Source organism: Rhabdobacter roseus (genome assembly GCF_014202275.1).
GTDB lineage: Bacteria > Bacteroidota > Bacteroidia > Cytophagales > Spirosomataceae > Rhabdobacter > Rhabdobacter roseus.
Genome location: NZ_JACHGF010000002.1, coordinates 861,375 through 919,045 on the forward strand (window position 1 = coordinate 861,375; position 57,671 = coordinate 919,045).

A 57,671-nucleotide genomic window follows, 5' to 3' on the forward strand; every position below is an offset into this window, starting at 1 on the left:
TCAGGGTGTCGTTCTCGCCCAATTCAAACTTAATTTGGCGCACCGCCTCGATGAAGGGCAGCGATTCGATGTCGCCCACGCAGCCGCCGATCTCCGTAATGACGATGTCGTATTCCCCGGTTTCGCCCAGGAGCAACATGCGTTTCTTGATTTCGTCGGTGATGTGCGGGATGACTTGTACCGTTTTTCCCAAAAAATCCCCCCGGCGTTCGCGCATGATCACGTCGTAGTAGATACGGCCGGTGGTGACGTTGTTGGCCTGAGAGGTGCGCACGTTCAGGAAACGTTCGTAGTGACCCAGATCCAGATCCGTTTCCGCGCCATCATCCGTTACGTAGCATTCGCCGTGCTCGTAGGGATTCAGCGTACCCGGATCGACGTTGATGTACGGGTCGAATTTCTGGATCGTGACCGAAAGGCCTCTGGATTGGAGTAATTTGGCTAATGAGGAGGCAATAATCCCCTTGCCTAGTGATGAAGTGACGCCGCCCGTAACGAAAATGTACTTAGCGGTCTTTTGCCCTGTAGAAGCCATAAGACGTTGCTATTTTACTATGATTACGGGATACAAAAGTACAGCAAATCCAGGAGAGTTTACGGGTTTGGGTACTAAAAGTTTTTCGCCCTGTCAAATGTAAGGTACCTAAGGCTACCGTAGCCAGCCGGTTAGCCCTCCAGATCAGGTAGCAGCCAGCCCAAAGTACCTCTTACCGGCCTCAGGGCGCTTTTTTTAAGAAGAATTTTTCCCTTCGGGTACCTGGACTCACCAGGCCGAAGGCTCAAAAAATAAAGTACCTCCTACGACAGGCGATCCTTAAAACTTTCGTAGCCGTAGCTGCGTACCAGCCGGAAGGTACCGTCGGCCTGGGCTATGCCAATGGAAGGCAGGTTCACGCCGTTGAAGGTAGTGGTTTTCACCATAGTGTAGTGAATCATGTCTTCAAACACGAGGCGGTCGCCCACTTGCAGCGGTGCGTCGAAGGAGTAGTCGCCCATGAAGTCACCGGCCAGGCAGGTCATGCCGCCCAGGCGGTAGGTGGGCTTACCCGCCAGGGGTTCGTGGTACGCACCCTGAATATAAGGTTTGTAGGGCATTTCGAGGGTGTCGGGCATGTGGGCCGCAAAAGACGTATCCAGGATCGCCACCTGGATACCCTGGCTATCAAGCACGTCCAGGACGGTACTTACGAGCACACCCGTGCGCCAGGCAATGGCCGAGCCCGGCTCCAGGATCACGTCCAGCTGGTACTTTTCGCGGATGGCCCGTACGAGCTCCACCAGCAGGCCGGTATCGTAGCCTTCGCGGGTCATGAGGTGGCCGCCGCCCATGTTGAGCCACTTGGCCTGGTGTAGCAAATCCCCAAACCGGGCCTCCAGCGCCTCCAGGGTACGTTGCAGCGTGTGCGAGTCGTTTTCGCAAAGCGTATGAAAGTGAATCCCTTCCAGGCCTGCGGGTAGTTGGTCGGGCAACTGGTTGCGCGTCACGCCCAGGCGCGAGCCGGGTACGCAGGGGTTGTACATGTCGGTGGCAACTTCGGAGTACTGCGGATTGACCCGAATCCCGCACGATACGCGCCGCTCGGGGTGCTTGGCATTGAAGTCGGCCACGCGGGCTTGGAAGCGTTCCCACTGGCTCAGGGAGTTAAAGGTCACGTGGCTGCTGCGCTCAAGTACCTCGTCGAACTCGCGGTCCAGGTAAGCCGGAATGTAGGTATGCGCGCGGTAGCCCAGAAAATCATTGACCAGCTTGATTTCATTCAGCGAGCTGGCCGTAGCGCCCTTCAGATACTCCTTCACGATCGGGAAAGCACTGTACATGGAAAACCCTTTCAGCGCCAGAATGATCTGACAGCCAGCGTCCTGTTGTACCTGATCAATCAGGCGGAGGTTGTTCCGAAGTAGTTGTTCGTCCAGCACAAAGCAGGGAGAAGGTACCTGGGCGTAATCAAGGGCCATTTTTTTCTACTCGTTGGTTAATGAAGAATGCGTTGGGATGTCTTACTTTGTCGGAAATTTAACGCAATACTAAACAAAGAAATTCATACGATGCCGTTTCTGGTACTTGATATAGAAATGACCGGCCCCGAGCCTGGCTGGAACGAAATCATCCAGATCGGTGCCGAACTCTTTAACGATCAGTGGGTTTCGCTGGGTACGTACTTACAGAATGTCTACCCCGAAAACGAAGAAGCCTTCTCGGTCAAATCCGAAGAAGTACACGGCCTTTCGCTGGCTGACCTCGAAGACGCCCCGATGATCTACGAAGTCATTCCGGAGTTTGAGAAGTGGATACGGAGTAAAGGCGGATCAAGTACCCGCCTGTCGGACGTGATCATCTGCGGGCAGAGCGTCATCTACGACATTAACTTCCTGCGGTTTGCGTACCGCCACGAAAAAATGAAGTGGCCTTTCTCCAACAAAATGCTTGATCTACATACGGTTTCCTACCTCTTTTTTAAAATACTGGAGAAGAACGGCCGCTCCGTGCCGCGTTCGCTGAGCCTGGGGGCGGTATCGGGTTTCTTTGGCTTTGAGCGGGAGGACGAAACCCATAACGCGCTGGAAGACGCGCAACTGACGGCCCGCTGTTTTAAGGAGTTTTTTAAACTGATCGACTACGTCAAAGTACCATGATAGAATACAATCCGAAGGAGTGGTTTCGGTTCATTTTCTTTTTTCACAAAGCGGATACCGTCCGGAAGCTCGGGCCGCTCCTGCTCACGATCGCCGCCTACTCCACCATTCTGGCTTTCCTGATCATTGACGTCTGGAAGATTGGCCAGGACACCGACCTGAAAAACGTGTCCCTGATGCACTCGCTCCTGGGTTTTGTGATCTCGATGCTGCTGGTGTTTCGTACCAATACCGCCTACGACCGCTGGTGGGAAGGCCGCAAGCAATGGGGTAGTTTGGTCAACTGCAGCCGTAACCTGGCGCTTAAAATCAACGGGCTGCTGGGACCGGAGCAAATCGAAGCACGGGCCTTCTTTCGGATTATGATTCCCAACTTTGCCTTTGCGCTCAAAAACCACCTCCGGGGTACTTTCAGCCCCCAGGAATTTCAGAACGCCCCGGCCTTTGGGCTGGAAGACGTGGTGGTGCAGGAGCACGTACCTAACCAGGTGGCGTCAACCCTGTTTGCCAGGGCGATCGAGCTACAGAAGCAAGGGGTACTTTTGCCCGAGCACATGCTGCTCATCAACTACGAACTGGCGGCTTTTACCAACATCAGCGGGGCCTGCGAGCGCATCAAGAATACGCCCATTCCTTTTTCGTACAGCTCCTTTTTGAAAAAATTCGTATTTCTCTACTGCATCACGCTGCCCATTGGGTACGTGTTCAGCCTACACTACCTGGTAATTCCCTTCGTGGTATTTGTGTTCTACATTTTGGCTAGTTTGGAAGTAATTGCCGAGGAAATCGAAGATCCGTTCGGGACCGATGCCAACGACCTGCCTACCGATAAAATCTGCGGCGGCATCCGTACTACCGTCCATGATTTGCTAAAGTAGGTACCTGCCAAGGTACCTCACCTACTTCCCGAAGTGTTCGCGAAGTACCTGCTCGGCCGGTTTGTGCTGGGGCGAGTACGGATCGCGGGCCTTTTGACCGCGGGCGAGCTCAGGAAACCATTTCCATACAAATCCCCCGGCCATCCAATCTTGCCGCCATACTTCGTCAAAAAATACCCGGTAAGCCTGCGCCTGTAAGTCTTCGTTTGCTGGCTGGGAGCGGTCCGTTTCCCAGGGTCGGCGTGCGGCGTAGTCGGTACTGAGGTACCCAAACTCCGTAAACAATATGGGCTTTTGCTGGTGTGCGGCGTAGGCCTCCAACGCCCTAAGGGGCTTTTGCCAGCCTTTTTTCAAAGCCTGCCCTGAGGGCGATCGTTGCTCCGATAGCGGAAAGTAGGCGTCCACGCCAATGAAGTCCAGCTCGTGCCAGAAAGGTACCTCCTGGTAGGCGTCCCAGTTTTCGGCGTAGGTGAGCTTTCCGTGGTAGATGGCTCTGATCTCCGGAATGATGCGCTGCCAAAAGGCCGGCCGCCGGGCCACAAAGCGTTGCATCTCGGTGGCGATGCAGTAGATTTCCACCTCGGTGGAGTCGGCCACGCGGGCAAAGTCCAGCAGGTACTCGGCGTACTCTTTTTCAAATATAACCCAGTCGGCTTCCGTAGTGAGCTCAAAGTGACCGGTAAAAGTACCCCGCCCGATCCAGATATGCGGCTTCAACATCACCTTCAGGCCGTGGGCGTGCGCCATTCGTATGCTCTCAGCGGCCCCTTGAGGCGTTTCGCCCCACCACTTCCATTCCTTATTTTTTCCGTAGTGAAAATGAGGCTTACCGGGCTCAATGAATCCGTACGGCATGATGGACACCCACTCAGCCTTTACGTTCTTGACGGGAAGGTAGGTACTATCGGCCAGCGGTTCGCGCGGAGCTACCAGCGAAACTCCTTTTATTTTTTCTCCCTTGAACTGAAACCGGTTGGCCTTGGAAGTGGTGGTACAGCCAGAGAAAAGCCCCCAGATAGTCAATTGACATAGTATAAAATAACTATACGCTATTTTTTTTATCATGAGGTCAAATTTATTTTTTTGGGCTAAGTAGATTCATTTTTAAAGCATGGCGTTCATAAAAAGTTACTTTTTGTCAGATTTTAGGTAAAAAAATCAACAAATCAGTCAAATATTCTGCATTTATGACATTTTATCCCCACAAACAGAACATATCGTCTCTTTTAAGGAAAAATACGGATTTGGAACAGTTGTTTTATATTTACAGTTAATAGAGCATGGGCTTTATTACAGTCTATTAATTACTACAATAATTCTATAAATATCATGAAACGCTCAACATATCTCATAGCTATTGCAGCCTTATTTCTTTTTGTAACTGCTAATGCGAACGCTCAGACTTCCGTAAAGGTAGATCCCGGCGTATCAGTAAATAACTATAAGCACCCAAACAAAGCGAAAAAAGCCAAGCAAATGGAGGGTGAAACGTATAGTATCGAAGTTTCCAACATAGGTACCGTAGAAAAAGTAACGGCCGCCCGGGAAAGAAGCCGCGTAAAACACGCACCGAAGTACGCAAGCCGTCCTTCTACGCTGGTAGTACCTAGCGCTGGAGTTGAGAAAGGCGTTCAAACGAACCCGCTCAGTTCACCTCGTCATTACAAGACGCCTACCCGTACGGGAAGCGTTTCTGGTAACGACAGCCAGGTAGCCCAAAGCCGGGTGGTAAAGGATACAACGACCACTACGGTTCAGGAAGCTACCATTGACTAAAGATAGTAAGTAGCTAGTAATAAGAAAGTCCGGCGGGGAAATTTCCCCGCCGGACTTTCTTATTTAATCGTAGGCCAGAAATTGCCGCAGGTAGTTACGGCTGGTCAGAATGGCACTTTTTACGTCGTTGACGTCACCCTCGTAGGCTTTGTCTTCCACCTCAATCACCACCGGCCCGCGGTAGCGCACGTCGGTCAGGGCGGCGAAGAAAGCCCGCCAGTTGACGTCGCCCAGTCCGGGTAGTTTGGGCGAGTGGTACTCCAATGGATTGGCCATGATCCCGACGCGGTCAAGCTTGTCGCGGTAGAGCTTCGCGTCTTTCAAATGAATGTGGTGCAGGCGGTTTCGGTACTGATAAATGGGCTTCACCTCGTCCATCATTTGCCAGATCAGGTGCGAGGGGTCGTAGTTAAGCCCAAAGAGTGGGCTAGGGATGATCTCAAACATACGGTCCCATACGGCGGGACTGATGGCCAGGTTTTTGCCACCGGGCCATTCGTCGTCGGTAAAAAACATGGGGCAGTTTTCGATCCCGATCTTCACGTGGTGCTCCTCGGCTACTTTGACGATACCGGGCCACACGTCGGCAAAAACCTTCAGATTGTCGGCTATGCTGCGGGAAGGATCCCGGCCCACGAAGGTATTGACTACAGGTACCCTCAGCCGGGCCGCGCCCCGGATCACCTCCTTGATGTGCTCCACATAAAACGCCGCTTTGGTAGCGTCCGGGTCCAGCGGGTTGGGGTAGTAGCCCAGAGCCGAAATGAATATCCGGGCTTCGCGCAGGGTATGCTTTAGGTCAGCTACGCGCTTGTCGGTAAGCCCGGAGACGTCGAGGTGGGTCACGCCCGCGTAGCGCCGGTTGTCGGCGTTGTCGCTGGGCCAGCACATCACCTCCACGCAGTCGAAACCGTGGTTGGACGCAAAACTGATGACGTGTTCAAAGCTAAAATCGGCCAGGATGGCGCTTACAAATCCTAGTTTAAGCATGGGTAAAGCGTTTAGTATACAATGACAGGAATTCGAAGGTACCTTCGGGAGAAGAAGTACCTTCCAAATTGATCAGGCGTAAAGCAAAGGTACCTCATTGCTCGTAAAATAGCATAGCACGGGCCGGGTACTGATCAAAATCAGGTACCTGGTCCGAGGTACTTTGGGTATCTTTCCTGGGCTTTGTACCGGCACATCGGCAGTGGGCCTACCAGGAAGTACCGACCGTAGCTTATTCTTAACGATCCGCCCCCAAAGCGGACTTGTAGCCTAGCGGCGCGACTTCGGCAGCGGAGTTGCGCCGCTTTTTGGCAAAAATTCATCCGTCTTTTCGGCGGTACCATCCCCGCCCAGAACCGTTTGTAAACTCCCGAATGGAAAATCCCCGTCGGTTCGCTAATATTGACCTGTAGTCCACGGCAAGTGAATTTCCCCAGTCACCGCAACGGCCCTTAAAAAGGTACCTGGCTGGGAGAATGAAGTGAATAACCCCGCCAACCGACTACCTCAACCAACCCTAACCGACGTATAGGACCTATGGCCGAATCTGAAAAAAGCATTGGGGGTAAGATCTGGGGCTTTTTTGTGAAGGAAGCCTCCGAGCAGCCGGTGGCTACTCCCCCGCCCTCGCCGGTAGCTGCGCCCGCGCCTGCTACCGTGCGCGACACCGCCGGTACCCGCGACATCGACCGCAAGTTTGTGGATCACTTTGTGGAGCTCCTGGCGAAAGCCAACCTCCCCGGCCCGGACTACTTTGAGTTCAAGCAGGCGCTCCAAAGCATGCAAGGGCTGGGGCTGAGCGAGGAAAAGCAGTTCCAGGCCGCCTGGGCGAGCTTCAAGGCGATGGGTGGGCTGACGGACCTGGCGGTACTTACCACCACCGCCGGCCAGTACCTGACCGTGCTGGACAAAGACCGCGCCGCCTTCCTGAAAGACGTGGAACGGGCCCTGGCTGAGCGGGTGGGTAGTTTGAACGACGAGCTCAAAAAATTGCAGCAGGATAACAAAGCCTTTGCCGAGCAGATCACCGCTTTGCAGGCCAAAATCAACGCCAATAACGAGCGGATCGGGCAGATTTCCGGTGAGGTGGAAGCCCAGAGCGCCCGGATTCACGAAAACCGCGACGGTTACGAGCTGGCGCATCAAAGCTTCGTGCAGCAGATCCATTCGGACAACGATAAAATCAAAAAGTACCTAAACTAAACGTACCTACCCAACCATGGCAACACAGGACTTCTCCCAACTAGGCGGCTCCCAGGACGACGGCAAGAGTTCTTATTGGACCAAACCCGAAGGCATTACTTCGTTGCTTTTTATAGGTGCCCTGGGCGCAGTGGGCCTCTACTACTGGAACGTCATCGCGCTTTTTCTCATTGAGGTAACCAAAAATACCCTGTACCTGGGCGGGCTGCTCGCGGTGCTGGCGGTGGTGATCTTTTTGCTGACCAGCCGCGACGTACGTACTGCTGCGTTCTTTTTATTCAAAACGCTGATGCGCAAAATCACGGGCATCATCATCAAGCTGGATCCCATCGCCATCATGAAGATCTACATCAGTGATCTGAAAGAGAAGCGCGAGAAAATGCAGGGACAGATCAACCAACTGGCCGGGCAGCTCGTGAAGCTCAACAAGAAGATCACCGAAAACAACGAGATGATCAAGCAGAAGTTTGCCGAAGCCAACAAGGCCAGCCAGCTCGCTGACCGCCCCGGTATGCGCGAAACGGCCTCGTTGGCAACCATCGAAGGCGCGGGCCTGCAGGAAATGAACGAAAAGCTGCTGCCCCTGCAGCGTAACATCCGCACGGTACTTGAATTCATGGAAAAGGTGAACAAAAGCGCCGACTACATCATCAAGGAGACCGAGATCAAGGTGAAGCTCAAGGAGGCGGAGTACCAGATCGTGAAGGAGAGCTCAAACGCCCTGCGCACGGCCATCAGTATCTTTAAGGGCAATCCCGACAAGAAGTTTTACTTCGACGAGTCGATGGAGTACATCCAGGACGACATGAGCCGGAAACTGGGCGAAATGAAACGCGCCATGGACCTTTCCATGGACTTCATCAACGCCGTAGACGTACAGAACGGCATTCTGTCGGACAAAGGCCAGGCCCTGCTCGAAGCTTACAACAAGGGCGAGTTCAAGCTCATCCAGCTCGATGCCCCCGCGGCCCAGCCTGCTGCCCGCCCCCTCAATCCGCCCAAGGATTCGAGCTACCGCGGACTGCTGGAATAAGTACCCTAGGGCCACACCCTTGTCCTGAAATGTTTGAACGTAGTTAACCTGTAAACTAAAGTACCCATGAAACGATTAACCGTAGCCGGACGGCTGCTCATTACGGTCCTGATCCTCGGCGCCTTATTTGCGGGCTATAAGTACCTGGGCGGCGAACAAGCCCTCGAAAAAATAGCCACCACCGCCCAAAATAGCTCTACTACCGCCGAAACCTCCGTGGCGGAAAGATCGGAAGCGGACGGATCGGAAAGTACCTCCGCGCCGGACAACCAGGCTACCGATACCCGGAGTGGTAGCTTCAACTATACGGCCCCCGCACCCGTCAACGGTACCCTCAAGGGCGTGGTGGAGCTGGGAGCCAGCGGCTTCAACTCCTTCATTGTGCGCATCGACAACCAGAAACGCTGGAAGCTCGAGAAGGCGGAGTTTGGGAACAGCCTGGTATTGGAAAACATGGCTACTGACGACGACGTACGCATGGGCCTGAAAAGGTACATCGGTAGTATGCTCGACTTCGGCGTAAGTGGCAAAGAGATCCACTTTGTGGTAAGCTCCGGAGCCGCCAAAGCCGACGTAACCCAGAAGATCAGCCGGGCGCTCAAGTCGCTGGGCTACGTGGTGAACCAGGTAACGCCCGAGCAGGAAGGGCAGCTGGGCCTGCGCTCGGTACTTCCCGAAGAGTACACCAGCCGCGCTTTTGTGACCGACATCGGCTCCGGCAATACGAAAATTTCCTGGCTGGACGGTAGTAAGATTAAGTCCGTAGAAACCTACGGTGCCAAGTACTTCCAGGCCGGACCGGACGACAAAACGGTTTATAACGAAGTAGCCGCCAAGGCCAAACAGATTCCGGCTTCACAACGCAAAACGTGTTTCATCATCGGCGGGGTACCTTTCGAGATGGCGAAAGAAGTGCGTCAGGGTAAGGAGCGCTACACCGTGCTGAAAGCCCCCGACGCCTACCAGCTCGAAAACGCCAAGTCCAAAGCCGGCGTGAACATCTACAAGGCCATCGCCGAGGCCACCGGCTGCGAGCAGTTTGTCTTCGACTGGGACGCCAACTTTACCATCGGCTTCCTGCTGAGTCTGTAAACAAGGTACTTGAAAGTACCTACCCAAGCGGGATTGGCGCGCAAGTACCCGCGTCAATCCCGTTTTTTGCTAAATTGGCCCTTTATAAAAACAATTCTGTCCATGACGCTCCGCGAGCTTTTCCAATACACCTCTACTTCGCCCTGGCCCATCCTGCTGTTATTTATATTGTTTCCGTTGCTGGCTTGGGCCCTCGGCGAAGCAGCCCACGGCAGCCGCGAGGTTGTCAAGTGGGGGTACGTATACGCCGTGCTGGTGTACGCCGTTTGCATTCCGGGGATCTTCGCCGTCACGCTCAACCTGTACCTGTTCCTCTTCGAGCGGCAAAGCGTGTGGGAGGCCAACCTGCTTTTGCAGCTCGTGCCGGTGGTTTCGATGGTACTTACGCTCCTGCTCATCAAGCGCAAAATTCCCTTTCGGCTGATTCCGGGCTTTGGCAAGTTGTCGGGCTTCCTGACGCTCATCGCGGCGCTCATGGGCGTGATGTGGTTTGTCGATAAAGTCCATTTTTATGCCTTTACCTACGTGCCGTTTGTGTACCTGCTGGTCGGGTTTGTGGGGGCGCTGCTGCTGATTCGTTTTGCCTGGAGCCGGTTGTTTTAACTCCTGATCGTTCGCGTTCGTCCCCGATAGTTCGCGTTTGCAACGCGAACTCCCCGAAAAGCGCGTTTCCAACGCGCCAAAAAGTACTTTACAAACTCCTAAGTACCTAACCCTCCCCGCATGAAACTACCCATTCCTATCCAAACCCTCCCTCTTTTCCCCCGGCTGGATCAAAAATTGATTGAGCTCCTCCGCTCCCTCTCGGCCTCGGATTGGGAAAAACCAACCGTGGCTTCCCGCTGGACCGTCAAGGACATAGCCGCTCACTTGCTCGACGGCAACCTGCGTGCGTTGTCGATGCTGCGGGACAACTACTACGGCCAAGCTCCCGACCCCATTCACTCGTACCAGGACCTGGTCAGCTACCTCAACCGCCTCAACGCCGAGTGGGTACTTGCTCTGAAGCGCCTTAGTCCGCCCGTCCTCACCGAGCTCCTGGAAAGTACCGGCAAACCTTACTACGACTACCTCAAAACCCTGAATCCATTCGACCCGGCGACTTTCTCGGTAGCCTGGGCGGGCGAGCAGGAATCCGAAAATTGGTTTCACCTGGCGCGTGAATACACCGAAAAGTGGCATCATCAGCAGCAAATCCGGCTGGCCGTGGGGCAGGAAGGGGTACTTTACGCCCGTGAGTACTACTTCCCTTACCTGGACACCTCGATGCGGGCCTTACCGCACCATTACCGCGAGGTACCCGGTCAGGAAGGTGCGTTGATTCACTTCCACGTGCAAGGCCAAGGCGGCGGCGATTGGTTTTTGTATCATGATGGTCAACGATGGACCCTGGTACTTGAAAGTACCCTTCCACCCGCGTGTCGGGTGAGTATCGAAGGTACCGTGGCCTGGCGGATTTTCACCAAAGGGATCAGACGAGCCGACGCCGAAAAATACGTAACCCTAACGGGCAACCAGGCGCTGGGCCAGCCTATTTTTGACATGCTGGCCGTCATGGCCTGAAATGGGTTGGTTGGCTGGTTCGCGTTGGCAATACCCGCTAGTTCGCGTTTGTAACGCGAACTTACCCGAAAAGCGCGTTTCCAACGCGCCAAAACCATTTAAAACAAAACCTAAAATATAAATTAGCCGTGAAAGTAGCTTTTCTCCTGTTGCTCCTTCTCTCTGGTAGCTCGCTCCTGGCGCAAGTACCCCTCAGCCAACCCTTCGAAGATTGTAATATCCAGGGGAGCATTACTCTTTACGACTACAAAGCCAAAAAATGGATCGCCAGCGACATCCACGATAGCCAGGTACCTACGCTTCCTGCCTCTACGTTCAAAATTATCCATACCCTGATTGCCCTCGAAACGGGTACTGTCGCCAACGAACATGAGCTTGTGAAATGGCCCGGCCATACCGACACCACCAAGTACGGCTACCGGCCCGACATCTACCACGACATGAGCATGAAGGAGGCCTTCCAGGTATCGGCGGGCTGGGTGTACGTGGAGTTTGCCAAGAGAATCGGCAAAGAGCGCTACCGCGACTACCTCACCCGCGCCCACTACGGCAACGCCGACGTGTCCATCGACGACCCCGACTTCTGGAACTTCGGCTCTTTTGCCATTTCGCCCGTGAACCAGATCGAGATCCTGCGGGCTGTGTACGAAGAAACGCTTCCATTTTCCAAAACTACCTTTAAAGTACTAAAAGAGCTCATGATCGAAGAGCAAACCGCCACCTATACCCTCCGGGCTAAAACCGGCTGGACCCGCGACGGCGGCAAAGATACCGGCTGGTGGGTGGGGTACCTTGAGCGCGCAGACAACGTTTATTTCTTCGCGACCCGCCTCATCAAAGACCGCAGCACGCCCAACCCGGCTTTTACCCGCTGCCGCAAGGAAATCACCAAGACGATCCTGAAGCAAATGGGTGCCTTAGAGTAGAGCCAGGCCCATTTTGTGAGTAGGTACCTGTTCATATCCTCATTCCTCCGTTCGCGATGCCCAAAAACTTTTATACATACGCCATTTTTTTTCTGGCGCTCGCCGTGTTATTCAGTCTGAGCAACGGCCTTCTCTTTGTTTTGCTCCGGACAGACGTCTTTGTGCTTCATTCCTTTTCGAGCTGGTTTTTGGTGGGCCACCTGGTCACGCTGGGCGGCTGGCTGGTCGTTTTAAAGTACCTTCACTACCACCGCTACTGGCTTTCGTTCGCCGCAGGCATCATCGCAGCTTTGGCCTTTCTAGCCCAGTTTCTCGTTAGCTACCGGCTCCTACTCATGTACCGCGAATGGGAACCCTACTTTCTGCCTGCCGTTTTCTTTGCGCTCAGCGCCGACACCCTTTATGCCCTGAGCCTCGTTTTTTCCAAGCCGGGCAAGCATCCTCTGCTCCGATGGTCGGGCATCCTATGGAGCCTGCTGGGGCTTATTCTGCTGTCGACGCTCGTCGTATTGGTCAATACCACCGACGTGCAGCTCAAAGGGTACCTGGAAAACCTTCACCGCTACACATCCTGGACGGGCAGCCTAGGACTGCTACTCTGGGTTTTCCATTTTAGAAGAGAAGACAGGCAGCCGCTCCAGGTAACGGCCGGTCCCCGCCGCTCCGAATGGCTGGAAGTCTTATTGGGTTTCTCGACCTTCCTGGCGCTGGGCTTTACCTTGTACCTGGGTATGCAGGTGGCTCTTCAAGCCTACGAGCATACCCATATTTCCGGCCGGGCCCGGCAGCTCGCGCAGCCCTTTGAGGCCCGAACCTACCGGAGTCCCCAGGGCGAAACGATGATGTACCGCCTCCTGAAACCGCTCGATTACGACCCTAAAAAGAAGTACCCGCTGGTGGTGTGCCTCCCCTATTCCTGCCGCGAAGACAACATCCGGCAAGTAGACGCCTGCCCCCCGGCACAGTGGTTGATGCGGGAAGAAAACCGAAAAAAGTACCCCGCTTTTCTGTTTGTTCCCCGGTGTCCGCCCTTTACGGGTTGGGGCGGTGTTCGGAATACCCCCTCCGTCGATGCGCTGGCCATTGAAGCCATCCGGGCGCTCAGCCAGGATTTCAGCATCGACGAAAAGCGGCGCTACGTGACGGGCGTGTCCAGGGGTGGGTACGGTTCGTGGCACTTCATCACGAACCATCCGGGTTTATTTGCCGCGGCCGTTCCGGTTTGCGGCAGTGGCGATCCTGCCTTGGCTCACCACGCGGCCGACGTGTCCGTATGGGCGTTTCACGGGGCCAAGGATCGAAACGTACCCGTGGGCGGATCGCGGGATATGATTGCGGCCCTCAAAAAAAACGGAAGTACCCCTCGCTACACGGAGTATCCGGACCTGGAGCACGATATTTGGTGGAAAGCAGAACAGACGCCGGGCTTGCTCGATTGGCTTTTTGAGCAAAAACGCAAATAAAATAGAATTCCAGAAAACGCATTCTTAAAATCAGATCCTAAAAACCAACGAATGACTATTTACAAAAATAACCTGCAAGAGTACGAAGCCACTCTTTCAAAGCTAGCTCAGGCGTCTAACCGGCTGTCCACCCTTCGGCTGCTGGCTTTTATTATTTCGGCAACGGCGATCATTATAGTAGCCAATGCCAGGGTTTTGCCATTGCTTTTACTCGTGGTTCCGCTCTGCTTCGTGGGCTTTGCTTTATTAATCAAACGCTACAACCAGGTTACGTCTTTAAAACAACATACCACTTTTTTAAAAGAAATAAACGAACAGGAACTCGTAAGACTAGAAAATAAACTTTCGGGTTTCCCAACGGGACAAACTTTCAGCAGCCGCAGCCATGCTTATGTCTCCGACCTGGATATTTTTGGTGCTCATTCTTTATTTCAATTGATCAACCGCGCCACGACCGAGTCGGGGCAGGCACTGCTGGCGAGCTGGCTGGCTGAGCCCGCGCCTAAGTCCGTCATTCTTGAAAGACAGAAAGCCGTTCAAGAGCTCACTCCCAAGCTAGGCTGGCGGCAGGACTTTCAGGCCTCGGGCCTGCCCTTCAAGAACGCCAAGAGCGACTACGATAAACTGCTGGCCTGGATTGAAAAACCGGTGCTGCTTTTACCACATCAAACCAGGTACCTGGCCGTCAGTATTCTGCTGGCTGTCGTATCGACGGCGGCGGCTTTGTATTTTTTAAGGCACGTATTTACGTCCGATTGGCTGGTTAGCAGCCTACCCCTGGTGCTACTGCTATTCATCAATTCGAGGGTACTAAAAAAAGTGAGTACCATTGCCGAGGAAATTATCGAAAGTACCCAACACAATGTCAAAACCGTGGGTGGCTACCAGGCGCTTATCGCCCGGATTGAAGGCGAGTCCTTCGATTCGGAAGTCCTCCAACGGCTTCAATCCACGTTTAGCCAGCAGCACTATTCGGCCGTAAGCGAAATAAAAAAACTCAAGAATATACTGGAGGTATTTCAACTTAGAGGTACCAAAAAAGAAATTGGCCGAAACACGATGTATTCCATCTTTAATACGCTATGGCTGCTTGACATTCACTGGATTCTTCAGACGGAAAAATGGAAATACAAAAACGGGGATCACCTCCGTACGTGGGCGTCGTCCGTGAGCGAATTCGAAGTATTAAGTAGTCTGGCGGGCTTTGCCTATTCCAATCCCTCTTTTACGTTTCCCGAAATAAAGGAAGAACCTTACAGCATTCATTTCGAAAGCCTGGGGCATCCTTTGATCAGCGCCGAAAAAAGAGCGTGTAATGATTTCAGCCTGGAAAACCGCGGGGAAATCATGATGATCACGGGCTCCAACATGGCGGGTAAAAGTACCTTTTTGAGAACCGTGGGCGTCAACCTGGTGCTGGCCCTGATGGGCGCCCCCTGCTGCGCCAAAGCCGGACGGGTGTCGCACATGAAGATTTTCACCAGCATGAGAACGCAGGATAACCTGGAAGAAGGTATTTCTTCTTTTTACGCGGAATTGAAACGAATCGAGCAGCTCCTGAAATTAATCGAAAGCGGCGAGGCGATCTTCTTTTTGTTGGATGAAATGTTTAAAGGTACTAACTCGCAAGATCGCTACAAAGGCGGCGTTTCGTTGATCAAACAGCTCAGTGAACTCAACGCCTTCGGCATGATCTCGACGCACGATTTAGAGCTGGCCAAACTAGCCGAAAACCACCAGACGGTAGAAAACTTCAGTTTCAACAGCGAGATACGGGAAGGGGAAATCATTTTTAACTACGCGCTTACGGAAGGTATTTGCACCGATTTCAACGCCAGCGAATTAATGAAAAGAAGTGGTATAAAAATCCTTTCGACCCTGGACGAACAATGATAAACATACGCGTCTACCAAGAGGCTGACCTGGAAAACATCCTGGCGCTACTCCGGCTTAATACGCCCAGGTACTTTGCGCCCCACGAAGAAGCAGACCTGGTGAACTACCTCAATCATGAAATGGAGTACTACTACCTGGTGGAGCAAGACCAGCAGGTACGGGGGTGCGGGGGCATCAACCTGGCCGAGGACGGCCGTACGGCGAAGCTTTCCTGGGACATCATACACCCCCAGTACCAGGGCCGGGGACTGGGCCGTGCCTTGATGCAGTTCAGGATTCAGCGCATCCGAGAGCTGGAAGGGATCAAAACCATTTCGGTTCGCACCTCTCAACTCGTTTATCCGTTTTACGAAAAATTCGGCCTGGAAACCAGGGAAATAGTAAAAAACTATTGGGGTGAGGGCCTCGATTTATACCGTTTGGATGGTAGTATTGATTTATTTTTGGCACCAAAATAGCTATATAGCAGGCTGATTCGTCACATCGGTAAAGCTCGTTTTTACCAGAAGCGATGAATCCATTGATAAAATAGATACCTCAACGACCCTTGTATGGCTTCTTTAGTGCGCAACTACGAGCGCAAGAAACTGCTCGGGCAGATCTATACCCCGGCGCGTCTTGTGGATAAAATCCTGGATGAAGTGGGCCTTACGGGTACCGCTTTTCTGGGCAAAAAGGTACTTGATCCCGCCTGCGGCGACGGGCGCTTTCTGGTGGCCGTCGTGCAGCGGATCATCCGCTATTCGCCGCCGCCCCAACTACCCCAACACCTGCTCACGGTACACGGCTGGGACATCGACCCGGTGGCCCTGTCACTTTGCCGCGCTCAGCTCGACGAGCTCGTGGCCCCGCTGGGCCTGCGCATCGACTGGAACCTGCACCAGCGCGACGCCCTTCGCCAACACAAAAGTACCTTGCGCTTTGACCTGATCGTGGGAAATCCACCCTACATTCGGATCCAGCACCTGCCGATGCGACAACGCGCCTACCTCCAGCAACACTATACCTTCTGCGGAACGGGCTCTACGGACGCCTACCTGGCCTTTTTTGAGTTGGCTTCGCGGCTGTTGTGCCCCGGAGGTACCTGCGGGTTCATCACGCCGAACTCGTATTTTACCTCCGAAACCGCCCGGCCCCTCCGGCAGTACTTCCTCGACAAGAAGAACCTCCGGCTTATCACCAACTTCGGCGCGATGCGGGTATTTACCAACGCGGGTACCTACGCCGCCATCAGTGTGTTCGGGACGGAAAGCCGCACGCACTTTCGCTACGAGCTCGGTGATGAAGCGTACAGGTACCTGGCCCGTGAAGTACCCTTTGCCGAGCTCAGCGGGGCTGACCGGTGGCACCTGTCGGTACTTTCTCCCCAACCTACCCAAGGTACCCGGCTGGGCGATCTCTGCCAGATTTCGGTGGGGCTTACTACCCTTTCCGACGCCGTATATCTTTTGACGGTGGAGCATCCGGAAGGTACTTTGGGGGAATCCGCCACGGTAATGGCCACCACGAGAAAAGGGCAGCGTCTGCGGTTAGAAAAAGCCATCTTACGCCCGGTCGTGAAAGCGTCCCGGCTGAAAAGTACCCTTGATCCCATCCGGGAGTACATTCTTTTTCCTTACCGTACCAACTCCGCCGGAACGCATGAGATTATCCCCGAAGAGGTACTTCGGGCCAGCTACCCTTGCGCCTACAAGTACCTGCGGAGCGTCCGGAAGGTACTTGAGCGCCGCGACAACGGTCGCCCCAACGCCGTGGCCTGGTACGCCTTTGGCCGTGCGCAGAGCCTGGATAGTGCCTTTGGCGAAAAAATCGTTTTTTCGCACATGAACAAAACACCTAACTTTATTCACTACCCCAACCCCGACTGCACCCTGTACTCGGGCTACTTCATCAAGTACCCTGGTGACATGAAAGCGCTCGTGGAGGTACTTAATTCGCCCGCCATGGCTGCTTACATGGCCGTTGCGGGCCGCGACTTTCGGGGGGGCTGGAAAGGCTACAACAAAAAAATCGTGGCGAGTTTTATCGTGCCGGAAGGTACCTTGGAGCCGGTGGAGAAACCCGACTGATATTCCAGCACAAGGTACTTTGTTTCTGTATACTTGAAAAAGAATCAGTCAAGTAAGGTACTTTTGATTCGTTGAATGCCAAGCGACACCAACGGGAAAAGCTGCACGTGGTAGTCCAACGTCCATCCGAGGGGCTAATTGGCAGCCACCTCAGTGGTGCTTGTTGCTTTCTTCTTTTACTTTCAACTCAACTTTTTTTTATGAAAAGCCTACGCCTCCACATAGAAAACCAAGCCGGTGAGCCCCTGGCCGCCCGCCTGGAACTACCTGCCAACCGCCAGCCGCACCATTTCGCGCTTTTTGCCCACTGCTTTACGTGCAGCAAGGACCTGGCCGCCGTGCGCAACATCAGCCTGGCGCTTACCAACCAGGGCTTTGGGGTAGTTCGCTTCGATTTTACGGGCCTCGGCGAAAGTGCCGGCGACTTTGCCGAAACGTCTTTTTCCAACAACATCGAAGACCTCGTGGCGGTAGGTACTTTTATGGCCCAGCACTACCAGGCCCCCTCGCTGCTGGTGGGGCACTCGCTGGGCGGTGCGGCCGCGCTGGTAGCGGGCGCTATGATGGAATCTGTAAAAGCCATCGCGACCATCGGGGCTCCGGCTAGCCTGACGCACGTCAAAAAGCTCTTCGCCGACGACCTGCCGGTTATCGAGAAAAAAGGATACGCCGAGGTCCGGATCGACGGACGGCCCTTTACCATCAAGCAGCAGTTTGTGGAAGACCTGCGGAGCCGGGACTTACTGGCCCTGGTGCGTGACCTGCGCAAACCGCTGCTCATTGCCCATTCGCCCCAGGACAAAATCGTGAACATCGACAACGCCGCCCAGCTCTACCAAGCCGCTTTTCACCCCAAGAGCTTCCTTTCACTCGACGGCGCCGATCACCTGCTTTCCCGACAGGCCGACTCCCACTACGTGGGCGACGTGCTCAGTAGCTGGGCCAAAAGGTACCTGGATCTGAAAAAAGACCAGCGCCCCGCCTCCGACTCCCAGGTGGTAGCCCACATCACCGACGATGGCTACACCACGCAGATTCAGGCCGGTCCGCACCAGCTGGTGGCCGATGAACCCGAAAAACTGGGCGGCAACAACTTCGGCCCTACCCCCTACGAGCTGGTTTCGGCGGGCCTGGGAGCCTGCACGGCCATCACGCTCCGCATGTACGCCGACCATAAAAAGTGGGACTTGCAGGAGGTATACGTACACCTGGACTACCACAAGGTACACGCCGAAGACTGCCTGGCCTGCGAAGACGCCAGTGTGTCGGGCAAGATCGACCAGTTTCACCGCGTGATCGAGCTGATCGGTGACCTGGACGACGACCAACGCGCGCGGCTGCTGGAAATTGCCAACAAATGCCCCGTCCACAAAACGCTGCACAGCACCATCGACATCCAAACTACCCTGAAAAAAGACTGAAGCTGTGGGCAAGGGGGTAAGGGCTTAGGGTACCTTAAGCGCTCCTATTGCGGGCAACGGTTGTCGGGCAACGGTTGGTAAAAAATTAGCTACGTTTCCCTGGCAGGTACCTTCACTCCAAGGTACCCAGGTACCTCATGTTTCTTTTTTTAAAAAAATAATTTGCGCGGCCACCATAAATAAACAAACGTTCATTTATATTTGTAGCCATTATGAGACCCCGCAACGAAAATAAAGAACTGGCCGTGCGGCAAAAAGCCCTGGAACTCATCGTGAAAGAAGGGTTTGACGGCCTGAGCATGCACAAGCTCGCCAAAGCCGCGGGCGTATCGGCGGCCACGATTTACATCTACTACCAGGACCGGGAGGATTTGATTTTACAGCTGTGCGAAGAAGAAAATCAAAAGATGACGGAGGCTACTCTGGCCGGTTTTGACCCCGACATGCACTTCGACGAGGGCTTGAAGGTACAGTGGCTCAACCGCGCCAAGTACTGCCTGGAAAATCCCCTGAGCATGCATTTTCTGGAACAGATCAAGTACTCGCCCCTGCACGAAAAAGTCCGGGCCCGCATGGATCCGCGCTTTCACGAAGCCATGCGGCGGTTTGTTAGCAATGCCATCCAGCGCCAGGAACTAGTACCCTTGCCCATCGAAATCTACTGGTCCATGGCCTTTGCGCCCATGTACCAGCTCGTGAAGTTCCACATGTCCAAAGCCGGGATGCCCGGTCGGGGCGATTTTGTGCTGGACGAAGCCAAGCTCAACCAGGCCCTGGCGCTGGTCCTGAAAGCCCTGAAGCCCTAGTTTCTTTACCTATACACTGCATCACAAACTACCCATTTTCATCACTCAGATCCGCATGGCGACCACATCCCAACCTACCTTCACGCGCTACGAGAAATTCGTGGTCGCGATTTTGGCCCTGCTGCAATTTACCATTGTGCTGGACTTCATGGTACTTTCGCCCCTGGGGGCCATCCTCATGCAGGAGCTCCAGATCACCACCTCCCAGTTTGGGCTGGTGGTATCGGCTTATGCGTTTAGTGCGGGCGCGTCGGGTCTGCTGGCGGCGGGTTTTGCCGACAAGTTCGACCGCAAAAAGCTACTGCTTTTCTTCTACGCGGGCTTTGTGCTGGGTACCTTCTTTTGCGGCCTGGCTCCCGACTACCCCTCACTCATGGCCGCCCGCATCTTCACCGGCATTTTTGGGGGCGTCATCAGCTCCATCAGCTTTGCCATCATTACTGACCTCTTCCCCGTGCAGGTACGGGGGCGGGTGATGGGTTTTGTGCAAATGGCCTTTGCCAGCAGCCAGGTCCTGGGCATCCCCATCGGACTGTACCTGGCCAACGAGCTGGGCTGGCACGCACCCTTTTTGATGATCGTGGGCCTAAGCCTCCTCATTGGCCTGGCTATTGTTTTTTATCTCCGCCCCATTGACATGCACCTGGCCCTGCAGACCCGTCAGAACGCCTTCCAGCATTTGTTCAAGACGGTCTCTCAGGCCAGGTACCTGCGGGCATTTATGGCTACTACCCTCCTCGCCACCGGGGGCTTCATGCTCATGCCGTTCGGGAGTGCCTTCAGTGTGCATAACCTGGGTATCGACCTCCACCAGCTACCGCTGCTCTACATGTGTACGGGGCTTATCACCATGATTACCAGCCCAATCATTGGCAAGCTGAGCGATAAGCTCGGAAAAATCCAAACCTTCGTCATTGGCTCGGCCATTTCCGGCGTCATGGTACTGATCTATTGTAACCTGGGCCTCACGCCGCTCTGGTTGGTTATTGCCATCAATGCCGTGCTGTTTGTGGGCATCACCTCCCGCATGATTGCCTCCTCGGCCCTTATTACGGCCGTACCCGCCCCGCAGGACCGGGGCGCTTTCATGGGCGTCAACTCGTCAGTGCAACAGGTGTCGGGAGGGGTAGCCGCCGCCGTGGCCGGGCTCATCGTGTCCGAAACCACTACCGGCAAGCTGGTGCATTACGACACCGTAGGGTACCTGGTAGTAGTCACGATCGTGATCACCGTGGTGCTCATGTACCGCATTCATCGTGATGTATTCGGAAAGAAAAAAAGCGAGCTTACTACGGCTCCGTCAACTTAACATTTGGAAAGTACCTTTGATCATGAACCGGTCCGGGGTACTTTCCCATCGTGGTTATCTAAGTAGCAAATAGCTAGATGGAGCGACAGTCACCCGTTTAGCGTGATTTTATTCTTCCCCAATATCGATTTTTCCTCCCGCGCCCCCTTCGCTTTTCCCGCACGATTCCCCAACTTTGTAGCCCGAGGGGCGAAGCCGCCTCTCCCTGACCAGACTACCCTGCATGAAAAAAGTACTATTCATCGACCGCGACGGCACGATCATCGTCGAGCCCCCGACCGACTTCCAGGTCGATTCACTCGAAAAACTGGAATTTCTCCCCGGTGCCATTTCAAACCTCCGCCGAATCGCCGAGGAAACCGACTACGAGCTAGTGATGGTGACCAACCAAGACGGGCTAGGTACCTCTTCGTTTCCGGAAGAAACCTTCTGGCCCGCGCAGAACAAGATGATGCGCACCCTCGAAGGCGAGGCCGTCACCTTCGCCGCCGTACACATCGACCGCTCCTTTCCCCACGACAACGCCCCTACCCGCAAGCCCGGGACGGCCATGCTGAAGGAGTACTTTTCGGAGGAGTACGACCTAGCCAACAGTTACGTTATCGGCGACCGGCTCACCGACGTGCAGCTGGCGCTGAACCTGGGCAGCAAGGCTATTCTCTTTGCGCCCAAAGTACCTACCGAAGGCCTCACAGACGCCCTGAACGGGGTAGTTTCGCTCATTAGCTCCGATTGGGGCGCCATTTATGAGCACCTGAAACTACCCTCCCGCACGGCGCACGTGGAGCGTAACACCAAAGAAACCGAGATCACCATTGACCTCAACCTGGACGGCAGCGGCCGCTCTGACATCCAGACTGGCCTGGGCTTTTTTGACCACATGCTCGACCAGCTCGCCCGCCATTCGGGGGCGGACCTGACCATTCGTGTCAACGGCGACCTGCACATCGACGAGCACCATACCATCGAGGATACGGCCCTGGCCCTGGGCGAAGCCTACCGCCAGGCCCTGGGCGACAAGCGCGGCATCAGTCGCTACGGCTTTCTACTACCCATGGACGAAGCCCTGGCGCAGGTAGCCATCGACTTTTCGGGCCGCCCCTGGCTGGTGTGGGACGCGGAGTTCCGTCGGGAGAAAATCGGCGAAATGCCGACCGAAATGTTTTATCATTTTTTCAAGTCGTTTTCGGATACCTCGCTCTCCAACCTGAACATCAAAGTAGAGGGGCAGAACGAGCACCATAAGATCGAATCTATCTTTAAAGCCTTTGCCAAAGCCATCAAAATGGCCGTGAGCCGCGATATGAAAGCGCTGGATGTACTGCCGTCTACCAAGGGAGTTTTGTAATTATTTCCTCTGATTCTGCGGTAAGAAACAAATCCCTGCGTATTTTTGTAGCAGTTCTTCACTCGAAAATAGATACGATTATGATGATGAACATAGTTGCTCTCGTGTTTTATGTACTCCTGCTGGGCTCGGCCTTTTACGTAGGTCGCTGGCTGGAAAGACACGAAAAAAGCTACAAACCCTGAATAGACAGGCCGGGCTTGCTACTTAAACCAATCCGGCCTGTCATTCCTATCTAAAGGTAAAAAGCACGCTTTTTTTGTGCATACATAGTACTATTCCGGTAACATATAGTCTAATTTTTAGCTCCCAATACTATTCTGAGAATTTTAGCGTATATTACCTACATCCAACCATAACCCCTTTTCCACCTTGCTCAAGAAACTCTTCATCGGCTTAGTGTTGCTTTATTTCATCGGAAAAACCACCGATGTGATACGTACCTACTTTGCTCCGGATGAAGTGACGGTACTTTGTACTATGTGTGATTGTGAAAAAGAGAAAGCCGAGACAGACTATTTCGATGAGGACTCGGCCTATTTTAAGCTTACGGTACATCAAAGTGCTCTTTTCTTGCGGCAACGCATTAGTTATCCTTTCAAAGCCAAGGCGCTACTAGTCATCGCGCTCATTCGGTTTTCTCCTCCTCCAGAGCTAGTCTAGCTTTTTTCTGTACATAATTTTTTGTTATTCTGGTATTAAAAACGCTTTGTCCTTAATAGGGCATTCGAAGAGTGCAATGGGCCTTATTAGATTCGTACTGAGCTAATCTTTCGTCACAAGCGGGCTCCGCGCTGCCAGAACTGCCTTCCTGGCAACGGTACTATTTCCGTATTTTTTATCTTTAAACTCTTAATTTTATACAAATCATGGCAATCTCTTATTCAGAATTATTCGATAACAACAAGCGGTGGGTAGACGAAACCAACAAAAACCGCCCGGAGTTTTTCCAGACTCTGGCCAAAGGTCAGCACCCCAACTTTCTGTGGATTGGCTGCTCCGATAGCCGTGTACCTGCCAACGAAATCACGGGTACCGTACCGGGTGACATTTTCGTGCACCGCAACATCGCCAACATGGTGATTCATACGGATATGAGCATGCTCAGCGTACTTGATTACTCGGTAAACGTACTTGGCGTGAAACACATCATCGTGTGTGGTCACTACGGCTGCGGGGGCGTCATTACGGCCATGGGCAACCAGCAGGTAGGCTTGATTGATAACTGGCTGCGGCACATCAAAGACGTATACCGCCTGCACAAAGATGAATTGAATGCCATTGAAGACCTCAAAGAACGCAGCAACCGCTTTGTAGAACTGAACGTGCAGGAGCAGGTACAAGATCTTGCCAAAACCTCGATTGTCCAAAATGCCTGGGCGCAGGGTAAAAACATACAGGTACATGGGCTCGTGTATGACATAGCCAACGGCATTCTGAAAGACCTGAACGTCATGGTTGAACGCACCAGCCAGATTGATGACAAAGTGTATCAATTCACCACTGATTTAGTTTAAAGTAAAGCACACCCCATCTTTTAGAAAGACGATGTCAACTAGCAAAAAGAGTTTCTTTGCCAATATAAAATATGATTTCCCCGCGGGCTTGGTTGTGTACCTGGTGGCACTACCACTCTGTTTAGGGATCGCTTTGGCATCAACGGGGCGCTCCGACCTCCTCTTCTCCGGCATTATTGCGGGCGTAGTGGGAGGCATCGTAGTAGGGGCACTGAGCGGGTCAGCCCTGGGGGTAGCGGGTCCGGCGGCCGGGCTTGTCATCATTGTACTCACCGCCATCGACACCCTGCAGAGCTTCGAGGCTTTTCTGCTGGCCGTGGTGCTGGCCGGGGTCATTCAAATCGTAGCCGGCTTGCTGAAGGCTGGTATCATCGGGTACTACTTCCCGTCGTCGGTCATCAAAGGCATGCTCGCCGCCATCGGGATCACACTCATTCTGAAGGAAATACCCCACGCCTTTGGGTACGACAAGGACTTCATCGGCGACGAAGCCTTTTTACAAACCGACGGCCACAACACTTTTACGGAGCTTTACTACTCCGTCAAGTACAGCAGCACAGGGGCCATCATCATCTCGCTCGTTTCGCTGGGGCTGTTGCTGCTCTTCGATCGGCCCTTTATGAAGCAAATTCAGCTGTTTCGTTTTTTACCGGGTGCGCTCTTTGTGGTCATGATCGGGATTCTGCTCAATGTACTCTTTCAGGTAGTTCGGCCCGAGTGGGCTATGGGAGGTGAGCACCTGGTGCAGCTCCCCATTGCTTCAAGCCCACAGGAGTTCCTGAGCTTCTTCAAGACCCCTGATTTCTCGGCTATCACCAATCCTAACGTGTACGTGGTAGCCATTACCCTGGCGATTGTGGCCAGTCTCGAAACGCTGCTGTCGGTAGAGGCTACCGACAAGCTGGATCCCTACAAGCGCAGTACGCCCACCAACCGTGAACTCATGGCCCAGGGCGTTGGCAATATGGTATCGGGGCTGGTAGGTGGTTTGCCCATCACGCAGGTGATAGTCCGTAGCTCGGCCAACGTAGAATCGGGCGGGCGTACGAAGCTCTCTGCCATCACGCACGGTGTCATCCTGCTGCTTTCGGCCATCGTCATTCCTACGTTTCTGAACCTAATCCCGCTGGCATCGCTGGCGGCCATTCTGCTGCTGGTAGGGTATAAGCTCTCGAAGTTCTCACTTTACCAAGGCATGTACCGGTTGGGCTGGGATCAGTTCGTCCCCTTTGTGGTGACGGTGATTGCCATCCTCATGACCGACCTCCTCAAAGGCATTGCCATTGGGATGGTTGTGGCGGTTTACTACATTCTTCGTAAGAACTACCGTCATTCGCACCACTACAAAAAGGAGGAATACAAAGATGGCGAGGTGATCCGGCTTATCTTGTCGGAAGAGGTGACGTTCCTCAACAAAGGGAGCATCGGCCTAACGCTGGAAGAGCTGCCCGAAAACTCGACGGTGATCATTGATGGCTCCAAGTCGGTCGACATCGACTATGACGTGCTGGAAATCATCCAGAACTTCAAGCTTCACACGGCACCGCTCAAAAACATCAAGATCGAAACCATTGGTATCCGGGACGTGAACGCCGTAGGCGGGCACTAAGCCCCATACACCAAGTACCCTTGATCCGGCTGAGACTCAAACCCTCAGCCGGTTTTTTTTGCGAGGTACTGGGATTAATAGGATAAAAATCTGAGTGAATTGGGGGGGGGATTTGTGGAAAAAGAAATTCTTTTGGTTGCTTTAATGAAGGTGTAAACCAATACTCCGTCTCAGTAAGCCTTGTCTAATCCTCAGTAGTTTACGACTTCGTAGTCATAACTCCAGTAGATTTCTTTACCATAAGTTTTGTAAGTACCATCCTTGAATTTTTCCACGACTTTGTAGTTTTGCACATACCCTTTTGCGGTCTGTTTACCAAGTTGAGTGGGCACTATGTAGACAACGATACTGTTATCTTTTCCATCGTAAACTTTATTTCTACCACTTTTTGGCAGATCATAGTCTTTATTATAATCGCCAATAAATATCCTTAGGAGAGGGAATTCTAGGTGATCAAAATCAAACGTCAGTTTAAGTGAATCTTTGATTGAAACTGTTTTTCTGCCTTTAATATCTCGAATTTGAACAGATGCTTTTTCTATAGCGCCAAGACTATCATATAAAGTAGTATAATTCACCCATTCCTTTCCGTTTACCTTAGCATAGTTTCCGGCAAATCGAAGTTTTTTGCCTGGAATATCATAGTACACGTATGCATTTCCCACTTTGACGCTATCATCAAATGTGGCCACGCTTTCTAAATTTCCACTTAAAAAATACGTGTTACAAGGGCCGGTTTTCTTATCGTTCTCCCAATAACAATCCTCCATTAGCTTGCCGTTCGGGAAATATCTTTTCAGACGGCCATATAATTTTCCATTAACTAGCGTCATTGAATCTTTTCTTGCACCGCTTGGGTAGTACGCCAAGAAAAGGCCTGTAGAATCATTGATATGTATGGTCTCCAATTCAACACTGCCATCTGGAAAATATCTAATTTCAGATTTTTTATCCGGTGAACAGGATATTAGAAATGAAATTAAGAAATATAAAAGCTGGTTACGTCTAATCATTTTTTATCTACTCCTTTTGCTGTAAGTAGTCTACTTATCGTTTCCTTTATCGAAGAACTTGAAAGCTGGCCATAGTATTGTCAAAATTATAGTCTCCGCTGCTCGCCCCGATTTTCAATCGGGGCGCTGTCATTTAGCGTTTCAAACGCAAGTCAGAACTAACCCCAATTACAAATTGGGGCTAGCCGTCACTACATATTCCGCCGGTACTGCCCCCCTACCCCATACAGCGCCGTCGACAGCTGCCCGAGCGTACATACTTTGGTAGCTTCCATAAGGGCCGCAAAGACGTTGCCATCGCTACGGCTCGCTACCTTTTGTACCTCGCCCAGGGCCTGCGCTGCCTGCGCCGGTTGGGCGTGCTGAAAGGCCTGTCGAGCTTCGACGGCGTAGGTCTTCTCGGCTTCCGTAGCCCGGATCACCGCCGACGGCAAGCGCGTGGGTGAGCCCTGCGGGTCCAGGAAGGTGTTGACGCCCACGATCGGCAAACTACCTGAGTGCTTGCGGGTTTCGTAGTAGTGGGACTCGTCTTGAATCTTGCCGCGCTGGTACATGCGTTCCATGGCCCCAAGTACCCCACCCCGCTCGTTGAGACTCAGGAATTCCTGGTACACGGCCTCTTCTACCAGGTCGGTGAGCTCCTCGATGATAAAGGATCCCTGCTGCGGGTTTTCGTTGCGGGCCAGCCCAAACTCCTGGTTGATGATGAGCTGAATGGCCATGGCCCGGCGCACGCTCTCCTCGGTGGGCGTCGTGATGGCCTCGTCGTAGGCGTTGGTATGCAGGGAGTTGCAATTGTCATAAATCGCCAGCAGGGCTTGCAGGGTGGTTCGGATGTCGTTGAAGGCAATTTCCTGCGCGTGCAGGCTCCGGCCCGAGGTCTGGATGTGGTACTTGAGCTTTTGGCTGCGCTCGTTGGCGTGATAGGTATACTTCATGGCCTTGGCCCAGATCCGTCGCGCCACGCGCCCCAGCACGGCGTACTCGGGGTCCATGCCGTTGGAGAAAAAGAAGGAGAGGTTGGGCGCGAAGTCGTCGATCTTCATGCCGCGCGCCAGGTAGTATTCCACCAGCGTGAAGCCGTTGGAGAGCGTAAAAGCCAGCTGTGAGATGGGATTGGCCCCGGCCTCGGCAATATGATAGCCCGACACCGACACGGAGTAGAAATTCCGAACCTGGTTTTGGATAAAGTACGCCTGAATATCGCCCATCATGCACAGGGCAAAGTCCGTGGAGAATATGCAGGTATTCTGAGCCTGGTCTTCTTTGAGAATATCGGCCTGCACAGTACCCCGCACCTGCCGCAGGGTGTCGGCTTTCAGCTGTTGGTACACCTCGGGCGCAAGTACCTGGTCGCCGGTGGTACCCAGGAGCAGGAGTCCCAGGCCGTCGTGCCCGGCGGGCAAAGTACCCTGGTAGCGCGCCCAGGTAGGTACTTCAAAGGGTTTCAGCCAGCCTTCGGCCCAGCCCTTCTCGACCCCACCCTGCCGGTTGATGTAGAGCTCACACTGCTGGTCGATGGCCGCATTCAGGAAAAAACCAAGTACCATGGGCGCGGGGCCGTTGATGGTCATGGATACCGAAGTAGCCGGGTCGCAGAGATTAAAACCACTGTACAATTTCTTGACGTCATCGAGGGTACAGATGCTCACGCCGGAGTTGCCTACTTTCCCGTAAATATCCGGCCGCCGGTCGGGATCTTCGCCGTAGAGTGTCACCGAGTCGAAGGCCGTGGAAAGCCGCTTGGCGGGCATACCCTGGGAGAGGTAGTGAAAGCGCCGGTTGGTACGTTCGGGGCCGCCTTCGCCCGCAAACATGCGCGTGGGGTCTTCTTCTTTTCTTTTTAGGGGAAATACTCCCGCCGTGTACGGAAACGCCCCGGGGACGTTCTCTGTCAGCAACCACCGCAGTATGTCGCCCCAGTCGCGGTAGCGGGGCAGGGCTATTTTAGGTACCTGCAGGTGCGAAAGCGACTCGCTATACAGCGGCAGCTCGATGGTCCGGTCGCGCACGGTGTAGCGGTAGGTAGCGTGGCAGTAGCGCTCTTGGGTGGCGGGCCACTCGTCCAGGGCGCGTTGGCAGTCGGGCTGGAGCTGGCTCCGGAGCTGAGCCGTCCGCTGGCTGAGGTCATCCACCAAGGTACCTTCGGCGGATTGCTCCCGCAGGTACCTGAGGGTACCTTCCAGCTGGTAAAGCTGCGTAGCCAGCGCGGCCTGCTCCTCTACCCACTGTCCGTAGCGGCGGGCGGAGTCCACGATGTCGGCCAGGTACCTGACGCGCTCGGGCGGGATCGTCCCCGCGCGGTGGGTGGGGGTACTTGGCAAGGATGGTACTTCGTCGGCCCATTTCCCGGCCAGCCAGGCGTCGTTTTGCGCGTGCCGGGCTAGTTGCCGCGTGAGTAGCGCGTAGAGCTGGTTGAGGCCGGGATCGTTAAATTGCGACGCCACCGTACCCAGCACGGGTAGTTCGTCGTCAGGCGTTTCCCACAAATTATGGTTGCGGCGGTACTGCTTGCGCACGTCGCGCAGGGCATCCAGTGAGCCTTGTTTATCAAATTTGTTGATGGCGATCAGGTCGGCGTAGTCCAACATATCGATCTTTTCCAACTGGGTACCCGCGCCGTACTCGGCCGTCATCACGTACATACACAGGTTGGCGTAGTCGGTGATTTCCGAGTCGGACTGCCCAATGCCCGACGATTCCAGAATGATCAAATCAAAACGGGCCGCCTGAAGTACCCCCAGGGCATCGGCTACGTGGCGGCTGAGGCTGCGGTTGCCCCCGCGCGTGGCCATAGACCGCATGAAGACACGCCCACCGTGAAACCCGGGATGCAGCGCGTTCATCCGGATGCGGTCGCCGAGCAGCGCCCCGCCCGAGCGCCGCCGCGTAGGATCTACCGACACGATGGCCACGGTTTTGTCCGTAAAATCGAGCACGAAACGGCGCACCAGCTCATCCACCAGCGACGATTTCCCCGCTCCACCCGTACCCGTGATGCCCAGCACCGGCGCCACGGTTTTTGCCACCGGCAGCTCCCTGGCTACCCCCAACTCGGCGTAGGTAATCAGCCGCGCCAGTGTGGACGCATCCGGCGGGTGCAGCTCGGCAGGTACTTTAAAAGGCAGCGCTTCCAGCGAAAAATCACAGCGCGCCACCAGGTCGTTGATCATGCCTTGCAAGCCCAAGGCTCGGCCGTCGTCGGGCGAGTAGAGGCGCGTAATGCCGTAGGCGTGCAGTTCTTCGATTTCCGTTGGGAGGATGGTCCCGCCGCCACCGCCAAAGATTTTGATATGCCCGCCGCCTTTTTGCTGCAGCAAGTCGTAGAGGTACTTGAAAAATTCCAGATGCCCGCCCTGGTAGCTCGTGATGGCAATGCCCTGCACGTCTTCCTGAATGGCCGTCTCGACGATTTCCTGTACCGAGCGGTTGTGCCCCAGGTGGATCACCTCCGCTCCGGTGGCCTGCATGAGTCGGCGCATGAGGTTGATAGCGGCATCGTGGCCGTCGAAAAGACTCCCGGCCGTCACGATTCGTACGGGATGCCTAGGGGTATAGATAGGTGTACTCATGCGTAGTCAAGGATATAGAATCAAGGCAACACCGGCCCACACGCTTATTCAGGCGGGTCGTTTAGGCGAAGGTACTTGTTTTGGCCTATGTAAAGAAAAATCAGTACTCCTGGAAGTACCTAAAAAAAGACATGCAAAACAAAAATCCCCCCGGTAAATTGACTGGCCTGTCAGCACCGGGGGGACATGAATGGGTAATAGGTACTTTGCGCTAAGGGCTATTAGGATTGCCGCCGCGTTGCTTCAGCCGTTGCAGGAGCATCTCGTTGAAGGTTCGCTCGGCTTTGTATAGCTCCGCTACTTGACTGGCCGACAGTACTTTCAGAAAGCGCGACTGGTATTCCTTTTCCAGATCCAGCTCCTTTTGTTTCAGCTCCTGTACCTCTTTCAGGTTAGAAAGTACCTGCTCGTCGGTAGTCCCGGCCGCTTTTTTCTCGCTGATGATTTTGCGTTGCGATCGGTGGATCTCGCGCCGCTTTTGGGAATATTCGTTATAAACGGGCCAAAACTCGGTCGATTGCTCGGGAGTCATGGCCAGCCGGTTGGTGATGATGGCCGTTCGGGCGTCCTGGATGCGTTGCATCTCTTCGCTCGAACGCCGTTGCGCCCAGCCGTCGGTGATCGAAAAAGTTAGCGCCATCAGTACCATCCATAGGAGGCGCTTGGGGTACATAGGGCTTTTTTGAGACGTGTTCATTTCGCGTACTAAAATTTAGATGGTTTCCGTAAGGGGAAGGGTCTCTATGAGTTGTTGCCGAATAAAGTCGTCATCCAGGCCATCGAGGTAATACAGTAGCGTAGAGTCCGTAGCAAAAGCTTCCTGGACAACCTGGTGCTCACTGAGATCGAAGTAGCTGATATTCTGCTCCTCGAGGTACTCGATGATGGCCCCGTCACTGATGCCGCTGAGTGGCTCCATCCCGATGGCTTCCTGCCGCTCAGGATACGTAAACCACACCAAAAGGGCGATCACGCTCATGGCGGCAGCCGTGATGAAAGACCGTTGCCATGACCAGTTGAAAACCGGATTTTTTTCTGGTGTAGCGGGGATGCGGGATTGGACGATCGATGGTAAACGCTCAAAGTACCCTTCGGGGACCTCGAAAGGTACCTCCCGCTTTAAATCTTCGAGCCGTATACGATTGTTATTCATGGTATTAACTTTTTATGCATTAGCTTGGAGTAAGACCCACCCCACCGTCAAAAGTTTAATCGGTACCATTTAAATAATCTTCAATTTTTTTAGAAGCAAAATGATAGGAAGCTTTCAGCGCTCCTACGGACGTACCCGTCACCTCGGCCATGTCCTCGTACGACATCTCCTCAAAGTACTTCAGGTTAAAAACCAGCCGCTGCTTATCGGGCAGTTTCAGAATGGCTTTTTGCAATTTTAGCTGAATATCGTCCCCGCTCACCAATGGGTCCGACGCCAGCTTGTCTCCCAGTTCCTCCTCGATGTCATGAATGGGGACAAAAAAACGACGACGCTTTTTGTTCAAAAAATTGATGGACTCGTTGGTGGCGATGCGGTACAGCCAGGTATAAAACTGAGAATCACCCCGAAAGCGTTCCAGGGCTTTCCAGGCCTTGATGAATACTTCCTGGGTAATATCATCGGCGTCGTCGTGGTCGATGACCATCTTCCGGACCAGCCAATACACCTTCTGCTGGTACTTTCGCACCAGTTGATTGAACGCGTTACGACGCGTCTCGGGATTACTATATAATTCTAGTAACTCTTCGTCGGACATTCTTCGCAGGCTAAGCTAGCTAGCAATAGGGCTGGTGAATAGTGGTTTTGAGTAGATGCAGCCCAAGGTACCTGGGCAAAGTACCTTCCTCCAGGTACCTTGAACTGCTACTCTTCACAGACTGGTTTTATTTTTTTCGTTCGATCGCCCGTTTCGCGGCGGCTACTATATCCTTGGCCGACAGCCCGTATTTTTCCATCAGTTGGGCGGGAGTACCGCTTTCACCAAAGCTATCGTCGACGGCTACGTACTCCTGCGGGGCCAGGTGTTTTTTGACCAGTACCTGCGCTACGCTGTCGCCCAGGCCGCCGAGGCGGTTGTGCTCTTCGGCCGTCACTACGCAGCCCGTTTTGGCTACGGATTTCAGAATTGCCTCCTCGTCCAGGGGCTTGATGGTATGTATGTTAATGATTTCGGCGCTGATGCCTTCGGCTTCCAGCTGCTCACCGGCCTGGATGGCCTCCCACACCAGGTGACCCGTCGCAAAAATACTCACATCGGTACCTTCGTTGACCATCCACGCCTTTCCGATCTCAAATTTTTGGTCAGGGTCCGTGAAAATAGGGATTACCGGCCGACCAAAACGCAGGTACACCGGCCCTTCGTAGTCGGCGATGGCGATGGTAGCGGCCTTGGTCTGGTTATAATCGCACGGATTTATGACGGTCATGCCTGGTAGCATTTTCATCATGCCAATGTCTTCCAGGATCTGGTGCGTGGCCCCGTCCTCGCCCAGCGTAAGGCCCGCGTGTGAGGCGCAGATCTTCACGTTTTTGCCCGAATAAGCCACACTTTGCCGGATCTGGTCGTAGACGCGGCCCGTGGCAAAGTTGGCAAAGGTGGTGGCGAAGGGAATTTTGCCGCCGATGGTCAAGCCCGCCGACAGGCCAATCATGTTGGCCTCGGAGATCCCACACTGGAAAAACCGCTCGGGATTTTCTTTTATAAAAGCGTCCAGTTTCAGGGAGCCTACCAGGTCGGCGCATAGCGCCACCACGTTGGGGTTTTGCTGGCCCAATACCTGCATGCCCGCGCCAAAGCCGGAACGCGTATCTTTCTTTTCGGTGAAGGTGTATTTTTTCATTAGGATCGTTATTTTTCTAAATCTAAACTAGTTGATTGCAATTTGTTTTAATTTCTTTAAAAAATAAGCCGCACTAGGGCAATTGGGATGGCGGGCGGCCTGTCGATGGAGAAGCCGTATTTCAACATTCGCGCCGCGAAAATATCCTTTACGCCAATGCCTCGATTTTGTTTTTCTATAAAAATGCTTTTCAACGTCTGGAAAGGTACTTCTTCTGCCTCGGGTTTATCAAAATCAAACGCTTCTTTTAGCAAAGTACTTAACGTAGTACTATCCGCTAAAAACCAAGCCTCAATTTTCCTGACGGCTACGACAATCACCCGGTTTTCGGCGCTAGTAATCCGCTCTTTGGTGACGGTGATGCAGGCATCTTCATCCAGATCGGTAAGAAGAAGTACCTTCTCGGCATCATTGGCCTCTAATAATGCCAACGATTCTTTCAAGTTCTCGGGCAGCAAATTACCACTCCCTTTGATGTCAATAACCGGCTTTACACATTCGATTCCCAAACGGCGAAGGAGCTGCTGGAACTTTTCAGATTCGACTATTTTTCGCTCCGTCTTACCTTCACATATAAACCCTACCTTTACCATGGAAGCCCCGCCCCAAGCGCATTCGTAAGCCAGGCTTCGTCGGCGCGTAATCCGTAAAAATCTCCCTTCCTGAGTTGCTTAATCTGGGTGGCTCCGTTTTGCTTGCTCACCAAGATCAACTCTTCTTCTTTGAGCTGCCGCACCAAGGTTTGCGAATGTGTGTTGAGCCAGATATAATGCCCTTGCTCTTCGCACTTAGCCCGAAATAGCTCCACGAAGGTTTCGATGACGTAGGGCGTAAGGCCGTTTTCGGGCTCCTCGATGCATAAAAACTGCGGCTCGTCGGACTGCAATACGACCGTTAGCAAGCAGAGAATGTTATAAGTACCATCGGAGATCAAATTCCGGCTGAAGGGTTTATTCGATCCTTTTTCGTACAGCAAAAGTGTATCGGTACCGCCGATATTATCCGAATGAATCTCGATGTGTTCAAACTCCGGAATCAGGAGCCGCAGGTACTCTACGATTTCCTCCCGTTTCGTCTCATCTTGTAAAAGGCGCTTAAGTACCTTTTCGAGGTTAGAACCATCTAATGATAAGCCGATATCATCTTTATAATGTAACTTTAACTCTTTCTTATTACCAATAAAAATTCTTGAAAAGTTTTTAATCCAAAAATTATTAATATTACTATGCGCTACATTATGTAAGTCATGATCTTTACCCAACCTTGCTCCTACAGTTAATTTATTTTCAAAATTATATGAGGCAATAAAAGAGCCAACTGGATCAAGTGTTAGGGTGATTTCGATTTCAGCATGAGAGTATCCCCTGGATAGTAGATCCTCTTTACTACCGAATATCCTATAAAATTGCTCAAAGGGCTCAGCTTTATACGAAATTGGCAAAAAGGCATTAAACTCCAACGCCTCAAAAATATTCGATTTCCCCGACGCATTAGCCCCAACGAAAACCGTAAAGGGGTTGGGCTCGACGATTTCGAGGTCGACGAGGGATTTGAAATTTTTGATATGGAGTTTTTGGATCTTCATACGAAGCAAACAACCTGACGGGCTTAGTCTGCAAGCGCCGTCAGGTTTATATTATGGCTCAATAATCGCCTAGGGATTCTTCCAGTTGGTCCAAAGCGGCGGCGAGTTGCTCGTCGTTGGGCGCTACGCCGTGCCACTTGTGGCTGCCCATCATGAAGTCGACGCCGTAGCCCATGCCCGTGTGCAAAAGTACCATCACCGGCTTGCCGTGGCCCGATTTGCCCTTGGCTTCGGCCAGGCCTTTCACCACGGCCGCCATGTCGTTGCCCTGCTCAATGTCCATCACCTCCCAGCCGAAGGCCTCGTACTTGGCGCGCAGGTCGCGGTTGTCCATGACTTTCACGGTGGGGCCGTCGATCTGCTGGCCGTTTAGGTCAATGAAGGCAATGAGGTTATCTACCTTGTGGTGGGGAGCAAAAGTAGCCGCTTCCCAAACCTGTCCCTCCTGCTGCTCGCCGTCGCCCATGAGGCAATATACCTTGTGGTCGTCGTCGTTGAGGCGTTTGGCCAGGGCCGCGCCCAGCGCTACCGACATCCCCTGGCCCAGCGAGCCCGACGCGATGCGGATACCGGGCAGGCCTTCGTGGGTAGTAGGATGGCCCTGCAGGCGGGAGTCGAGCTTACGGAAGGTAGCCATCTCCGAAACGGGAAAGTACCCCTTACGGGCCAATACGCTGTACCATACGGGCGAAATGTGGCCGTTGGATAAAAAGAAAAGATCCTCGCCGGCGCCGTCCATGTCAAACACGGCTTCCTCGTCTTGCTCATTGAGCGTCATTTGGTGGAAGTAAAGCGCTACCAGCAGATCCGTGCAACCCAAAGAACCGCCGGGGTGGCCCGACTGGCAACCGTGTACCATGCGTACGATGTCGCGACGTACCTGTGAGGCTATTTTTTCCAGTTGATCAATTTCCATAATGTTGAAAGGTGTTGGGCCTCGGCAGCTTCACCGGGGCCGGTGGTTAAGTAAAGAATTAAGGTGCTTCAAACCAGCTACTGGTTTGCGAAAAGCTAGGTAGTCAAAAATTGTTCGACGTGATTTTTGGTATCTACTTTCTGAATAATTTGCTCGATAACACCCGCTTCATCGATGACGAAAGTCGTGCGGGCGATGCCCATGTAGGTGCGGCCGTACATGTTTTTTTCCACCCACACGCCGTAGGCTTCTACCAGACGGTGGTCGGTGTCGGCCAGGAGCGGAAAGGGCAGTTCATATTTTTTGATAAACTTCTGGTGGGATTTTTCGCTATCCACACTCACGCCCAGCACGGCATAGCCCTGCTCCAGCAGCGTGTGGTAGTTGTCGCGCAGGTTACAGGCCTGGGCGGTGCAGCCGGGAGTATCATCTTTGGGATAAAAGTACATCACCAGCTTTTTGCCCTTAAAATCAGACAGCTTTACGACGTTCCCGTCCTGATCGGGTACTTCGAAGGCCGGAGCCAGATCACCAACTTGAAGTGCCATGCGTGTTATCGTTTTTTTCGGGTTGGGGGTTTTGCTACCACATCCTTGATTGGAACCCGCAAGATAGTACTATTTCCGGCCTTATCCGTGACTTCGAGCGTTAATTCACCTTCAAACGGCGCGTTTTCGTCCCGCTTTTCCGACCAGAGGTAGCGCTGTTTGTATTCATAATTCATCAGTACCCATTCGTCATTCACAAGGGCTTTGAAGGAGTCGATTCCGGACATGTCATCGCGGATATAAGCCCTAATGCGGTTTTTGCTGTGCTCGAGCAGTTGAATGCGGGGTGGCAGAGTGTCCGTTTGCACGATGAAAGTACCTAGCTCGCGCGTACGGAACGTGATGCGGTCGCCGTCCCAGGTACCTCCCAGGAAGTTATAACCGCCCTTGTTGTAGCGGTACACGGCCGTGCGGGCTTTGTTGGCAAAGGTACCCTCGGGCTGGTAGGTTACCTGCACGAAGTGACGCAGCGCCGTAAAGGGATCGTTGATCGTGAGGGCGTTATAGTTTTGGCGGAGGACCAGGTAGAGAGTATCGAAGAGGCTGGTGGAATCAAAGCGGATCGTCCAGCGGTCAGACTGGTAGGTAGCCGCCTGCCCGGCGGCAATGCGGGCCTGGTAGTGCAGCGGCTGTACTTTGTTACCTACCTGCACCGAGTCGGGCAGGTACTGCCGCAGGTCAGCCAGGAATATGGCCGCTCCCTGGTGGTAATAGGCCGGGGAAGCCTGCACCCGGCGACGATCGGTAAAGAAAGTAGCGAAGGGCTCCGCGCTCAGGTACTTTTGGGCCGTTACTTTTAAGACATTTTGCTCGCCTTGGGCTACTACCCAGTCGGGATTCGTTTCCGCGGTTTCGGGGGTACTTGTAGCCGGTACTTCGGTTTCGCCCCGAATGGTAAAGTACAGGGTGGACGAATTTTCGAAGCTGTCGAAAATCTTCACCCGCACCTCGTGGCGCAGGGTATCGTTGATTTGCAGCTTGCCGCGGTACTCGTCGGTATGAAACAAATCAAAAACGTTGCCCACGGGATTGTAGCAGCGATAAAAGCGACTGCCGGTTTCCTGCTCGGTGCGGTAGTCGATGAGGTTGTTGTAGTCGCGGGTGATGCTACTGGGAAACTGCTCCATGTTGAACGAAAACACCTCTTTGCCGTCCAGGGTTACTTCAATGCAATGCAACCCGTACCGAAAGCCGGTACCCGTCATGAAGTCGTAGGCCTGGAGCTCTAGCCCCACTTCGCCCGTGGCCCGAACGGGCTGGCTGATGCGGTAGCTGCCGTCGCTCTGCCGCACGGGCTTGAAGACCTGCCGTTCAAACTGCCCATTGACTCTACTTTCCAGCGACATGGGCCGCAGGGCCAGGTTTACGAAGCCCGGAGCCGTTTGATCCTTTATTTCGCTAAATCCAAAATACAGCGGGTTGAGGTAGTTGTCGCGGCTGTCGCGGATTTCAAAGTGCAGGTGCGGCCCGGCCGAGCCGCCTGTGTTGCCCGAGAGCGCGATCACGTCTCCTTTCTTAAAGGTAAGCTGGCCCGGTGCCGGGTACAAATCGACGTAGAACGACTGCTTCTGGTACTGCTCGGCACGGACGTAGGCCGCCAGCGAGTCACTGAACGTTTTGAGGTGGCCGTACACGGTGGTGAGGCCGTTGGGGTGGCGTAGAAAAATGACATTGCCGTAGCCGGTACCCTGCACGGCGACTTTGTACACGTAGCCGTCGGCGGCGGCGTATACGGGCAGCCCTTCCCGCTGCTGGGTACGGATGTCCAGCCCGCCGTGGTAGTGGTTGGTGCGCAGGTCGCCCAGTACCCCCGCCAGGGAGTTGGCCAGGCCCGGCCGGATCGGAAACAGAAAGTACCCCTTGGGATAATCTCCCTTCGGAAACGTTTGCTTTTGGGCCTCCGCCCGAACCAAACAAAGAATTAAAACCAGCGCCGGAACGATCCGGCGGGCGCAGACGGGGATATAACGCATTAATTGGATTTCGCTTACGAGCCACTACTCACTTTCCTACTTCACGTCCAGTTCCAGCATGGGTTTACCCTCGATGCTGGCCGTCAGGTGATCTCCAGCCTGCACGGCGGCTACGCCTTTGGGGGTACCTGTAAAAATCAGATCCCCGACTTTCAGCGTAAAGTACTGGGAAACAAACGAAATGAGGTAGTCGATTGGGTACAGCATCATGGATGTATTGCCTTCCTGCCGGGTTTCGCCGTTGACCTGCAAGCTAAAATTCAGATTTTGCAGATCCGGGAAGTCCGCCTTGGCTACAAAATTCGAAACGGGAGCCGAGCCGTTAAACGCCTTCGCCAGCTCCCAGGGCAAGCCTTTGGCTTTCAGCTTTGCCTGCACGTCCCGCGCCGTAAAGTCGATCCCAATTCCGACTTCGTCGTAGTACTTATGGGCAAATTTTTCCTCAATGTATTTTCCCATTTTACTGATCTTTACCACGACCTCCACCTCGTGGTGTATGTCCTCAGAAAACTCCGGGTAGTAGAAATCCTCACCGGGCCGCAGCAGGGCCGTGTCGGGCTTCATGAATATGACTGGGGCGTCAGGACGCTCGTTATTAAGTTCCTGAATGTGTTCGGCGTAGTTACGGCCAACGCAAATGATTTTCATTTTGGTACGAATCGACGTTCGAAATACAACTATACGTTTTAACAACCTTGGCCTTTACCCCTAGGTTTGGACAAAACTAATGACGATTGGGCACAGTGGCATACAAATTGACTGATTTTTTAGCCGAAGCCCGCCTTTAAGTAGGATATACAGAACTACCAGGCGGCGCTCATTCACGGATTCACTCACAATATTGTTCAAGAAAATGAAAAGAATAGTTATAGCCGCCCTGGCGTCGCTGCTGTTTGTGGCTTCCTGTCAAAAAGTACCCCTTTCCAACCGCAACCAGCTCATGCTTGTTAGCAGCAAGGAGATTTTGCCGATGAGCTTCAAGAGCTACAGAGAGTTTCTGGATACCAATAAAGTTGTTCGCTCCGGAGCGTCCATCCAATCGGTACGGCGGGTGGGCCTCAACATTCAGAAAGCCGTCGAATCTTACCTGGCCGAAAACAACTACAGCCAGCTTATAGAGGGCTTTCAGTGGGAGTACAACGTGGTGGACAACCCACAGATGAACGCGTTCTGTATGCCCGGCGGGAAGGTCGTTTTTTACACGGGAATTCTGCCCATTTGCCAGAACGACGAAGGCATTGCCGTGGTCATGGGCCACGAAATTGCCCACGCCATTGCCAGCCACGGAGCCGAGCGCATGAGCCAGGGGCTGCTGTCGCAGGGGGTACTTACGGCCGGGCAGGTAGGTCTGGGCGTGGCGCTTTCTAATAAGCCCCAGCAAACGCAGTCGATCTACAATGGTCTGTACGGGCTGGCCGCTCCGGCCGCTGCACAGGTAGGGTACTTGCTTCCCAACAGCCGCAACCAGGAGTCGGAAGCCGATAAGCTGGGCCTTATTTTCATGGCCAAAGCGGGCTACAATCCCGAGGAGGCGGTAGCTTTTTGGACGCGCATGCAACAGCAATCAAAAGGCCAAAAACCACCGGAGTTTCTTTCTACCCACCCCTCGGACGACACCCGGATTCGGGACCTGAACCGCCAGATTCCCGGAGCTATGAAGTATTATAGCAAAGCCCGGTAGAAATTTTTCATAAGTACCTTACTTCACACTATACACATGAACGAAGCCGCTCCTACGCAGGAGCGGCCTTTTTTTATGCCCGGCTGGCTACCATTTTCGAGCTTGTTTCGTTACTTTTGAAACAAAACTTTTTTCTGTGTCCATGAAAAGTCGCGTATCCGTCTGCTCCCTACTTTTGCTTTCCGTCCTTTTTTTCGCTTGTGAAACCCTCCGTAAATCCAATACCAGTACCTCTTCAACCTCCCGCAAATCGTCAGGTACCCTTTCGCGTCGGCCTGCGGCTTCGGGTACCTTAGCGCGCAAGCCGCCCGCTTCGGCAAGCCGGGGTGCCTCCTCCAACCGGAGTACCACCAACCGACGCCCTACTGCCTCTGCCCCCGCGCGCAAACCCACCCCGAACGCCAGAACAACCTACCCCAGCCGTAGCACCACCGCCAACGCCGCCCCGGCGGTGCGGCAAGTGATTGACATCGCGCGCAGCTACACGGGTACCCCCTACCGCTCCGGGGGCAACGACAAGCAGGGTATCGACTGCTCGGGGCTGATCTGCTCCGTGTACACCGAGGCGGGTATGCAGGTACCCCGGATCTCGTGGCAACAGTCGGAATTTGGCCGCGAAGTACCTGAGGTGAGCGACATCAAACCCGGCGACTGGCTTTTCTTCGTGCCCGAAGCCGGCAAGGAAGGGTACGTATCGCACGCGGGTATTGTCACGGACGTGCGCGGACAGCAGGAAATCATTTTTATTCACGCCTCCACTTCCCGCGGCGTACGCGAAGACAACCTCTACTCGACCTACTTTAAAAGCCGGTTTGTGAAAGCCATGCGACCGTTCTGATTCAGAAAAATACCTACTTGCTCGACTAGTATATTTTTTGACACTTTACGTACCTTTACTAGCGGTACGTAGGGGTAGGCTCCCGTGTGGTTGTCCTACTCGAAATAGCCCGATCCCAAACCTATATTTAGCCCGTATGGCCAGCACTTTACATCCCCCTTTAACTACCCAGCCGCCCGCCCGCCAAACCGACTTGGGCCTGGGTATTCCCACCTACGTTTACGCAGTGGTTTTCTCTTCGTTTTGCGTCATTACGGGCCTCATCTGGGACATCTGCTGGCACATCAGCATCGGGCGCGACGGGCTATTTTCGCCGCCTCACCTCATCATCTACGTGGGGGCCGTCGTATCGGGCATCTTCTCGGGCTACGAGGTACTTCGAACTACCTTTGTGGGCTCCCTGGCCGAAAAAGAGCGAAGCGTCAAGATCTGGGGGTTCTTTTATAGCTCACTGGGCGCGCTCTTTTGCATTTGGGGCGCGCTGGCCATGCTTACCTCCGCACCCTTCGACGACTGGTGGCACGGTACCTACGGCCTGGACGTCACCATTCTTTCGCCGCCCCATACCGTGCTGGCGCTGGGGATTATCGGGGTGCAGTTTGGGGCCATCGTGAGTGTATTAGCCCTTAAAAATCAAAATAAGTACTCCCAAACGGGTACCTCTGCGCAGCAGCAAAGCCGCCACCAGGTACTTTTCTGGCTTTTTGCGCTGTCGGCGGGCTTCCTGCTCACGATGTGGTTTACGCTGCTTTCGGAGGAGATCGACAAGCGCGACTCCCATACGGCCAGCTTCTACCAGATTTCGGCCGTAGCATTTCCGTTTTTGTTGGTAGCCTTTGGCCGCGCCGTACCCGGCCGCTGGACCATCACCACCGTGTCGGCCGTATACTCGGCCATACTGCTGCTCACGCTCTGGATCATCCCGCTCTTTCCGGCGGAGCCCAAGCTGGGGCCCATCCTCCACCACTTCGACCATTACCAGGGTTTTAAGTTCCCGCTGCTGCTCATCGTACCGTCGCTGGTATTGGACACGCTCCTGCACAAGTACCCCCACTGGAAAGCCTGGCCACTTTCGTTGCTGCTGGGTACCGCGTTTCTGGTAATTTACTTTGTAGTACAATGGTACTTCGGCGCGTTTTTGCTGGAATCACCGCTGGCGCGCAACTGGTTTTTTGGGAGCCACTACTGGTACTTTGGCAATTCGCCCGACTGGGAATACCGCTACCAATTTGGTCCCTGGGAACTCCAAAGTACCCCTGAGCTGCTGAAAGGGCTCGGCATTGCGCTCCCGCTCAGCATTCTTTCTACGCGCATCGGGTTGGCTTGGGGTACCTGGATGAACAAAATTCAACGATGAAAAAGATTTTCAGCTTACTACTTATCCTCCTGGCTACGTTCCCCACCTTCGCCCACGTGGGTAGTTCGGGGGTACTTTTGCAAGGGCAGGCCGGGCCCTATCGGGTACTTGTGAACGTACAGCCGCCGGACGTGATACCGGGCACGGCTAAAGTGACGGTTTTTGTGGAAAACGGCGGCGCCAACCAGGTACAGGCCCGGCCTATCTACTTCCGCTCGGGCGATGAAGGGGCACCTACGTACGACGACATTCCCGCCGTAGCCGGACAGCTCGGCCAGTTTGACGGCATCGTGTGGCTCATGGAATGGGGCTCGTCCAGTGTGCAGGTAGTAATAGACGGCGACAAAGGCAAAGGCGAGCTCGTGATTCCCATCGTGGCCGTCTCGACCGCCGAGCGCGACATGCCCGTGGAGCTGGGGATCGGGCTGGGGCTGCTGGGGCTGCTGCTGGTACTTCTGCTCGTCACGGTGATCGGGGCCAGCGTGAGCGACGGCCTGCTGCGGCCCGGCCAGCATTTGACGCCCCAACAGAAGCGCAAACGCTGGATCAACATGGGCATTGCCACGGTGGTTTGTGGTGTGGTACTTTATACCGGCAGCAGCTGGTGGGACAGCTGGGCCGCCGACTACCGGCAGTGGATTTATAAACCCCTAAAAGCCAAAACTCAGGTAGCCATCGAAGACGGCCAGCGGGTATTTAGCCTGCAGGTGGACACCACCAATTGGAAAAACCAACGGCGGGGCAACATGCTCAGCTACCTCGTGCCCGACCACGGCAAGCTCATGCACCTCTTCCTGGTGCGGGTACCCGGCCTGGATGCCTTTGCGCACCTGCACCCCGAGCGCCGCGACAGTACCACTTTCCAGGCCTACCTGCCCAAACTACCCGCCGGGAAGTACCTCGTCTACGCCGATGTAGTACAATACTCAGGCTTCGCCGAAACCATCATGGACACCGTTGAGATTCCGGCCCTGCCGCGTGCGGAGGTACTTGCGCTCAAAAAAACCGACGACGAAGACACCTACGTAGTAACCGCTCCGCTGAATAACGCCAAAAAAGTACCCCTGGACGAGAACGTGGTGATCTGCGGACTACCCGGTACCCGCACCCAGCTCACCGACGGCTCCTACGTGGTGTGGGAAGGTACCGCCGGGCGCGCCTTCGAGGCGGGCAAGCCCTACCAGCTGAGCTTCGAAGTATTTGATCCTGATGGCAAACCGGCTACGTTGGAACCCTACCTGGGCATGCCCGGCCACGCCGCCATTGTGCGGTCCGACGGCTCGGTGTACATCCACCTGCACCCCACGGGTACCTACGTCATGGCCGCCGAGCAGTCCCTCACGGGGCGCATCGCCGACACCGCCCGTACCTACAAGCGGCCCGTGCCCGCTGTCTTTCGCGACAGCATCGACAGGTACCTGGCTTCGCTCAAAACAATGCCCGCCGCTGAGCGCGAAAAGTACCTCATGCAGCAAATGGGCATGACCACCGCCACCGCAAGTACCCACACGGGCATGGAGCATGGCCACCGCATCTCGTTTCCGTACGCCTTTCCCAAAGAGGGCCAGTATCGGATTTTCCTCCAAATCAAGCGGAACGGGCAGGTTATCACCAGTGTCTTCGACGCCCGCGTGACAGATTCGACGACGCTATGACCAAAAAATGTTGGCGAGGCATTCCGTAGCTTTTAACTTTTTTAGAAGTACCATCCCTGAGAATCGTGAAGTTAATATCTTAATAAAAAATGCCGATGCTGAGCATCGGCATTTTTTATAAAGTACTTTTTTTGGCTACAAGCGCTGCAGCCGCTGGGCGTAAAGCTGGTTGAGCCGGTTTACTTCCTCAAAATAAACTACCATTTCCGCACTCAATTTATCCGTACCCGCATGCTTTTCATATTCAAAAGCCGTTGCCTTGTCTTTAGTAGCATACTTTTCACTTTCACTCAAAACCTTTTTTACAGTCTCTTTCACACGACTTTTAGGCCAGTGATTTTTAAGACGAGTCAACGTATAGAAATACAAACCTGGTGAGTACATGCCTTCATCAACCATGAGGTTGACATAAAATTCCAGCGTAGCTATCGCTCCTTCGGATGGATCAGCCAGGAGATCCGTATGGGTAATCATTTTTTGGGCGACCTCTTGACGGTAAAAGAATGCATAAGGATCTTGATCATATTTTGCCAAAAATGAGCGCGCAAGGTTGTCCTGTTCTTGCCAGGAAAGAGGCCCAATTCCTCCTTTTTCATGAGTACTATTTGGGTGTAAATTATTCTCGGCTACAAAAAGCTTAGCTTGATACATAGTACGCATAATCTGTTCATGATTGTCCACGTTAAGCGATACACCATGCATATTATGGTTGTACGGTACCATTCGTAAATTTCCCCTCTCATTTTCAGTCTTAAGTACTAATTGAGTTTTAGAAACAACAGGGGATTCTATTACCGCTTTTTCTCCACTACAAGAAATGATTAACAAGCTTGCAGTAATTATTAATAAATTTGTTGATTTTAACATGATCTTATCAGTTTTTTGTGTTGGATATAAAATATACTAAGCTGTACAACCTACATTGCATTGCTCCAAAAGGGATTCATCTATATACATCACATTTCCCATGTAAGTATTATTACAATCGTACAGTCCCATTTGAATAGGAACTCCAGGAGTAGCATACATATAGCAACAAGTTTGACCATTGGGCACTTGGTAACTTACTCTTATATAAGGGCAAGTACCTCCTGGCCTGATAGTACAAGCACAATGTTCGTTCATTTGGGATTGTACAGAGACAGGCAAAAGCGCATTGATCCCAAACAAAGCTAAAGCGATTACTCTTTTCATACAGTTAAATGGTTAAGTGGAAAAAATAGAAAAACATAGCTATGTGCCTGCTAATATATATATATATATATATGATTAACAAAACATTAGCTATTTTTTTATTTTATCACCGTTACTGCACCAGAGGCCTTAAGCTTTTGGGCATCGGCCTCGGCGAGCTTCCAGTTTTGGTCGAAGCGCCCTTCGGCCACCACGTTGGCGTAGTTACCTTTGAACAGAATAAAATCCCCAAACCGACCAATGGAATTGACCGGCCCGGTGGCAAAGCGGTAGCCCGCCCCGCCGGGGGAGGCAGGCTCGGTCCACCAGGGCAGGCCGGAGTTGATGAGCACGTAGCGGCTGCCGTGGGGGAATACGTAGGCCAGGCCGTAGTCCGTGGCCGAGGTACTTAGCTCAAGGGGTAGTTGGTCGGCGAAACGCCCGATGAGGCTGTTGGTTTCTTTGGTTCCAAACAGGATGAGGTTGGCGCTTTCGAGGTCGCTGGGGCGTACTTCCTGGTCGCTCAACAGGCGCGGAAACACCATCACCCGGCCCAAAAACTCACCCCGGTAGCCCGACCACTCCGCGGCCTGCCCCGCCACGCTCCGGCGGCGGTTGAGCTCCTCGGGCGTAGGGTTGCCCCCCGTACCGTACACGTATACGTGCCGACTGGCCAGGGCCTCGCTCAGCGGCCCCTCGGTACCGGCTTTTTTGGAAAGGGTACCTACGGCGGGTTTGCCCTCAGCCCAGGTACCTCCGCGCTCGCTCAGGCTCAAGGTACCTTGCGTCTGGGTACGTACCGACTGCCCGTTAACCACCACCTCCAGCGGTTTCCCGGCCTTGAACTTAGGGTGCCCGGCCAGGTTCAGCGTGAAGGCACTCAGGTCCTTGGCCTGTACCTCGATGCGGTTAGCCGCCGTGAAGCTGGCCTCGATGGAGGCGGTGCGGCCCGGCGTAAATTCATCCAGCACGACCCAGTAGGCCTTGCCGTGGCGGTACTGCGTACTCGCAAACCGAACGCGGTCAGGGTGCGGGTTGCGACGGAATTGCGAGAACCAGTCGAAGATGAAGCCATCCTTGTAGGCATTTTCCCAGCTATCGTGGCCCACGCCGGGGTACTCCACGTAGGTGACATTCGTGCCCGCGTCTTTGAGGCGCTGCACCCACTGCCGGGTCGAGTCTACCTTCACGGCGGGGTCGGCGTCGCCCTGGAAAAAGTGCATCGGAACGTGCAGGGCGTTAGGTACCCGCGGCAAAGTACCCTGCGGCGGAGCCGGACATACCGGCGCAATGGCCGCCCACATATCCGGGTAGCTCAGGCCGATCCACATCGTACCACCACCGCCCATCGAGAGGCCCGTGAGGTAGGTACGGTCTTCGTCTACCGAGAAACGGCGCTTCACGTCGGCCACCATGTCCAGCACGTCTTTCTCGGCAATGCCCTGGTAGCCCATGGTACCCCGCGCGTAGGCCGAGGCCACGATGTAGTCGACGTCGCGCCAGGCGGGAAAGTACCGGCTGGTCTCCACGTCAGTTTCGCCGGGAAGGTTCGTTTTGCCAAAAACCCGCTTCAACGCCAGCCGGTGGTTGGAGCCCGCACCGTGGAGCATCACCACCAAGGGGTACTTTTTCTTGGGGTTGTAATTTTTGGGCAGGTACAAGCCGTAGGGCTGCTCGGTGTCGTCGACGTCGGAGTAGAAGGTAAGTACCTGCGGGCCCGCCGGTAGTTGTTGCGCCCGCGTAGCTGGGCTCAGCGCCAGCAGCCAAAGTACCAGAGATACTTGCCAGGCTTTGAAGGAAAACTTCAACATAGATTTTAAGAGTGCATTTGTGAAGGTTGATTGAACGGGGTAAAGGTATAATTTCCGGGAAATTTTACACTATTCGCCGTTTTATAAAATGCGAATAAGGTACTTTGGGGTTACACAAGTACCCGGTTTTTGAGAAATGGTGGCTGAAAACCTAGCGTAAACAGGGCAAAAGGTACTTCGCAAGGTACCTTCCCGCTTATTCATGATAAATAAAGTCTCGTTTAGGGAAAGTAAAATCACAAAAAAGCGGCGGACTCAGGTAGGGAGTCCGCCGCTTTTTTGTACCCGTGCGAAGGTACCTTCCAAGGTACTTTCGTCAAAACAGAGCCGCGAGGCGGGCGTAGTTTAGCTCCAGGTAGTTTTCTACGTACAGGTCGCAGGGGGGTAGTTCGGCGGGTGTATGCGTGGTAAGTACCCCCACCACCTTCATGCCCGCGTTGAGCGCCGCCGACACGCCCGAGTACGAATCTTCAAACACCACACACTGCGACGGCTCCACGCCCAGGTTGGCCGCCGAGCTCAGGTACACCTCGGGGTCGGGCTTGTGGTGCGTCACGTTTTCGCTGGCCAGGATCGAGCCCATTTTATCGCGCAGGGGTAGTTTACTCAGGATGAGGTCCAGGTTGGCGCGGGGGGCGGACGTGGCTACGCCCAGGCGTACTTGGTGCGCTTTGAAGTCGTCCACGAGCTCCAGCAGGCCGGGAATGGGCTCCACATGCGGCTCGTAGATTTTCCGGAACAGCCCCTCTTTTTCTTCTTCCAATCGTAAGAACTCCTCCCCAACTACCTCCCGCTGCAAGAAATGCTTCAGGATGTAGCTGTTGCTCTTGCCAAACATGTGCCGGGCAAATTCTTCGTCGGTAGGCGATAAGTCGCGCAGGGCAAAAAACGCCCGGAACGCTTGGGAATGGTACGGATTGGTGTGACAGATCACGCCATCCATGTCAAAAATAACGGCCTTTAGTTCTTTCATACCGTAAAGGTACGGGCAAAAATTTCCATTGCCTACGCCCGCCGCCGGTAGGTACTACACATTCGTTTTTTAATCCAAATCAGGTACCTCACGCTACTCCCAAACTACCTCCACGGCGTACTCTTTGAGGTCGATGGTGGTGTACTGCTCACCCGCCTGGCGCTTGAGGGTCACTTTACCGTTCTGGACTTTGGCCGTTTGCTGGGCTATGACGTCCTTCTTGTTTTTCTTGCGGTAAATCGCCACCAGGGCCTCGGGCGTGTCCACGGCTATTTCTACCGATTTCCCGCTGGCTTTGACCAGTTTACCGTTGTCGGGCAAGTAGGGTGCTTTGACCAGCGCCAGGGCCCGCGAGGCCATCGGTACGCCGTAGCCTACGTAGTTGTTGCCGTAGGGGTACAGGTGCGCCGATTTCTCAATTATTTCCATGAGTTCCTTGTTGGTCAACTTGGGGTTGGCCTGGAGCAGGCAAGCCGCAAAGCCCGTAATGACGGGCGCCGAAAGCGAAGTACCATACAATGAGAAACACGAAACGTTGGGCTTGATGTAAGGCAAAAACTCCGGCCCGATGCTGCTGTAGCTGATGCGGTTCCAGAGGCGCTGGTTGGTAGCGCCCACGGCAAGTACCCCCTTGGCATCGGCGGGCGTAGACAGGATGCGCCAGCTTTTGTCGTCACCCTCATTACCGGCCGAAACAATCAGCATGATGCCTTTTTTATCGGCGGCCATCTGGGCGGCCCGGCTGATGGCGCTCGTTTTGCCGTCCATTTGCGCGGGCTCGTAGTTTTCTTTGGGGTCAGAAAAACCCTTGGCGTAGCCCAGCGACGTATTAATCAGCCGCACGCCCAGGCTATCCATCCACTCCATGGCCGCAATCCAGTTGTCTTCCTCGCCGCGCCACTCGCGCAGGGAGTAGTCGGTACGGGCCAGGTAAAACTTGGCGTTCATGGCCATGCCGTATTGGATCTGGTCCACGGGGTCCAGGCCGGCCACGGCGGCCATCACTTCGGTGCCGTGCACGTCCGAAAACGACTCGGCTACTTTATACAGCATCTCGCCAGCCTGAAAAGGTTTTACGTAGTCACGAATGCCCAATACGCGGTTGCTGGCAAAAATGTGCCGCAGAGCGTTGGAGGAATCGGCGCCGTAAAAGCCCGCGTCAATGATCCCCACCGTGACGCCCTGCGCCGTGAAGTTGGATTGTAAAAAAGCCTGCGACTGTACCTGGGCCATGACGGGAGCCAGCATGGCGCGCTCCACGGGCTGCTGCCGGGCAATGAAGAAATCGGAGTTCATGGGTACTACGTCGGTGACGAAGTCGAGACGGCGCAGCGCCTCGGCCCGTTCGGCAGTCAGAAAGGCCGACACCGCGTTCAGCCACTTGGATTGCAGCATGGGATGAGCTCCCTGCGCCGCCAGGCCGCGCAGGTACTCGTGCTTCAGGGGCAGGTCCGTTTCGTCGAAAGCGACTAGCCCCTGCTGCAGTCGATTTTGTATAGTAACTTCGGAAATAGCGGGTTGGGCCCCAGAATCTTTGTCTTTGAGGTAGATCCAGTACTTGGTTTGGGCGGATACAGCCAATGAGGTGCTTAGTAAAACACCGAGCAGAAATGCTTTCATGAACACGAAAAACGATTAGTCTTTGCTAAGTTTGTAATTTTGGTGCCTCTACCGAAATAGATACGCTATGCAATAACTTTATTTTCTGGCAAAAAGTATCTATCATACCCCTACTTTCTATGCGCTACTTACCAATAGACTCATCCCTTTTCGTTGAAAACCGTCGACGCCTGTCCGGTATGCTCAAGCCCAAATCGCTGGTAATTTTGCACGCCAACGATATTTTACCTACCAACGCCGACGGCACCATGGGCTTCCGGCAAAATACCGATCTGTTTTATCTCTCCGGCGTAGACCAGGAAGAAACCATCCTGCTGCTCTTCCCCGAACACCCCGACGAAAAAATCCGCGAGGTACTTTTCCTGCGTGAGACCAACGAGCAGATCGCCATCTGGGAGGGCGAGAAGCTTACCAAAGAGCAGGCCCGAAGTACCTCCGGCATCCAGGCTATTTTCTGGACGCACCAATTCGAGGCGGTTTTTCGGAACATCGTCTTCGAAGCCGAACACGTGTACCTCAACACCAACGAGCACACCCGCAACGAGTCGTTGGTCCAAACCCGCGAGGCCCGTTACGTTCGGGAGTTTAAAGAAAAGTACCCCCTGCACCAGCTCCAGCGCCTGGCCCCGCTCATGCACTACCTACGGGCCATCAAGCAGCCGCAGGAGCTGGCGCTGCTCATGCAGGCCTGCGACATCACCCGGACGGGTTTTCTGCGTTTATTGAAGTTCGTGAAGCCGGGCGTCGCCGAATACGAAATCGAAGCCGAGCTGCTGCACGAGTTTGTCCGGGGCCGCTCGCGGGGCTTTGCCTACCAGCCTATTATCGCCTCCGGGGCCAACGCCTGCGTACTGCACTACATCCAGAACAATCAGCTATGTCAGGACGGACAGGTACTTTTGCTGGACGTAGCCGCCGAGTACGCCAACTACAACGCCGACCTGACGCGCTCCATCCCCGTCAACGGCCGCTTTACGCCGCGTCAGCGTGCCGTCTACGATGCGGTACTTCGCGTATTCAAAGCCGCTAAAAGCATGCTCGTGGTAGGGAACCTGTGGGACGAATACCACGTGGAAGTAGGTAAAGTGATGGAAAGCGAACTACTTGGCCTGGGGCTGATCACCAAAGAGGACATCGCCAAGCAGGACCCCGACTGGCCCGCCTACCGCAAGTACTTCCCGCACGGTACTTCGCACTTTCTGGGGCTGGACGTGCATGACGTTGGCAACAAGTACCGGCGCTTCGAAGCGGGCATGGTATTTACCTGCGAGCCGGGGATTTACATTCGGGAAGAAGGCCTGGGAATCCGGCTGGAAAACGACATCCTGATTACCGCCGACGGCAACAAGGATCTCATGGAGCACATTCCCATCGAAGCCGAGGAGATCGAAGAGCTTATGAATGCCTGAGCTCATTCCTGAATACCAACCTCATCCGCGCGGGAGGCGCTCCTCCGGCGTCCGCCCTAACCCTTCTCCGGCTAGGAGAAGGGAATTATACCTACCCGCCTGCGCAGGTATTTGAACAAATTACCGTAGGCTAAGCAAAGTAGATCTCTACGCAAAAAAGGAATAAAGAACGGAAAATAACCAACGAAAGTAAGATCAAGAGAAACGGACTTAGCGGTAGATTCGTTAGTACTTAACGTCACCAACACTTCCGTTTTTTTTGATAAGTACCTAGTAGGTACTTGGTGGCGAAGTACCCCTTGCCACGTTGACATTGCATGCTACTATGAACGCTATTCTCTGGGAAATACTTGAACAAAACCTGACGGTGGCCGAAAAGGAATGGCTTCAGGAAAAGGACGCTACCCGCCCTATGGAGCTCATGACGGCTTTCGTGGCCGCGCCGCGCTACCTTTCCAAGCAGATCGTACAGCCCGACGTCTCCCACGCGCTGGAGCTGGCGCAGCAGCTACCGGGCTTTTCGGTAATGGGCTGGAGCCTGGTGCGGCTGAGCCGGGTATGGCTGCTTACGTGCCTCGACACTACCGACCGCGAGGCCTACGTTCGGCACCTGGAAACGCTTTTCGATACCGCCGAAATGAACGAGCTGGTGGCGCTATACTCGGCCCTGCCGCTGCTGGCCTACCCGGAGCAATGGCTTTTTCGGGCTACGGAGGCGGTGCGCTCCAACATGGGGGTAGTTTTTGATGCGCTGGCCCTACAAAACCCCTACCCCGCCAGGTACTTCACCGACCTGGCCTGGAACCAGCTGGTCCTGAAAACGATTTTCAACGACAAGCCCATCCACCTCATCGTGGGCCTCGACGAGCGCGCCAACGAAAAGCTGGCCCGGACGCTGTCTGACTTTGCTCACGAGCGCTGGGCCGCCGGACGGAGCGTAGCCCCTGAGGTTTGGCGGTTGGTCAGTAAATTTTTAGATGAAGCTCTTTTAGAAGATATAAAGTACCTTTTTAATTCCGGATCGCAGCACGACCGCGAAGCGGCGGCGCTGACTTGCTTCCAGGCTGAGTACCCTCCGGCGCACGCGCTGCTGGCTAAGTACCCGGAGCTCGAAAAATCGGTGCAGCACAAAAAACTCAGCTGGGCCGACCTGGAATTTAACGATTTAAATACCTATGTGTCAAAACCATAATACCGTAGAAAAGTACCCCTCGCACTTTGAGGACAGTGGCGAGGTCATGACGCACCGCGACCTGGCCTGGGACGACTACCGCGAGGCGATCCGGGGCATGCGCTTTTTTGATCCGCACGTCCACATGACCTCCCGCACCACCGACGACTACCAGGCCATGTACGACGCCGGGATTGTGGCGCTCATCGAGCCCGCCTTCTGGCTGGGCCAGCCCCGCACCGGACTGGCTACCTTTAAAGATTACTTCAGCAGTCTGGTGGGTTGGGAGCGCTTCCGCTCGTCGCAGTTTGGGATCAAGCATTACTGTACCATCGGGCTCAATTCCCGCGAGGCCAACAACGAGCCCCTGGCCGAGCAGGTGATGGAGATCTTACCGTTGTTTTTGTACAAAGAAGGCGTAGTAGGCGTAGGCGAAATCGGGTTTGATGATCAAACGCCCGCCGAGGAGAAATACTACCGCGCCCAGCTAGAGCTGGCCAAGGCCGCCCAACTACCCGTGCAGGTACATACGCCCCACCGCGACAAGAAACAGGGCACGGAGCGTAGCATGGCCATCGCGCTGGAGCACGGCCTGGACCCGTCGTGGGTAATCATTGACCACAACAACGAAGAAACCGTGCAGAGCGTGCTGGATCAGGGCTTTTACGCGGCCTTTACGATTTATCCGTTTACCAAGATGGGCAACGAACGGATGGTCAAGGTACTTGAAAAGTACGGCCCCGAACGCATCATGATCAACTGCGCCGCCGACTGGGGCATCTCCGATCCGCTGGCACTGCCCAAAACCGCCGCCCTGATGAAAATGCGCGGCATCCCGGACGAAGCCATCCGGCTCGTGACCTACCAAAACGCCATTGACGCCTTTGGCAAGAGCGGCCAGATCGACGTCGCCGATTTTGAAAACGGACTGGCAGTAGACCAAAGTCAGAAGTTCAACGGCAACACCATCCTGCGGGGTGGCCAGCAACCCCGCGTGGCCAAAGATTCCCTTGTGATTAACTAACGTGGCTAGCCTGAAACCGTATTTACAACTCACCCGGCCCGCTAACCTGGTCACGGCCGTAGCCGACATCCTGGCCGGGATGGCCATTGCCGGATTTCTGTTTGCCCAAAGTACCCCCTACTGGCTCCTGCTGGCTACCCTGGGGCTTTACGGCGGCGGCGTAGTGCTCAACGACGTCTTCGACGCCGAGCTGGACGCCATCGAGCGGCCCGAGCGCCCCATCCCGAGCGGCCAGGTACCTCGGCGCTCAGCCGCGCTGCTGGGGTGGTCGCTGCTGCTGGTAGGTGTGCTGGCGGCAAGCCTGCATAGTCCCCTGAGCGCCGGGCTGGCGCTAGCCGTCGCTCTGCTGGCGGTCCTTTACGATCGCTTTGCCAAGCACCATAGGGTACTTGGGCCCGTGGTGATGGGTACCTGCCGGGGTGGGAATCTGCTGCTCGGCATGAGCGCCGTACCCGAGTCGCTGGGGCGCTGGGGCTGGCTGGCGCTGGTACCTATCGTGTACATCGGGGCCATTACGCTCATCAGCCAGGACGAGGTACACGGCGGAAAGCGGCGCACGCTTTACTTCGCCTGGGTACTATACGGGCTGGTACACCTGGTGCAGCTAGTCGTATCTTTTCAAAAAGGGAACCTCCTGCTGGCGCTACCGCTCATTCTGGCACATGCCATCCTGGTGGGGCGTCCGCTGTGGCGGGCCGTCCAAAACCCCGTTGGCCCGCAGATCGGGAAGGCCGTCAAGGCCGGAGTACTAGCGCTGATCGTCATGAACGCGGCCTGGTGCATGGTGTTTGGCTACGGGTACCTTACCCTAGTGGTGGTTTTGTTACTACCTTTGTCCATTCTTTTAGCTCGAATTTTTGCCGTAACCTAGTGTTACCTTTTTTTATGCAAACCATCCAACAACATTTTCAGGTAGCTTATAGCTACTCTATATATTTTACCCGGAATCTTTTCGAGGAGTCCAACCCGCTGCTGCGTAGCTTTTTTGAAGCACTCCACGAACCCGGCTTCCGGCGGAAGGCGCTGGTGGTGGTAGACGCGGGTCTGCTTCCGCACTACCCCGAGCTACCGGATGCCATCACGTCCTACTTTTCGACTTTCTCCAGCCACGTGCATCTGGTACCCGACATCCTGCTGGTACCCGGCGGCGAACAAGCCAAAAATGATCCGGCGCTTTTTGACCAACTGGTACGGGCCGTCGACGAGCACGGCATCGACCGCCACTCGTTTGTGATTGCCATAGGCGGTGGGGCCATGCTCGATCTGGTGGGCTATGCGGCGGCGGTGTCGCACCGGGGCGTGAAGCACATCCGCATTCCGACGACGGTCCTTTCACAAAACGACTCGGGCGTGGGCGTCAAAAACGGCATCAACTACCACGGCAAAAAAAACTTCCTGGGTACTTTTGCGCCCCCCGTGGCGGTATTTAACGACCTCACGTTTCTGGAAAGCCTCGACGACCGCGACTGGCGAGCCGGTATTTCGGAAGCCATCAAGGTAGCGCTCATCAAAGACAGAACCTTTTTTGCCTGGATCGAAGCCAACGCTGAAGCCCTGGCCCGCCGCGACAGCGCCCCGATGGAGTACCTCATCCACCGCTGCGCCGAAATGCATACCGAGCACATCCGCAGCGGCGACCCTTTCGAGTTTGGCTCGTCCCGTCCGCTGGACTTTGGCCATTGGGCCGCCCACAAGCTGGAGTACCTCACTGACTTCAGCATCCGGCACGGCGAGGCGGTCGCCATCGGTATCGCCCTCGACAGTGTGTACTCTACCCAAAGTGGCCTACTGCCCGCTGCGGAGCTGGAGCGCATCCTCACGGTTTTCCATACGCTCGGTTTTGAGCTCTACCACCCCAAGCTCTCTGAAAACGACAAGCTAAACCTCCGAAACGGTTTGCAGGAGTTCCGGGAGCACCTGGGCGGTCAACTGACCATTATGCTGCTGGAACGAATCGGGAAAGGTGTTGAGGTACATCACATGGATACGGACGTCATCGCCAGCGCGGTGGATTACCTACAGGCGCTGTATCCTAGCTTTGCGAGTTGAGGGGATTTAAGACGTACTTTTGAATTTGTGTAACTTGCTATTGCTCATCCGAAGTTGGTAGATCATATTAACGACCGAAAAATAACGATTATCGAATACAGTACAGAAAAGAACTGGTTCGATCAAATTCCCTTAAAAAATTGGCTTTGTGTCCTAATTGTAAATGATAAGCCAAGAAGATATATTGATGAAGTAATTAGAAAGGTTATAAGTAAAGATGTCGTATATATTTGCACAATTGGCAAGCAAAGTAAGCAAATACACGACCTAATTGACGAAGAAATCTCTTTCATAGCGGTAGATATTAATAGTCCCTACTTACCCCAGCACACAATTATCACAACCTGGCACCTTGACTTTGAAGAGGGAATCTGGTTTTCTTTATTTGCAGCCTATTCCGAAGAAGTCATTATCAAAGAAATAGTAATATTGGACATGACTGACGGTTCTGAAATCCCGAGAGTAAAAGCGTTTATAAAGAAAATAGATCGATGAGAATTAAAGTAAGGAATGTACAGTCTAGTCTGATGTAATATGTACTTCTCACAAATTTGATTTACAAGATCTAATAGCGATAATCCCCTTACCTAACCCACTGAATCAACCTACATGAAAACTCCCCACGGACACCTGACATACTGCAGCAATATACATCCCGGCGAGCAATGGGACGCGCACTTTCAGACGCTGAAAGAAAACCTACCTACCATCCGGACTCAGTTGGCCCCCGACCAACCCTTTGCCCTGGGGCTGCGCCTGGCCAACGACGCTTCTCTGGAGCTGAGCGAGCCCGCGCGCCTGGCGGAGTTTAAAACCTGGCTGGCCGAGAACGACCTGTACGTCTTTACCATGAACGGCTTTCCCTACGGGGGCTTCCACAATACCCGCGTCAAAGACCAGGTACACGCGCCCGACTGGACCACCGCCGACCGCACCGAGTACACGCTCCGGCTGTTCACGATCCTGGCGCAGCTCCTGCCCGAGGGCCTCGACGGCGGCGTATCGACCTCGCCGTTGTCGTACCGCTTCTGGTGGGAAGGCGAAGAAACGACCGAAAACGCCATCCAAACCGCCACGCAGAATATTCTGTACGTGGCCGAAAAACTGATCGAGATCCGGCAGGCGACGGGCCAGCTGCTGCACCTGGACATCGAGCCCGAACCCGACGGACTGTTGGAAAACTCGGTGGAGTTTGTGAGCTGGTACCGCGACTACCTGCTGCCCGTGGGGGTACCTTACCTCCAGGAAAAGTACGGCATGACCGCCCTCGGGGCCAAGGAGGCCCTGCTGGACCACATCCGGCTTTGCTTCGACGTGTGCCACGTAGCGGTGGCCTACGAGGAGCCCGCCGAGGTACTTGACCGCCTGGATACGGTGGGCATCAAGGTGGGTAAAATCCAGATCAGCTCGGCGGTGAAGCTGGGCCTGGAGCAGGACGCCGAGCAAAAAATAGCGGCCATCCGGGCATTTGACGAGCCCGTGTACCTGCACCAGGTCGTGGCGCGCCAACCGCAAGGTACCTTGCAAAAGTACCCCGACCTGCCCGAAGCACTCGCCGCCTGGACCGAAGGCAGCGCGCAGGAATGGCGCGTGCATTTTCACGTACCGCTGTTTATGGGTACCTACGGGACGCTGGATTCGACGCAGGATGAAATCCTCAAAACGCTGGCCATCCAAAAGCAGGTACCTTTTACGCACCACCTCGAAGTAGAAACCTACACCTGGGGGGTACTTCCCGCCGACATCCAAAAACCCATCGCCGAGTCCATTGTGCGGGAGCTGGAGTGGGTCAAAGAGGTACTTCAGGGGTAGTTTTTATTAGTATAAAATTCAAAGTACCTTTTCCTTCGGTGCAGAGGTACTTTACAGCGATTTTTTTCAATCATGCAAAAGACGGTCGTCATCGACGTAGTGGGCCTGAGCGCCAACCTGATCGGGGAGCATACTCCTTTTTTGAAAAAGTACCTCCAAACCAGGTACCTCACGCCCATCAAGCCCGTCTTGCCGGCCGTCACGACCACCGCCCAGAGCTGCTACGTAACGGGCCGCTGGCCCGCCGGGCACGGCATCGTGGGCAACGGCTGGTACGACCGCGAAGACGCCGAAGTGAAGTTCTGGAAGCAATCGAACAAGCTGGTGCAAGCCGAGAAAATCTGGGAAGCGGCCCGGCGGCAAGACCCGGCCTTCACCTGCTCGAAGATGTTCTGGTGGTATAACATGTACTCCACCGCCGACTACTCCGCCACGCCCCGGCCGCAGTACCACGCCGACGGCGTGAAGGCTCCCGACTGCTACACCCACCCGGCCAGCCTGCGCGACGAGCTCCAAAAAGATTTAGGTACTTTTCCGCTCTTCAACTTCTGGGGGCCCAATGCCAACCTCAAGTCCTCGAAGTGGATCGCCGACGCCTCTATTTGGGTAGACAAAAAGCACGACCCTACGCTGACGCTCATTTACCTACCCCACCTGGACTATTGCCTGCAAAAGTCCGGGCCGGATTTTTCCAAAATAAGTACCGAGCTGGGAGAAATTGACGGGCTGGTGGAAGAATTGGTACAACATTACGAAACCCAGGGAGCGCGTATTATTCTGCTGTCGGAGTACGGCATCAATCCCGTGAGCCGTCCGGTACATATCAACCGCATCCTGCGCGAAGAGGGCCTCATCGCCGTCCGGACCGAGCGCTGGTACGAACTCCTGGACGCCGGGGCGTCGCGCGCCTTCGCCACCGCCGACCACCAGATCGCGCACGTTTACGTCAACGATCCGGGGGTACTTGCCCAGGTCAAAAAACGCCTGCTGGCCACGCCGGGAATCGCGCAGGTACTTGATCAGGAAGAACAAAAGGCTTATCACCTCGACCACGAGCGCTCCGGTGACCTGGTGGCGGTGGCCGAGGCCGACAGCTGGTTTACGTACTACTACTGGCTCGACG

Annotated in this window: 52 protein-coding genes (2 of these 52 cut by a window edge); 32 read left to right on the top strand and 20 right to left on the bottom strand. The window is 54.2% G+C overall.

Going from position 1 to position 57,671, the window contains the following annotated elements; all coding sequences use genetic code 11:
* Both pyrG and nspC read right to left on the bottom strand, forming a co-directional pair.
* Positions 1 to 535 carry the beginning of a CTP synthase gene (gene pyrG / locus HNQ92_RS08745; protein WP_184173215.1) on the bottom strand. It extends 1,112 nt beyond the left edge of the window, so 535 of the gene's 1,647 nt are visible here — the first part of the coding sequence; the start codon lies at positions 533 to 535; its stop codon lies beyond the left edge, outside the window.
* A gap of 263 nt (positions 536 to 798) precedes the next feature.
* On the bottom strand, positions 799 to 1,956 hold the full coding sequence (gene nspC, locus HNQ92_RS08750) for a carboxynorspermidine decarboxylase (RefSeq protein ID WP_184173217.1): 1,158 nt from the start codon (positions 1,954 to 1,956) through the stop codon (positions 799 to 801).
* Positions 1,957 to 2,046: 90 nt separating this feature from the next.
* On the opposite strand from nspC, the gene HNQ92_RS08755 reads away from it, so the two are divergent.
* Positions 2,047 to 2,634, top strand: a complete 588-nt coding sequence (locus tag HNQ92_RS08755; protein ID WP_184173219.1) for a 3'-5' exonuclease — start codon at positions 2,047 to 2,049, stop codon at positions 2,632 to 2,634.
* Positions 2,631 to 3,512 (top strand): bestrophin family protein, encoded by an 882-nt coding sequence (locus HNQ92_RS08760; protein ID WP_184173222.1) that lies wholly within the window; start codon positions 2,631 to 2,633, stop codon positions 3,510 to 3,512. The genes HNQ92_RS08755 and HNQ92_RS08760 overlap by 4 nt, the downstream gene beginning before the upstream one ends.
* A gap of 21 nt (positions 3,513 to 3,533) precedes the next feature.
* Here HNQ92_RS08760 and HNQ92_RS08765 read toward each other — a convergent pair whose 3' ends face one another.
* Positions 3,534 to 4,577, bottom strand: a complete 1,044-nt coding sequence (locus tag HNQ92_RS08765) for a glycoside hydrolase family 113 (RefSeq protein ID WP_246439808.1) — start codon at positions 4,575 to 4,577, stop codon at positions 3,534 to 3,536.
* 411 nt (positions 4,578 to 4,988) lie between these two features.
* Between HNQ92_RS08765 and HNQ92_RS08770 the strand changes: the two genes are divergently transcribed.
* Complete coding sequence (locus tag HNQ92_RS08770; protein ID WP_246439811.1) at positions 4,989 to 5,288, top strand: hypothetical protein; 300 nt, start codon at positions 4,989 to 4,991, stop codon at positions 5,286 to 5,288.
* Between the two features lie 63 nt (positions 5,289 to 5,351).
* On the opposite strand, the gene HNQ92_RS08775 is transcribed toward HNQ92_RS08770, so the two are convergent.
* On the bottom strand, positions 5,352 to 6,278 hold the full coding sequence (locus HNQ92_RS08775; RefSeq protein ID WP_184173226.1) for a sugar phosphate isomerase/epimerase family protein: 927 nt from the start codon (positions 6,276 to 6,278) through the stop codon (positions 5,352 to 5,354).
* A gap of 537 nt (positions 6,279 to 6,815) precedes the next feature.
* On the opposite strand from HNQ92_RS08775, the gene HNQ92_RS08780 reads away from it, so the two are divergent.
* The 17 genes from HNQ92_RS08780 to HNQ92_RS08860 all read left to right on the top strand — a co-directional run bounded on the left by HNQ92_RS08780 (position 6,816) and on the right by HNQ92_RS08860 (position 25,533).
* Positions 6,816 to 7,481, top strand: a complete 666-nt coding sequence (locus HNQ92_RS08780; protein WP_184173228.1) for a hypothetical protein — start codon at positions 6,816 to 6,818, stop codon at positions 7,479 to 7,481.
* Positions 7,482 to 7,497: 16 nt separating this feature from the next.
* Positions 7,498 to 8,514 carry a coiled-coil domain-containing protein gene (locus HNQ92_RS08785; protein ID WP_184173230.1) on the top strand — a complete coding sequence of 339 codons (1,017 nt, stop codon included), beginning with the start codon at positions 7,498 to 7,500 and terminating at the stop codon, positions 8,512 to 8,514.
* Between the two features lie 66 nt (positions 8,515 to 8,580).
* Positions 8,581 to 9,606 carry a hypothetical protein gene (locus HNQ92_RS08790; protein WP_184173232.1) on the top strand — a complete coding sequence of 342 codons (1,026 nt, stop codon included), beginning with the start codon at positions 8,581 to 8,583 and terminating at the stop codon, positions 9,604 to 9,606.
* A 102-nt stretch (positions 9,607 to 9,708) separates the two neighbouring features.
* Entirely contained in the window at positions 9,709 to 10,209 is a 501-nt protein-coding gene (locus HNQ92_RS08795; protein WP_184173234.1) for a hypothetical protein, read from the top strand.
* A gap of 120 nt (positions 10,210 to 10,329) precedes the next feature.
* The gene (locus HNQ92_RS08800; RefSeq protein ID WP_184173236.1) at positions 10,330 to 11,169 is read left to right on the top strand and encodes a maleylpyruvate isomerase N-terminal domain-containing protein; all 840 of its coding nucleotides are present in this window, start codon (positions 10,330 to 10,332) and stop codon (positions 11,167 to 11,169) included.
* Positions 11,170 to 11,297: 128 nt separating this feature from the next.
* On the top strand, positions 11,298 to 12,095 hold the full coding sequence (locus HNQ92_RS08805; RefSeq protein ID WP_184173238.1) for a class D beta-lactamase: 798 nt from the start codon (positions 11,298 to 11,300) through the stop codon (positions 12,093 to 12,095).
* Between the two features lie 56 nt (positions 12,096 to 12,151).
* Complete coding sequence (locus HNQ92_RS08810; protein ID WP_184173240.1) at positions 12,152 to 13,558, top strand: carboxylesterase family protein; 1,407 nt, start codon at positions 12,152 to 12,154, stop codon at positions 13,556 to 13,558.
* Between the two features lie 51 nt (positions 13,559 to 13,609).
* The gene (locus HNQ92_RS08815) at positions 13,610 to 15,451 is read left to right on the top strand and encodes a MutS-related protein (RefSeq protein WP_184173242.1); all 1,842 of its coding nucleotides are present in this window, start codon (positions 13,610 to 13,612) and stop codon (positions 15,449 to 15,451) included.
* Positions 15,448 to 15,912: a GNAT family N-acetyltransferase gene (locus HNQ92_RS08820; RefSeq protein ID WP_184173244.1), complete on the top strand. Its 465-nt coding sequence runs from the start codon at positions 15,448 to 15,450 to the stop codon at positions 15,910 to 15,912. Before HNQ92_RS08815 ends, HNQ92_RS08820 begins: the two co-directional genes overlap by 4 nt.
* 93 nt (positions 15,913 to 16,005) lie before the next feature.
* Positions 16,006 to 17,523, top strand: a complete 1,518-nt coding sequence (locus HNQ92_RS08825) for an HsdM family class I SAM-dependent methyltransferase (protein WP_184173246.1) — start codon at positions 16,006 to 16,008, stop codon at positions 17,521 to 17,523.
* Positions 17,524 to 17,723: 200 nt separating this feature from the next.
* A complete protein-coding gene (locus HNQ92_RS08830) occupies positions 17,724 to 18,944 on the top strand; it encodes a bifunctional alpha/beta hydrolase/OsmC family protein (protein ID WP_184173248.1) in 1,221 nt (406 codons plus the stop codon).
* Between the two features lie 212 nt (positions 18,945 to 19,156).
* Positions 19,157 to 19,750 carry a TetR/AcrR family transcriptional regulator gene (locus HNQ92_RS08835; protein ID WP_184173250.1) on the top strand — a complete coding sequence of 198 codons (594 nt, stop codon included), beginning with the start codon at positions 19,157 to 19,159 and terminating at the stop codon, positions 19,748 to 19,750.
* A 55-nt stretch (positions 19,751 to 19,805) separates the two neighbouring features.
* Positions 19,806 to 21,059 (top strand): MFS transporter, encoded by a 1,254-nt coding sequence (locus HNQ92_RS08840; RefSeq protein ID WP_184173252.1) that lies wholly within the window; start codon positions 19,806 to 19,808, stop codon positions 21,057 to 21,059.
* Positions 21,060 to 21,282: 223 nt separating this feature from the next.
* Positions 21,283 to 22,407 (top strand): bifunctional histidinol-phosphatase/imidazoleglycerol-phosphate dehydratase HisB, encoded by a 1,125-nt coding sequence (hisB, locus tag HNQ92_RS08845; RefSeq protein WP_184173254.1) that lies wholly within the window; start codon positions 21,283 to 21,285, stop codon positions 22,405 to 22,407.
* Positions 22,408 to 22,779: 372 nt separating this feature from the next.
* A complete protein-coding gene (locus tag HNQ92_RS08850; protein WP_184173256.1) occupies positions 22,780 to 23,070 on the top strand; it encodes a hypothetical protein in 291 nt (96 codons plus the stop codon).
* A 206-nt stretch (positions 23,071 to 23,276) separates the two neighbouring features.
* Positions 23,277 to 23,924 carry a carbonic anhydrase gene (locus tag HNQ92_RS08855; RefSeq protein WP_184173258.1) on the top strand — a complete coding sequence of 216 codons (648 nt, stop codon included), beginning with the start codon at positions 23,277 to 23,279 and terminating at the stop codon, positions 23,922 to 23,924.
* Between the two features lie 31 nt (positions 23,925 to 23,955).
* Complete coding sequence (locus HNQ92_RS08860; RefSeq protein WP_184173260.1) at positions 23,956 to 25,533, top strand: SulP family inorganic anion transporter; 1,578 nt, start codon at positions 23,956 to 23,958, stop codon at positions 25,531 to 25,533.
* A 191-nt stretch (positions 25,534 to 25,724) separates the two neighbouring features.
* Here the strand turns inward: HNQ92_RS08860 and HNQ92_RS08865 are convergent, their stop codons facing one another.
* The 12 genes from HNQ92_RS08865 to HNQ92_RS08920 form a co-directional block, all read right to left on the bottom strand.
* Positions 25,725 to 26,546, bottom strand: coding sequence for a toxin-antitoxin system YwqK family antitoxin (locus HNQ92_RS08865; protein ID WP_184173262.1), 822 nt, complete (start codon positions 26,544 to 26,546; stop codon positions 25,725 to 25,727).
* 191 nt (positions 26,547 to 26,737) lie between these two features.
* On the bottom strand, positions 26,738 to 30,118 hold the full coding sequence (locus tag HNQ92_RS08870; protein WP_184173265.1) for a methylmalonyl-CoA mutase family protein: 3,381 nt from the start codon (positions 30,116 to 30,118) through the stop codon (positions 26,738 to 26,740).
* A 211-nt stretch (positions 30,119 to 30,329) separates the two neighbouring features.
* Entirely contained in the window at positions 30,330 to 30,815 is a 486-nt protein-coding gene (locus HNQ92_RS08875; RefSeq protein ID WP_246439815.1) for a hypothetical protein, read from the bottom strand.
* Between the two features lie 15 nt (positions 30,816 to 30,830).
* The gene (locus HNQ92_RS08880) at positions 30,831 to 31,271 is read right to left on the bottom strand and encodes a hypothetical protein (protein ID WP_184173267.1); all 441 of its coding nucleotides are present in this window, start codon (positions 31,269 to 31,271) and stop codon (positions 30,831 to 30,833) included.
* Positions 31,272 to 31,326: 55 nt separating this feature from the next.
* Complete coding sequence (locus HNQ92_RS08885) at positions 31,327 to 31,869, bottom strand: RNA polymerase sigma factor (RefSeq protein WP_184173269.1); 543 nt, start codon at positions 31,867 to 31,869, stop codon at positions 31,327 to 31,329.
* A 127-nt stretch (positions 31,870 to 31,996) separates the two neighbouring features.
* Complete coding sequence (locus tag HNQ92_RS08890; RefSeq protein WP_184173271.1) at positions 31,997 to 32,953, bottom strand: transketolase family protein; 957 nt, start codon at positions 32,951 to 32,953, stop codon at positions 31,997 to 31,999.
* A gap of 56 nt (positions 32,954 to 33,009) precedes the next feature.
* Complete coding sequence (locus tag HNQ92_RS08895) at positions 33,010 to 33,546, bottom strand: hypothetical protein (RefSeq protein WP_184173272.1); 537 nt, start codon at positions 33,544 to 33,546, stop codon at positions 33,010 to 33,012.
* Complete coding sequence (locus HNQ92_RS08900) at positions 33,540 to 34,538, bottom strand: AAA family ATPase (protein WP_184173274.1); 999 nt, start codon at positions 34,536 to 34,538, stop codon at positions 33,540 to 33,542. The genes HNQ92_RS08895 and HNQ92_RS08900 overlap by 7 nt, the downstream gene beginning before the upstream one ends.
* A 58-nt stretch (positions 34,539 to 34,596) precedes the next feature.
* Positions 34,597 to 35,454, bottom strand: a complete 858-nt coding sequence (locus tag HNQ92_RS08905; RefSeq protein ID WP_184173276.1) for a transketolase — start codon at positions 35,452 to 35,454, stop codon at positions 34,597 to 34,599.
* A gap of 95 nt (positions 35,455 to 35,549) precedes the next feature.
* Positions 35,550 to 36,002, bottom strand: coding sequence for a thioredoxin-dependent thiol peroxidase (gene bcp / locus HNQ92_RS08910; RefSeq protein ID WP_184173279.1), 453 nt, complete (start codon positions 36,000 to 36,002; stop codon positions 35,550 to 35,552).
* Between the two features lie 5 nt (positions 36,003 to 36,007).
* Complete coding sequence (locus HNQ92_RS08915) at positions 36,008 to 37,975, bottom strand: M23 family metallopeptidase (RefSeq protein WP_184173281.1); 1,968 nt, start codon at positions 37,973 to 37,975, stop codon at positions 36,008 to 36,010.
* Positions 37,976 to 38,011: 36 nt separating this feature from the next.
* On the bottom strand, positions 38,012 to 38,623 hold the full coding sequence (locus HNQ92_RS08920; protein ID WP_184173283.1) for a fumarylacetoacetate hydrolase family protein: 612 nt from the start codon (positions 38,621 to 38,623) through the stop codon (positions 38,012 to 38,014).
* A gap of 205 nt (positions 38,624 to 38,828) precedes the next feature.
* Here HNQ92_RS08920 and HNQ92_RS08925 point away from each other — a divergent pair, with 205 nt between their 5' ends.
* The 4 genes from HNQ92_RS08925 (at position 38,829) to HNQ92_RS08940 (ending at position 43,506) form a co-directional block, all read left to right on the top strand.
* The gene (locus tag HNQ92_RS08925; protein ID WP_184173285.1) at positions 38,829 to 39,656 is read left to right on the top strand and encodes a M48 family metallopeptidase; all 828 of its coding nucleotides are present in this window, start codon (positions 38,829 to 38,831) and stop codon (positions 39,654 to 39,656) included.
* Between the two features lie 142 nt (positions 39,657 to 39,798).
* The gene (locus HNQ92_RS08930) at positions 39,799 to 40,494 is read left to right on the top strand and encodes a C40 family peptidase (protein ID WP_184173287.1); all 696 of its coding nucleotides are present in this window, start codon (positions 39,799 to 39,801) and stop codon (positions 40,492 to 40,494) included.
* 136 nt (positions 40,495 to 40,630) lie between these two features.
* The gene (locus tag HNQ92_RS08935; protein ID WP_246439818.1) at positions 40,631 to 41,851 is read left to right on the top strand and encodes a hypothetical protein; all 1,221 of its coding nucleotides are present in this window, start codon (positions 40,631 to 40,633) and stop codon (positions 41,849 to 41,851) included.
* A complete protein-coding gene (locus HNQ92_RS08940) occupies positions 41,848 to 43,506 on the top strand; it encodes a hypothetical protein (RefSeq protein ID WP_184173289.1) in 1,659 nt (552 codons plus the stop codon). The genes HNQ92_RS08935 and HNQ92_RS08940 overlap by 4 nt, the downstream gene beginning before the upstream one ends.
* Positions 43,507 to 43,641: 135 nt before the next feature.
* Here HNQ92_RS08940 and HNQ92_RS08945 read toward each other — a convergent pair whose 3' ends face one another.
* The 4 genes from HNQ92_RS08945 to HNQ92_RS08960 form a co-directional block, all read right to left on the bottom strand.
* Complete coding sequence (locus HNQ92_RS08945) at positions 43,642 to 44,373, bottom strand: hypothetical protein (RefSeq protein ID WP_184173291.1); 732 nt, start codon at positions 44,371 to 44,373, stop codon at positions 43,642 to 43,644.
* Between the two features lie 425 nt (positions 44,374 to 44,798).
* Positions 44,799 to 46,490 (bottom strand): carboxylesterase family protein, encoded by a 1,692-nt coding sequence (locus tag HNQ92_RS08950; RefSeq protein WP_246439827.1) that lies wholly within the window; start codon positions 46,488 to 46,490, stop codon positions 44,799 to 44,801.
* A 316-nt stretch (positions 46,491 to 46,806) separates the two neighbouring features.
* Positions 46,807 to 47,463: an HAD family hydrolase gene (locus HNQ92_RS08955; RefSeq protein WP_184173293.1), complete on the bottom strand. Its 657-nt coding sequence runs from the start codon at positions 47,461 to 47,463 to the stop codon at positions 46,807 to 46,809.
* 93 nt (positions 47,464 to 47,556) lie between these two features.
* Positions 47,557 to 49,083, bottom strand: coding sequence for a S8 family serine peptidase (locus HNQ92_RS08960; protein WP_184173295.1), 1,527 nt, complete (start codon positions 49,081 to 49,083; stop codon positions 47,557 to 47,559).
* 119 nt (positions 49,084 to 49,202) lie between these two features.
* Between HNQ92_RS08960 and HNQ92_RS08965 the strand changes: the two genes are divergently transcribed.
* From HNQ92_RS08965 to HNQ92_RS09000, 8 genes are all read left to right on the top strand, one after another.
* A complete protein-coding gene (locus tag HNQ92_RS08965; protein ID WP_184173298.1) occupies positions 49,203 to 50,492 on the top strand; it encodes an aminopeptidase P family protein in 1,290 nt (429 codons plus the stop codon).
* A 325-nt stretch (positions 50,493 to 50,817) separates the two neighbouring features.
* Positions 50,818 to 51,684 (top strand): EboA domain-containing protein, encoded by an 867-nt coding sequence (locus tag HNQ92_RS08970; protein ID WP_184173300.1) that lies wholly within the window; start codon positions 50,818 to 50,820, stop codon positions 51,682 to 51,684.
* Positions 51,668 to 52,687 carry a TatD family hydrolase gene (locus HNQ92_RS08975; protein ID WP_184173302.1) on the top strand — a complete coding sequence of 340 codons (1,020 nt, stop codon included), beginning with the start codon at positions 51,668 to 51,670 and terminating at the stop codon, positions 52,685 to 52,687. Before HNQ92_RS08970 ends, HNQ92_RS08975 begins: the two co-directional genes overlap by 17 nt.
* A 1-nt stretch (position 52,688) precedes the next feature.
* On the top strand, positions 52,689 to 53,558 hold the full coding sequence (gene eboC, locus HNQ92_RS08980; RefSeq protein WP_184173304.1) for a UbiA-like protein EboC: 870 nt from the start codon (positions 52,689 to 52,691) through the stop codon (positions 53,556 to 53,558).
* Between the two features lie 14 nt (positions 53,559 to 53,572).
* Positions 53,573 to 54,736: a 3-dehydroquinate synthase gene (locus tag HNQ92_RS08985; RefSeq protein ID WP_184173306.1), complete on the top strand. Its 1,164-nt coding sequence runs from the start codon at positions 53,573 to 53,575 to the stop codon at positions 54,734 to 54,736.
* Positions 54,737 to 54,790: 54 nt separating this feature from the next.
* Positions 54,791 to 55,231, top strand: a complete 441-nt coding sequence (locus HNQ92_RS08990) for a DUF7684 family protein (RefSeq protein WP_184173308.1) — start codon at positions 54,791 to 54,793, stop codon at positions 55,229 to 55,231.
* A 114-nt stretch (positions 55,232 to 55,345) separates the two neighbouring features.
* On the top strand, positions 55,346 to 56,548 hold the full coding sequence (gene eboE / locus HNQ92_RS08995) for a metabolite traffic protein EboE (RefSeq protein ID WP_184173310.1): 1,203 nt from the start codon (positions 55,346 to 55,348) through the stop codon (positions 56,546 to 56,548).
* A gap of 72 nt (positions 56,549 to 56,620) precedes the next feature.
* Positions 56,621 to 57,671, top strand: the 5' portion of a protein-coding gene (locus tag HNQ92_RS09000; RefSeq protein WP_184173312.1) for an alkaline phosphatase family protein. It continues 329 nt past the right edge of the window; the window shows 1,051 of its 1,380 coding nt (coding positions 1-1,051); its start codon is at positions 56,621 to 56,623; its stop codon lies beyond the right edge, outside the window.

Excerpts from the sequence above, each read along its gene's own strand:
- nspC (WP_184173217.1), bottom strand. The coding sequence starts at position 1,956 with ATGGCCCTTGATTACGCCCAGGTACCTTCTCCCTGCTTTGTGCTGGAC.
- HNQ92_RS08755 (WP_184173219.1), top strand. The coding sequence starts at position 2,047 with ATGCCGTTTCTGGTACTTGATATAGAAATGACCGGCCCCGAGCCTGGC.
- HNQ92_RS08760 (WP_184173222.1), top strand. The coding sequence starts at position 2,631 with ATGATAGAATACAATCCGAAGGAGTGGTTTCGGTTCATTTTCTTTTTT.
- HNQ92_RS08765 (WP_246439808.1), bottom strand. The coding sequence starts at position 4,577 with ATGATAAAAAAAATAGCGTATAGTTATTTTATACTATGTCAATTGACT.
- HNQ92_RS08770 (WP_246439811.1), top strand. The coding sequence starts at position 4,989 with ATGGAGGGTGAAACGTATAGTATCGAAGTTTCCAACATAGGTACCGTA.
- HNQ92_RS08775 (WP_184173226.1), bottom strand. The coding sequence starts at position 6,278 with ATGCTTAAACTAGGATTTGTAAGCGCCATCCTGGCCGATTTTAGCTTT.
- HNQ92_RS08780 (WP_184173228.1), top strand. The coding sequence starts at position 6,816 with ATGGCCGAATCTGAAAAAAGCATTGGGGGTAAGATCTGGGGCTTTTTT.
- HNQ92_RS08785 (WP_184173230.1), top strand. The coding sequence starts at position 7,498 with ATGGCAACACAGGACTTCTCCCAACTAGGCGGCTCCCAGGACGACGGC.
- HNQ92_RS08790 (WP_184173232.1), top strand. The coding sequence starts at position 8,581 with ATGAAACGATTAACCGTAGCCGGACGGCTGCTCATTACGGTCCTGATC.
- HNQ92_RS08795 (WP_184173234.1), top strand. The coding sequence starts at position 9,709 with ATGACGCTCCGCGAGCTTTTCCAATACACCTCTACTTCGCCCTGGCCC.
- HNQ92_RS08800 (WP_184173236.1), top strand. The coding sequence starts at position 10,330 with ATGAAACTACCCATTCCTATCCAAACCCTCCCTCTTTTCCCCCGGCTG.
- HNQ92_RS08810 (WP_184173240.1), top strand. The coding sequence starts at position 12,152 with ATGCCCAAAAACTTTTATACATACGCCATTTTTTTTCTGGCGCTCGCC.
- HNQ92_RS08815 (WP_184173242.1), top strand. The coding sequence starts at position 13,610 with ATGACTATTTACAAAAATAACCTGCAAGAGTACGAAGCCACTCTTTCA.
- HNQ92_RS08820 (WP_184173244.1), top strand. The coding sequence starts at position 15,448 with ATGATAAACATACGCGTCTACCAAGAGGCTGACCTGGAAAACATCCTG.
- HNQ92_RS08825 (WP_184173246.1), top strand. The coding sequence starts at position 16,006 with ATGGCTTCTTTAGTGCGCAACTACGAGCGCAAGAAACTGCTCGGGCAG.
- HNQ92_RS08830 (WP_184173248.1), top strand. The coding sequence starts at position 17,724 with ATGAAAAGCCTACGCCTCCACATAGAAAACCAAGCCGGTGAGCCCCTG.
- HNQ92_RS08835 (WP_184173250.1), top strand. The coding sequence starts at position 19,157 with ATGAGACCCCGCAACGAAAATAAAGAACTGGCCGTGCGGCAAAAAGCC.
- HNQ92_RS08840 (WP_184173252.1), top strand. The coding sequence starts at position 19,806 with ATGGCGACCACATCCCAACCTACCTTCACGCGCTACGAGAAATTCGTG.
- hisB (WP_184173254.1), top strand. The coding sequence starts at position 21,283 with ATGAAAAAAGTACTATTCATCGACCGCGACGGCACGATCATCGTCGAG.
- HNQ92_RS08855 (WP_184173258.1), top strand. The coding sequence starts at position 23,277 with ATGGCAATCTCTTATTCAGAATTATTCGATAACAACAAGCGGTGGGTA.
- HNQ92_RS08860 (WP_184173260.1), top strand. The coding sequence starts at position 23,956 with ATGTCAACTAGCAAAAAGAGTTTCTTTGCCAATATAAAATATGATTTC.
- HNQ92_RS08865 (WP_184173262.1), bottom strand. The coding sequence starts at position 26,546 with ATGATTAGACGTAACCAGCTTTTATATTTCTTAATTTCATTTCTAATA.
- HNQ92_RS08870 (WP_184173265.1), bottom strand. The coding sequence starts at position 30,118 with ATGAGTACACCTATCTATACCCCTAGGCATCCCGTACGAATCGTGACG.
- HNQ92_RS08875 (WP_246439815.1), bottom strand. The coding sequence starts at position 30,815 with ATGAACACGTCTCAAAAAAGCCCTATGTACCCCAAGCGCCTCCTATGG.
- HNQ92_RS08880 (WP_184173267.1), bottom strand. The coding sequence starts at position 31,271 with ATGAATAACAATCGTATACGGCTCGAAGATTTAAAGCGGGAGGTACCT.
- HNQ92_RS08885 (WP_184173269.1), bottom strand. The coding sequence starts at position 31,869 with ATGTCCGACGAAGAGTTACTAGAATTATATAGTAATCCCGAGACGCGT.
- HNQ92_RS08890 (WP_184173271.1), bottom strand. The coding sequence starts at position 32,953 with ATGAAAAAATACACCTTCACCGAAAAGAAAGATACGCGTTCCGGCTTT.
- HNQ92_RS08895 (WP_184173272.1), bottom strand. The coding sequence starts at position 33,546 with ATGGTAAAGGTAGGGTTTATATGTGAAGGTAAGACGGAGCGAAAAATA.
- HNQ92_RS08900 (WP_184173274.1), bottom strand. The coding sequence starts at position 34,538 with ATGAAGATCCAAAAACTCCATATCAAAAATTTCAAATCCCTCGTCGAC.
- HNQ92_RS08905 (WP_184173276.1), bottom strand. The coding sequence starts at position 35,454 with ATGGAAATTGATCAACTGGAAAAAATAGCCTCACAGGTACGTCGCGAC.
- bcp (WP_184173279.1), bottom strand. The coding sequence starts at position 36,002 with ATGGCACTTCAAGTTGGTGATCTGGCTCCGGCCTTCGAAGTACCCGAT.
- HNQ92_RS08915 (WP_184173281.1), bottom strand. The coding sequence starts at position 37,975 with ATGCGTTATATCCCCGTCTGCGCCCGCCGGATCGTTCCGGCGCTGGTT.
- HNQ92_RS08920 (WP_184173283.1), bottom strand. The coding sequence starts at position 38,623 with ATGAAAATCATTTGCGTTGGCCGTAACTACGCCGAACACATTCAGGAA.
- HNQ92_RS08925 (WP_184173285.1), top strand. The coding sequence starts at position 38,829 with ATGAAAAGAATAGTTATAGCCGCCCTGGCGTCGCTGCTGTTTGTGGCT.
- HNQ92_RS08930 (WP_184173287.1), top strand. The coding sequence starts at position 39,799 with ATGAAAAGTCGCGTATCCGTCTGCTCCCTACTTTTGCTTTCCGTCCTT.
- HNQ92_RS08935 (WP_246439818.1), top strand. The coding sequence starts at position 40,631 with ATGGCCAGCACTTTACATCCCCCTTTAACTACCCAGCCGCCCGCCCGC.
- HNQ92_RS08940 (WP_184173289.1), top strand. The coding sequence starts at position 41,848 with ATGAAAAAGATTTTCAGCTTACTACTTATCCTCCTGGCTACGTTCCCC.
- HNQ92_RS08945 (WP_184173291.1), bottom strand. The coding sequence starts at position 44,373 with ATGTTAAAATCAACAAATTTATTAATAATTACTGCAAGCTTGTTAATC.
- HNQ92_RS08950 (WP_246439827.1), bottom strand. The coding sequence starts at position 46,490 with ATGTTGAAGTTTTCCTTCAAAGCCTGGCAAGTATCTCTGGTACTTTGG.
- HNQ92_RS08955 (WP_184173293.1), bottom strand. The coding sequence starts at position 47,463 with ATGAAAGAACTAAAGGCCGTTATTTTTGACATGGATGGCGTGATCTGT.
- HNQ92_RS08960 (WP_184173295.1), bottom strand. The coding sequence starts at position 49,083 with ATGAAAGCATTTCTGCTCGGTGTTTTACTAAGCACCTCATTGGCTGTA.
- HNQ92_RS08965 (WP_184173298.1), top strand. The coding sequence starts at position 49,203 with ATGCGCTACTTACCAATAGACTCATCCCTTTTCGTTGAAAACCGTCGA.
- HNQ92_RS08970 (WP_184173300.1), top strand. The coding sequence starts at position 50,818 with ATGAACGCTATTCTCTGGGAAATACTTGAACAAAACCTGACGGTGGCC.
- HNQ92_RS08975 (WP_184173302.1), top strand. The coding sequence starts at position 51,668 with ATGTGTCAAAACCATAATACCGTAGAAAAGTACCCCTCGCACTTTGAG.
- HNQ92_RS08985 (WP_184173306.1), top strand. The coding sequence starts at position 53,573 with ATGCAAACCATCCAACAACATTTTCAGGTAGCTTATAGCTACTCTATA.
- eboE (WP_184173310.1), top strand. The coding sequence starts at position 55,346 with ATGAAAACTCCCCACGGACACCTGACATACTGCAGCAATATACATCCC.